This is a genomic window from Enterobacter sp. fkY84-1, from assembly GCF_052974705.1.
Genome location: NZ_CP169393.1, coordinates 2110603 through 2166361 on the forward strand (window position 1 = coordinate 2110603; position 55759 = coordinate 2166361).

The window sequence follows — 55759 nt, forward strand, 5'->3', positions numbered from 1 at the left end:
ACGTTTGTTGACCTTCTGGCGAAGGCTACGGGTGTCATTCCATTGTTCTTTGTCCATCGCGGCGTTCTGGCGGCTTTGCGCGCTGTCACCAGACTCAATAATGAGCTTGCTGGTTTCCGCTGTCGCAGAGGCGGCAAAGGCGAACGATGACAGCGCCAGCAGGGCTGTCAGACAAAGGCGTTTGCTTAATGTGGTCATAGCGTTTCCTTTTAAATGGGTGCAGATAATCAAGTTACCCCGTACAGATTCTACACTAAAGCGAAATGACGGCATACCCGCGGAGCAAGTATGGAAAAGTAAAGGGCATCATCAGGTATGATGGTTAAATAAATCCTCACCTGACGTGAAATATGCTTAAAACGACGCTGCTTTTTTTTGCGACTGCGCTGTGTGAAATCATCGGCTGCTTCCTGCCCTGGCTCTGGCTCAAAAAGGGTGGAACCGTATTGCTGCTCATTCCGGCAAGCGTTGCACTTGCTCTTTTTGTCTGGCTGTTAACGCTGCATCCGGCGGCCAGCGGGCGCGTTTACGCGGCTTACGGCGGCGTCTATGTCTGCACGGCGCTGCTGTGGCTGCGCGTGGTGGACGGCGTCAAGCTCAGCGCATACGACTGGGCCGGGGCGCTGATTGCCCTGTGCGGTATGCTGATTATTGTGGCGGGATGGGGCCGCGCATGAGCCCCCGGTTTTGTGATCGTTAGCTTATTTTACGATCATTATACTTGTATGGTAGTAGTGTAGTTGCGTAAATTTCCGACATCACAACGAACGATGTAAGGAAAGGAATTATGAAGATTGTCGCGGCTGACGTGTTTGTAACCTGCCCGGGGCGGAACTTTGTCACACTTAAAATCACCACCGATGAGGGGATTGTCGGCCTCGGTGACGCTACGCTAAACGGACGCGAGCTCTCCGTGGCCTCATACCTGAAGGATCACCTTTGCCCCCAGCTCATTGGCCGCGATGCGCACCGCATCGAAGACATCTGGCAGTTCTTCTACAAAGGTGCTTACTGGCGTCGCGGTCCGGTCACCATGTCGGCCATCTCAGCCGTGGATATGGCGCTGTGGGATATCAAAGCCAAAGCGGCCAACATGCCGCTCTACCAGCTGTTGGGCGGCGCCTCCCGCGAAGGGGTGATGGTCTACTGTCACACCACCGGCCACACCATTGACGACGTACTGGAAGATTACGCCCGTCACAAAGAGATGGGCTTTAAGGCGATCCGCGTGCAGTGCGGCGTGCCGGGCATGAAAACCACCTACGGCATGGCCAAAGGGAAGGGGCTGGCCTACGAGCCTGCGACCAAAGGCGACTGGCCGGAAGAGCAGCTCTGGTCCACGGAAAAATACCTCGACTTCACGCCGAAGCTGTTCGACGCGGTGCGCAGTAAATTCGGCTTCAATGAGCATCTTCTGCACGACATGCACCACCGCCTGACGCCCATCGAAGCGGCGCGCTTCGGCAAGAGCATTGAAGCGTTCCGCATGTTCTGGATGGAGGATCCCACCCCTGCGGAAAACCAGGCCTGCTTCCGCCTGATCCGCCAGCACACCGTTACGCCCATTGCGGTAGGCGAAGTGTTTAACAGCATCTGGGACTGCAAGCAGCTCATCGAAGAGCAGCTGATCGACTATATCCGCACCACCATTACCCACGCGGGCGGCATCACCGGGATGCGCCGCATCGCGGACTTCGCGTCGCTCTATCAGGTGCGCACCGGCTCGCACGGTCCGTCGGATCTGTCGCCTGTCTGCCACGCCGCCGCGCTGCATTTCGACCTGTGGGTGCCGAACTTCGGCGTGCAGGAATATATGGGCTACTCCGAACAGATGCTGGAGGTCTTCCCGCACAGCTGGCGCTTTGATAACGGCTATATGCATCCGGGCGACAAGCCGGGGCTGGGCATCGAATTTGATGAGAAGCTGGCGGCGAAATACCCGTACGATCCGGCCTATCTGCCGGTGGCCCGTCTTGAAGACGGCACGCTGTGGAACTGGTAAGCGAGGAGCAAACGATGAAAAGCGTAGTGATTCAACAGCCGAACGAACTGGTAATTGAACAGCGGCCACGCCCGGAGCCGGGCGCTGGTGAAGTGCGCGTTAAGGTTAAACTGGCCGGGATTTGCGGTTCAGACAGCCACATCTACCGCGGGCATAACCCGTTTGCGAAGTATCCGCGCGTCATCGGCCATGAGTTTTTTGGCGTGATTGACGCCGTAGGCGAGGGCGTTGACAGCGCGCGCCTGGGCCAGCGCGTTTCGGTCGATCCGGTAATCAGCTGCGGGCACTGCTACCCGTGCTCCGTGGGAAAACCGAACGTCTGCACCTCGCTGGTGGTGCTGGGCGTTCACCGTGACGGCGGCTTTAGCGAATATGCGGTCGTGCCCGCACAAAACGCCTGGCCCATTCCGGATGACATTCCTGATAAGCACGCCGTCATGGTTGAGCCCTTCACCATCGCCGCCAACGTAACGGGGCAGGCGAAACCGACTGAACAGGACGTCGCGCTGATATATGGCGCCGGGCCGATGGGGCTGGTTACGGTTCAGGCCCTGAAAGGCGTCTATAAGGTGAAGCAGGTTATCGTGGTTGATCGCATAGATGAGCGTCTGGCGATGGCCCGGCGCAGCGGCGCGGATTGGGTCTTTAATAACGGCGAGCAGTCGCTGCAGGCCGCGCTGGAGGAAAAAGGCATCAAACCGACGTTAATCATTGATGCCGCCTGCCATCCCTCCATTTTGCAGGAAGCGATAACCCTGGCCTCGCCGGCGGCGCGCATCGTGCTGATGGGGTTCTCCAGCGAGCCGAGCCAGATTGTTCAGCAGGGCATCACCGGCAAAGAGCTGGCGATCTTCTCCTCGCGCCTGAACGCCAACAAATTCCCGGTCGTTATCGACTGGCTGAAGAGGGGGCTGATCGACCCGGAAAAACTGATCACCCATACCTTTGACTATCACCACGTTAAAGACGCTATTGAACTGTTTGAGAAAGACCAGCGGCAGTGCTGCAAAGTTTTGCTCACGTTCGGCCAATAATCATTTACGCGGTTAAGCGCCTGCGCAGACAGGCGCTATGTGGTACGCATCTTACCTTTCAGAGATAGCCATTATGACGCAAGTACAACCTCAAAGAACCACATCCGATCTGGTGAAAGCCGCCGTTTCCGGCTGGCTGGGCACTGCCCTGGAATTTATGGATTTCCAGCTTTACTCGCTGGGCGCCGCTCTGGTCTTCCATGAGATCTTCTTCCCGGAACAGTCCGCCGCGATGGCGCTGATCCTCGCGATGGGCACCTACGGCGCAGGCTATATTGCGCGCATCGTAGGCGCCTTTATCTTCGGCAGAATGGGCGACAGCATTGGTCGTAAGAAGGTGCTGTTCATTACCATCACCATGATGGGGATCTGCACCACGCTGATTGGCGTCCTGCCGACCTACGCGCAGATCGGGATTTTTGCCCCCGTGCTGCTGGTGACGCTGCGCATTATTCAGGGCCTCGGCGCCGGGGCCGAGATCTCCGGGGCCGGGACCATGCTGGCGGAGTACGCGCCGAAAGGTAAACGCGGCATCATCTCCTCGCTGGTGGCGATGGGGACTAACTGCGGGACGCTGAGCGCAACGGCGATCTGGGCCATCATGTTCTTTGCCCTCGATCGTGAACAGCTGCTCGCCTGGGGCTGGCGCGTGCCTTTCCTCGCCAGCGTCGTGGTGATGATCTTCGCCATCTGGCTGCGTATGAACCTCAAGGAGAGCCCGGTCTTTGAGAAAGTGAACGATGTGCAAGCTGCGCAGCCGGACACCTCACTGGGTTCCATGGTGAAAAGCAAATCCTTCTGGCTGGCGACCGGCCTGCGTTTCGGCCAGGCGGGCAACTCGGGGCTCATCCAGACCTTCCTCGCGGGCTATCTGGTCCAGACGCTGCTGTTCGATAAGGCCATCCCGACCGATGCGCTGATGATCAGCTCCATTCTCGGGTTTATCTCCATTCCGCTGCTGGGCTGGCTTTCCGATAAAGTGGGGCGCCGTCTGCCGTACATTATCCTCAATATCTCCGCCATTATTCTGGCCTATCCGATGCTGTCGATCATCGTCGATAAGAGCTATGCGCCGGGGACGATCATGCTCTGCATCATCGTTATCCATAACTTCGCCGTGCTGGGGCTGTTTGCGCTGGAAAATATCACCATGGCGGAGATGTTTGGCTCGCGAAATCGCTTTACCCGTATGGCGATCTCCAAAGAGGCGGGCGGTCTCGTAGCGGTGGGCTTTGGTCCGGTACTGGCAGGGATCTTCTGCAATATGACCGGCTCCTGGTGGCCAATTGTCGCCATGCTGGTGGCCTATTCCGTGATTGGACTGATCTCGGCGATCCTGATGCCGGAAGTGCGCGACCGTGATTTAAGCGCGGCGCAAGACGCAGCCGAGTCTGCGCCGAAAGAGACGGTCGGTTACGGTGCCGTCTCCTCGCGACGCTGATGGTTTATAGCTTGCGCTACCTGTCACACAACTTTGATTTTGTGTCACACCACATGAACAAAAGTTAATATAAATCAAAATCTCAAACGGCAGTATCAGTATGGTTGATGGCAGTAATTTTTTACCCCAACTGCCATTCTAGTTGGTGTAGTCAGCAGGCGCTGCCGCTTCAGCATGGGCGGCAGCGATCCACAGCTTTCTAATTAACGAGTCTTAATCATGGAAAATACCTTATTACAGGCCAACGCGACGCTGCCACAGTACGATCGCGACAGCCTTAAAGCACGCATCGTTCATTTAGGGTTTGGCGCATTTCACCGTGCGCATCAGGCAGTGTACGCCGACATCCTCGCCGCGGAACACGGCAGCGATTGGGGATACTGTGAGGTTAACCTGATTGGCGGCGAACAGCAGATTGCCGATCTGAACGCGCAGGATAACCTCTATACCGTGGCGGAAATGTCTGCCGATGCGTGGACCTCCCGCGTGGTTGGCGTGGTAAAAAAGGCGCTGCATGCGCAGGTTGACGGGCTGGAGACCGTGCTGGCCGCGATGTGCGAACCGCAGGTGGCGATTGTCTCGCTGACCATCACCGAGAAAGGGTACTGCCATTCCCCGGCGACCGGGCAACTGATGCTCGATCACCCTTTTATCGTCGCAGACCTGCAAAACCCGCACCAGCCGAAATCTGCGCCGGGTGTGGTCGTGGAAGCGCTGGCGCGGCGTAAGGCGGCGGGTTTGCCAGCGTTTAGCGTGATGTCCTGCGATAACATGCCGGAGAACGGTCACGTGATGCGCAATGTCACCTGCGCGTACGCCCGTGCGGTAGACGGTGAGCTGGCGGACTGGATCGAATCCCACGTTACTTTCCCGTCAACGATGGTGGATCGCATCGTGCCTGCGGTCACCCCCGACACGCTGAATAAAATTGAACAGCTTACCGGCGTGCGCGATCCGGCGGCGGTGGCCTGTGAACCGTTCCGTCAGTGGGTGATCGAAGATAACTTTGTGGCCGGCCGTCCAGCGTGGGAAAAAGCCGGAGCCGAGCTGGTGTCAGATGTTATCCCGTTTGAAGAGATGAAGCTGCGCATGCTTAACGGCAGCCACTCATTCCTGGCGTACCTGGGCTATCTGGCGGGCTATCAGCATATTAACGACTGTATGGATGATGAAAACTACCGCGTCGCCGCGCACGCCCTGATGCTTAACGAGCAGGCGCCTACGCTGAAGGTCAAAGGCGTCGATTTAGGACGCTATGCCGATCTCCTGATTGCCCGCTACAGCAACCCGGCCCTGCGCCATCGGACCTGGCAAATTGCAATGGACGGCAGCCAGAAGCTTCCGCAGCGCATGCTGGATTCCGTGCGCTGGCACCTGGTGCATCAGAAGCCTTTCCCGCTGCTGGCGCTGGGCGTGGCAGGGTGGATGCGCTATGTCGGCGGCGTGGATGAGCAGGGTAACGCAATTGACGTGAGCGATCCGCAGCTGGCGGTGATTCAGGCGGCGGTGAAGGGCAGTGCGGAAGGGGAAAACCGGGTCAGGGCGCTGCTCGGCATTGAAGCCATCTTTGGCAAGGAGCTACCGCGTGAAGCCGTCTTTGTTGATGCGGTGATGAAGGCATACCAGACGCTGCTGCAAAAGGGCGCGAAAGCGACCGTGGCGCAGTACGTGTCTCAACGGTAATTCAGCACATGCCGCCGTTCGCGGCGGCATGTCTGCGCACCGTTTAGTGCATACCCAGGCGAATCAGCTCAATCGGTTCGAACTTACCTTCGCATCCTTCCACTTCAACCGTTTTGCTGCGGCGCACCTGCGCGGCATCCAGCCCGTCGCTGTGGATCGCTTTAATCACGCCAGTTTTGCCTGTGCCGCTAATCATGACGCGGCTGCCGGTGGTGATTGCATTGCGGTTACGGTCGTATGTCATCATGGTATTTTCTCCTCTCTAACCTGTTCGTTACGGCGTTATTTCAGGGTTGCCGTTCACGGGGCATATAAATACGCCTGTCTGCATCAGATGTTTTTGTTTTTGATCAAACTCACACTTTTTTCTTTATTGCGTCGGGCGCTGACCGTTCACGACAGCAATTGACAAAGCAGACCGTTATTTTCATTAACTGATAGTTTCAGCAGGGAAGCGTTGAGGGTTGGTTTATATTCCCGATGCCATTCTGGGTACAGGAAATAACCCTTTCATCGGAATAAGGAGCCAGGCTTATGTATAAGAAGATTTTGATGCCTGTTGATGTATTTGAAATGGATTTGAGTGACAAAGCGGTTCGCCACGCGGCTAACCTCGCGAAGGCCGAGGGCGCGTCGATTACCCTGGTCAATATTCTGCCGACCAGCAGCCGATCCCTGCTGCGCGGTTTTAACGCCGATATTAAAAAGTTCGAAGAATATATGACTGAGGAATCCGGGAAGAAAATGAACGCCTTAAAAAGGCTGTTCGACATCTCGCCGGAGAAAATTGACAGCCTGGTTCGCTTTGGCAACGTCCGCGATGAAATTATCAGGCTGAGCAAAGAGGGGGAATATGACGCGATCGTCATCGGGTCGAAAAATCCGGGCATCACCACCCATCTGCTGGGATCAAATGCGGAATCTATCCTGCGCTACGCCACAATTCCGGTGTTAGTCGTTCGCTAAACCCATCGCCGCGTCCGAAAGGGGGCGGCGTAATATTACTCTTCGCTAAACCACTCGCTATTTTCTTGACGAATCAGCTGCACGGATTCGCTAATTTCCTGCAGATGCAGCGTCATCGCCTTTTCCACGCCGTCCGGGTCGCGTTTTTCCAGCGCGCTGAAAATATCATGATGCTGTCGGAGCAGCATTTCCGGCGGAGAGACGTGATCGAGACTCATATAACGCACGCGGTCGATGGTGGCCTTGATGTTTTCGATGGTGTCCCAGGCCAGCTGGCAATCCGCAATCTGCGCCAGCTTCTGGTGGAATTCATCATCTAGCTGGAAGAAATCATTCAGCTGCTTACGGTCAATCGCAATCCGCTGCTGATGCAGGTTTTGCTCCAGCAGGTAACACTGCGTGTTGTTGATAAGCGTTGCGGCACGGCGCGCCACCGCGCATTCAATGGCCTGGCGAACAAAACAGCCGTTGCGCACCTGAGAGAGTGAAATTTTGTTCACGTAGCTGCCGCGCTGCGGGCGGATCTGAATCAGACCGTTTTCCGCAAGCTTAATAAACGCTTCACGCACCGGCTGACGGGAAACGTCAAAACGCACGGAGACCTCTTTTTCAGAAAGCGGCGTTCCCGGTGGGATCAGACAATGGACAATATCACGTCGCAAAATGCGATAGATTTGCTGGTTTACGGGCTGGGTGGGATTGAGTTGCGATTCAGCGGCCATGAGTTGTCATTTCTCAGAGAGTTAGCCTGAACATACTACCATTCTTTTATAACCCGAAACAGACCCGGCCCGCAGGCCGGGAAGGGCAGCGTTAGCCACGATGCACGCTAAGCCCGGCAAAACTCTGGCTGACCGGCATCATTTCTACGGTATTGATGTTGACGTGTTTTGGCAGCGTCGCCACCCACCAGACCGTTTCGGTGACATCTTCCGGCGTCAGGGCGTTAGCGTTTTCGTAGGTCTTGTCCGCTTTCGCGTCGTCGCCCTTGAAACGCACGTTGGAAAACTCGGTGCCGCCCACCAGGCCCGGCTCGATGTCGGTGACGCGAATGGCGGTGCCGTGCAGATCGGTACGCAGGTTAAGGCTGAACTGGCGCACAAACGCTTTCGTCGCCCCGTAGACGTTGCCGCCTGCATAGGGCCAGCTTCCGGCGGTGGAGCCGATATTGATAATGTGGCCGCGATTGCGCTCAACCATGCCCGGCAGCACCGCGCGGGTCATATAGACCAGCCCTTTGTTGTTGGTGTCGATCATGTTTTCCCAGTCTTCCACGCTGGCTTTGTGTGCAGGCTCCATGCCCAGCGCCAGACCGGCATTGTTGACCAGCACGTCGATGGCGCGCCACTCGGCGGGCAGGTTGGCAATCATCTCTTCAATCGCCGCGCGGTTACGTACGTCCAGCTGCGCGGTCAGGATGCTGTCGCCTAATTCGTCCTTCAGCTCCTGCAGACGTTCCTGACGGCGGCCCGTTGCAATAACCTTGTGCCCGTTGGCGACGAAGCGACGCGTGATGCTTTCACCAAAACCTGCCGTTGCCCCGGTAACTAAAATAATCATCTCACTGTTCCTCAACGCTTTTTGTGTTTTACTAACATAGCACGGCCGCAGAGGGTGCGTTAAGGCAACATTTGTATGACAGCGTTGCAGGGGATGGCGGCCTGGCCTACTCTGGGAGGATACCCGTACTCAGGAGTGAAAGATGACGGCCACGAATCCCTTTTTTGACATCAGCCTACTGCCTTACCAGGCCCCCCATTTTGATCAGATCGACGACAGCCACTATCGTCCGGCCTTCGATGAAGCCCTTCGCCAGAAGCGTGCGGACATTGACGCGATTGTCGCTCAGGCCGCTGCGCCTGACTTCACGAACACCGTGCTGGCGCTGGAGAAGAGCGGCGCCATGCTCTCGCGTGTCAGCAGCGTGTTCTTCGCCATGACTTCCGCGCACACCAATCCGTTTTTACAGGAGCTGGAAGAACAGTTCTCCACCGAGCTTGCCGCGCTGGCAAACGATATCTGGCTGAATGACGCGCTGTTTGCCCGCGTGGAGAGCGTCTGGCAGGACCGTGCCGCGCTGGACGCCGAATGCCGTCGTCTGGTCGAGGAGCTGTATCAGCGGTTTATTCTGGCCGGCGCGCGTCTGAATGAGACAGAAAAGGCCGAGCTGAAGGCGCTGAATACCGAAGCGGCCTCCCTGACCAGCCAGTTTAACCAGCGTCTGCTGGCTGCCGATAAGACCGGTGGGCTGGTGGTGGATTATGCGCACCAGCTTGACGGGCTCAGCGCAACGGTGATCGCTGACGCGGCGCAGGCTGCCGCGGAGCGAGGGCTAAACGATCGCTGGCTGATCCCGCTTTTGAACACCACCCAGCAGCCCGCGCTTTCCGCGCTGCGCAATCGTCAGACCCGCGAAAACCTCTTCAACGCAGGCTGGACGCGTACCCAGAAAGGGGACGAAAACGACACCCGCGCGCTGATTCTTCGTCTGACGGCGCTGCGCGCGCGGCAGGCCCGTCTGCTGGGCTTTGAGGATTACGCTAGCTGGAGCATCGCTGACCAGATGGCGAAAACCCCGGCCGCCGCGCTGGAATTTATGCGCGGCATTGTGCCTGCCGCCCGCGCCCGCGCGGAACGCGAACAGGCCGATATTCAGAAAGTCATCGACGACGAGCAGGGCGGTTTCACCGTGGAGGCCTGGGACTGGGCCTTTTATGCGGAGCGCGTGCGCCAGGCAAAATATGCCCTCGATGAGTTGCAGATCAGGCCCTACTTTGCGCTCAATACCGTGCTGCAGGATGGCGTATTCTGGGCTGCCAGCCAGCTGTTTGGCATTCGCTTCGTCGAGCGCTTCGATATCCCGGTGTATCACCCGGACGTCCGCGTATGGGAAATTTTCGACCACACCGGCGAAGGCATGGCGCTGTTTTACGGTGACTTCTTTGCCCGTGATTCCAAACAGGGCGGGGCATGGATGGGGAATTTCGTCGAGCAATCCTTCGAGTTTGCTGCCCGTCCGGTGATCTACAACGTCTGTAACTACCAGAAACCGGCGAATGGCGGTATCGCGCTTCTCTCCTGGGATGACGTAATAACCCTGTTCCACGAGTTTGGCCATACGCTGCACGGTCTCTTTGCCAGCCAGCGTTTCGCCACCCTTTCCGGCACCAATACACCGCGTGATTTTGTTGAGTTCCCGTCGCAAATCAACGAGCACTGGGCCAGCCATCCTCAGGTGTTTACCCACTATGCGCGCCATTACGAAACCGGCGAACCGATGACGGACGCGCTGCGGGAAAGCATGCTAAACGCGACCCATTTCAACAAGGGTTATGACATGACCGAACTGCTGGGTGCCGCGCTGCTGGACATGAACTGGCACGGCATCAGCGAGGCCGTTTTGAGCGTGGAGGATTTTGAAGCGGCAGCGTTGAAAAAAGAGGGGCTGGATCTGCCCGCCGTTCCGCCGCGCTACCGCAGCAGCTATTTTGCCCATATCTTCGGCGGCGGCTACGCGGCGGGGTATTACGCCTACCTGTGGACGCAGATGCTCGCTGACGATGGCTATCAGTGGTTTGTTGAACAGGGCGGCCTGACCCGTGAAAACGGGCAAAAATTCCGCGAGGCGATTTTGTCCCGCGGGAACAGTACTGATTTAGCTGAACTTTACCGGAACTGGCGCGGGCACGATCCGAAGATTGAGCCGATGCTGGATAACCGCGGATTGAGCGAATAGAGTCAATGCCGTATGAAAAAAGAACCGGGCTTTACGCCCGGTTTTTTATACGCCTGTAACCGTTACAGCATAAAAACTAAGATTATGTTCTTTATAAATAAAACCGGCGAGGTTAAAGGTCACTCCCTCCGGGAGATGTATTTAACCGAATTCAGGCTGTAAGAGAGCTAATAATTTGATCTGGATTGTAAAAATCAAATGTTCTTTAAGCTTAAGGGTTTTAACTATAAATTTTTATTATTCTTTGCCGATAAATAAAGGTGGCATAAAAATTGACGTATTAGCAGTATAAGAAGGCGAATGATGACCCTACCTCTGAACAATCCCGGTTTTACGGATGCCGAGCCTTCTAAGGGGCTGATAAATAAAACCTTTACCTATATAGTGACATTGTTGATAAGTATTTTCATTGCGGCAATAATTTCCCTGCTATTAATAAAAAATAATGTTAATAAAATCAGCGATAAGCACGATGAATTTTTGTTAAGGAAAGCCCTGGATTCCCGCCAGGAAAGCATGCGAAGTCACTTGAAAGATAATGCTGAATGGGGAGATGCCTACAAACATCTTCATTTGAACACTGACGTTCACTGGGCATGGGATAAGCAGAACCTGGGTAAGTCCCTGTATGACAACTTTGGCTACGAAGGGGTGTTTATTCTCTCCCCGGAAGGAACCACGCGATACAGCGTGCTTGACGGGAAACTGAAGCTTCAGGATCTCGGGCGCTGGTTAGATAAATCAATCAAGGAGCGATTACTCCGTGAGGTGAGCGTTAACAATGGATTGCCGGTTTCTATACTCACGCTTATCGATTCCGTTCCAGCCATTGTTTCTGCTGAATGGATAACAACGGGCGATGACGCGAGCGTGCAACCCTTGCCGGGGAAACCGTCGGTAATGGTGTTTGTAGACAAGTTAACGGCTAAAAAACTCCTCGCGATTGGGCAGGATGCCGGTATTAAAAATGTTCGTACGTCACCTGATGCAATCACTTCTCAAATAAACAATCAAACAGAATTTACCTTAAGCACCCAGAATGGTGATGTGCAAATTATCTGGGACGGTGAAAATCCCGGCCAGGCGTTGATTATTTATTTTTTACCATTACTCATTCTTTCAGTTATTCTGACGGTATCGATGACGGTTATTCTCATGCGCCATATTATGCAGAAGGCGAGAATGCTTGACGAAAATACCTTTCTCCTCGAGCAGGCGCGGTTGAATCTTATCACCAGTGAAAAACGATTCCGGGACGTCAGTGAAACAACCAGCGACTGGTTCTGGGAAACAGATTTATCGTTAAAGATAACCTGGCTTTCAGGTCGTTTTTCTACAGTAACGGGATATGAAAATAGCAAATGGATAGGCCGCAGGCTGGATGAGCTCTTTCCTTCTACAACCGGATTATTACAAGACTGTGTGAGGTTCAGGGAATTAACTGAACGCTTTGAATTTAAGAACTGTCCTTATATTCATGCGCAACAATCTACGGCCTATTGCACGCTTCTGGCAAAGCTTTCTGCTCAGCCTGATGGAACGGTGGTTTTGCGAGGCGCGGCAACCGACGTTTCTCTGGAAGTTGAAGCAACTAAACGGGTGGAGTTCCTGTCACGTCATGATGAATTAACCGGTCTGCCGAACCGCTATCATATTAAGGAATTTCTGGCAGGCCAGTTGGCTAAAGAAGACCTTAACCATTATCCCTTTGCCATGATTTGCCTCGATTTAGACAAGTTTAAACCCGTCAATGATATTTTTGGGCACTCCACGGGGGATGCGCTGCTTGGCGAGGTCGCTCTACGTCTTAAAAATTGCGTTCGTCGAGGTGATTTTGTCGCACGGCAGGGAGGGGATGAATTTATGCTTCTTCTCGGCAATACCAGCCAAAAAGACCAGATTGATGAGGTGTGTCACCGCATCGTACAGGAACTCAACCGTCCTTTCTCCATTGAGGGTAATGATGTCGCAATAGGCGTAAGCATGGGGATTGCGCTGGCTCCCCTGGATAGCAGCAGCGCAAACGATCTTTTACGCTATGCCGATATTGCGCTTTACCAGGCTAAGCAATCCGGCAGAAACAGATGGGTCTATTATCGCCCGGATATGTCGGAAAAGTTAACTGAACGGAGAAAACTGGAACTCGAACTGAAAACCGCGATTCGCGAAGAGCAACTCTATCTGGTGTACCAGCCCCGTTATAACCTCCGATATTCTAAGATAGAGGCCGTCGAAGCGCTGGTACGTTGGCAGCACCCGCACCGAGGGACGATGATGCCCGATCAGTTCATCCCGCTGGCTGAAGAAACAGGTCTGATTATTAACCTCAGCAACTGGGTCATACGCAAAGCGTGTGCGGAGACAAAAGATAAATTGCCGGGGCTATCGGTATCCGTAAATATTTCCGCTATCGAATTCCAGGCAAGCGATCTTGCTGAAAGGATAAAAGAGATCCTGCACGAAACAGGGCTAGAACCTGACCGACTGGAAATAGAAGTGACGGAAAATGTCACGCTTTCCGATCCTGAAAAGACCTTGCAGACCATGAAGGCTCTCAAAAAAATGGGCGTCCGTATTTTGATTGACGATTTCGGTACCGGCTATGCCTCTCTGAGCTATCTCCGGAAGTTTCAGTTTGATGGACTCAAGCTCGACAAGAGTTTTATTTTTACCCTGGCCGATTCGCCACAGAACCAATCAGTCGTAGAAAAAATTATCGATCTGGGTAAGGCCTATTCAATGGCGGTCACTGCAGAAGGGGTGGAGACCACCGAACAGCTCTCTTTTCTTAAAAAAAATAGATGTGATGAAGTTCAGGGCTACTTGCTTGGAAAACCGGCCGCCATTACGGAATTAAATTTAAACGCAAACAGAATAGATCTTTAAAGTGTGCTTCCATCAGCTTCGCACGCTTTACGCCGGGAAGCGAAAATGAAAAACCGGGCTTCTCGCCCGGTTTTTTGTCATCTGCTATCTGACCGTATACTGAGACGCAAGCGCGTTCTATCTAACGACCAGCACAGGGCATTTCGCATGCCGCACCACTGCCGCAGCGTTCGAACCCAACAGATAGGTCGAGATGTCCGGCTTATGAGAGGCAATGATGATCAGGTCGGCGTCGATTGTGTCAGCGAGCTTAAGGATTTGATCCTTAGGCGATCCCGTCACGGCGTGGGTCTGTATCTTATCTGCAGGAATTTTGAATTGCTTAACAATCTCATCCAGTTTCGCTAAAGCAGCGTGCTGGAATTCTTTCATCTTCGGCATTTCCACGGAGTAGGCCAAACCTAACGATGAATAATAGGGAAGCGATGGAATGACAGTAAGAAAGTGGACCTTGGCCGTGTTAAGTGCGGTGTGTGCCTGAACGAACGGGATAACCATGTGCGTCAGGCTATCCTCGGAAATGTCAATGGGAACCAAAATTGAGTTGTACATGTGTCCCTCCTGAGTGTTTTTCACACAACTCAAGGTAGATCGTTAATTTCAGCAAAACAGAGAGCAGGGTGTCATAACGGGTACAAATTTCTGTTCTGTGATATTCGTCCGGTCGAACCTGCCTCTGAATTCGTCAAAGTAGTGTGACAAAAAACGTCTTTTGAACGGGACATCCTGGGATTCATCGGCCCACGTCACTGCCCATTTCTGCAAAACGGGAAGCCTCAACCGGGCGCAATGCCCGGTATCGTATTCATATTGCGTGGCAGCTTACGGAAGCCATAATTTTATTCCCGCCGATATTACCCATAATTAGCTCGAGTAATTTCCGGTATTCCTCACGGGTCATCACCTCGGCCCGTATTTCGGTTTTTCCTTCTGCTTGCGCCGTATCGCAATAAATGGCTTTCAGACTCAACGTCAACTCTTTCGCCATGTTGACCACACTCTGCCGCACCGCATCTTCATGCTCGTCATCACAGGTGATTTTCAGGACATAGCATTTTTCGCCTTCATGGAGCGCGGGCAGTTGATTAATCCGCTGCGCAGCTTCGCGAAGCAGGATGTTGGCGCACAGAATAATCACGCTGGCCATACCGGCATTCCAGAATTGACCTAATCCACATAGCACGCCAATTCCGGCCGAACACCACAGTGTCGCGGCGGTATTAAGACCGCGAATATTCATTCCCTCACGCATAATAACGCCAGCGCCAAGAAAACCTATTCCGGAGACAATCTGCGCTGCAATACGCCCCGGGCTATCGGGTGACGTCGAGAGGGAACTTAAAATAAACACGGCCGCACCCGTTGCAACCAGAGCATTGGTACGAAGCCCGGCCATACGCTGGCGCCACTGTCTTTCCGCGCCAATAATTGCGCCCAGCAGCATCGCTGCGAGCAGATGAGAGATATAAGGGAACATCAGCCTGTCGCCTGTTAACATGGTTACACGATAAGCGTCAGCGCTTCACAAAGCACAATATGACGCCGTTAAAACGCAAAGCATGTCAGCGCGAGGGCGGTGGAAAGAGTGAATGATGAAACATGAACATCGCGATGCCCCAAAAATTTGGTCGTTCTTAATGTATTGGGATGCAATCACGTCAAGAGGATTGCTGCCCACCGTTAAGGCAAGCAGCGAGAAAATCGCGTCAGCTTACCTTCGTATCAACGATAAAATGGCTTTCCAACGAAGGACTCCTGTGAAATTTTTTGCCAGTATAAGCAGGCGCAATAATGAGTAAAGTAAAAAAACAGCGCCCTTGATGTATTGTTTAAGTTTGCAGGGAATATTTTTCAGACGTCATCTGATTTTCAAAAATACCCGGTATACTGCATTTTGCTTATTTCAGGCAATAACAGGCAAGGCAGGAAGTATGTCTCTTCGTTCGCTGCGGGCGTTATGCCTGACAAGTTTTTTCATTGCTGATGTTCGTGATGGTCTGGGGCCTTTCCTCGGTATTTTCCTGACCGAACGCCACTGGACCCCTGATGATATCGGCATCCTGATGACGGCCGGCGGGCTGGCGGGGTTACTGGCCACGCTGCCGGCGGGATTCATCACCGACACCTCGCGCAGCAAGCGGACCGTGCTGGCGCTGGTGTGCCTGCTCATCACTCTTAGCACGCTCTTGCTCTGGTTTAGCCAGCAGAGCGCTGTTGTCGCCGTTTCGCAAATTGTCTCCGGTATCTGCGCGGCGTTTGTCGGTCCGCTGATCGCCGGAATTACCCTGGGGCTGACCGGCCAGAGCGGGTTCAGCGCGCAGATGGGCAGAAACGAGGCGTTCAATCACGGCGGCAACTTTGTTACTGCACTGATCGCGGGCGGCATTGCGTGGTACTGGGGCGTGGGCGGGATTTTCCTGCTGATGACCAGCACCACGCTGCTAACGCTGTGTGCGCTGCTTGCCATTCGCAACAGCGATATCGATAACGACGCGGCGCGCGGGCTGTCCTCTTCAGCGAGCCTGCCGGTCCCCGGTTTTGCGGTGCTGATGAAAAACCGGGCGCTGTTTGTGACCGGGCTGACGCTGCTGCTGTTCCACCTGGCGAACGCCGCGCTGCTGCCGATGCTGAGCATGAGGGTTGCCGCGGCACCTGCCGCGATCAACCCCGGTTTGTATGCGGCAGGTACCGTCATCATTTCTCAGGCCGTGATGATCCCCGTCGCCATCTGGGCCTCGCGTCGGATCGAACACTATGGCTACTGGCGCTTGATTATGCTGGCGCTGCTGGTTATGCCGGTGCGTGCGGCGCTGGCGGCATCCACGGATGCGCCGTTAATGATGATCCCGGTACAAATTCTCGACGGCCTGGCCGCCGGGATCCTGGGTGTCGTCGTACCGTCGTTTATTGTGGTGCTGCTGCGCGGAAGCGGGCACGTCAATGCCGGCCAGAGCGTGGTGATGTTGATGCAGGGAGTAGGGGCATCCATGAGTCCGGCATTAACCGGGACGATCGCCGGTCATTACTCGTTTGCGACGGCATTCAGTGTCCTGAGCGCGATTGCGCTGGCTGCCGTCCTGCTCTGGTGGCGCGTTGCGCACCGGAGCTGGGAAACAAACGCGCCGGGTGAGGCTTAGCCGCCCACCCGGCGTAGCACTTAAGCCAGCTCGTTAGGGCACGCTTCGCCCTTTTCCAGCTGCTGCAGGTTCCCCAGCGTGGTTTCAGAAATGCTGATCAGCGCTTCGGCCGTCAGAAACGCCTGGTGACCGGTAAACAGCACGTTATGGCAGGCAGAGAGGCGACGGAACACGTCGTCCTGGATGACGTCATTAGACTTGTCTTCAAAGAACAGATCGCGTTCGTTCTCATACACGTCCATCCCCAGCGCGCCAATCTTCTGGGTCTTCAGGGCTTCGATAGCAGCCTGAGAATCAACCAGCCCGCCGCGGCTGGTGTTGATGATCATCACGCCATCCTTCATCTGGTCAAACGCCGCCTGGTTAAGCAGGTGATAGTTTTCCGGGGTCAGCGGACAGTGCAGAGAAATCACGTCGGACTGCGAGAACAGGGTCGGCAGGTCGACGTACTCCACGCCCAGATCCAGCGCTGCGGCGCTTGGGTACGGATCGAATGCCAGCAGACGCATGCCAAAGCCTTTCAGAATGCGCAGGGCAGCCACGCCAATTTTACCGGTGCCGATTACGCCAGCGGTTTTGCCGTACATGGTAAAGCCGGTCAGCCCTTCCAGCGAGAAGTTGGCGTCACGGGTGCGCTGATAAGCGCGGTGAATACGACGGTTGAGGGACATCATCATGCCAATCGCATGTTCAGCCACCGCTTCCGGGGAGTACGCCGGAACGCGCACCACCTTCAGACCCAGCTCTTTTGCCGCGTCGAGGTCCACATTGTTGAAGCCCGCACAGCGCAGGGCGATGTACTTCACCCCCTGTTTTTTCAACTCTTCCAGCACCGGGCGACTGCCGTCATCGTTTACGAAAATGCAGACGCCTTCACAGCCGTGCGCCGTTTTGGCGGTTTTTTCGGACAGCAGAAAGTCGAAAAATTCAAGCTCAAACCCGTAAGCCTCGTTAACATGTTGCAGATACTTTTTGTCGTACTGCTTTGTGCTGTATACCGCGAGTTTCATAAGACTTTCTCCAGTGATTTTGCATTCACGTTAGCATGATTAAAATTATCTTACAATTTCTAAAATATTATTGAATTCAATAAGTTCTATCAATTATTCTAGAGCATATGTGCACCCTAACTCCATGATATTCATATCCACCGATTTCTTAAGCGGGACTGACACCAGCGACATGTCTGCTTGTTTTACTCTAAGGGGGCTATGGGGGAGACTAAAGTCACAACAAGTGCGTATGTTTGGGTAAGTGGTTTCCCAATGCTTGAAAATGTGACTACCTTTAGCTGTTAAAATGACGTAGCTCTTTGAATGTCCTAACATCGAAGGTAGTATTATTACTATCATTTTAAAATGACAGGGAGACCGAATGTACAACCATAATCGGGATAAAAGTCATTTCGAAGAGAAAGTCTTAGAGATTGAAAATCTTGCGCAGCGAATTGCCACAAAGCATTTGCTTTATGGTACCGCTGGTATGTTTTTTTGAAACTCAACAACTTGTTGCTCACCTGAGAAGGGAGATCGAGTCGCATTGCTTGACCTGGTCAGGCGGGATTCAATTACTTGATGAACAGATACATCATCTTAAGGAACAGGATGATTTACTCACCTTCAATAAAGCTAAGTTATTTATTGTTGTTGAAAAAAACCGAACAACAACGACGACTTTAGCGCTTAAACAGATCGGTTTCGTTGCCGGTGGGGCGCAAGTGTATGGGGGCGCTAGTTTATGCGTCGGTTCGCTGGGTCTGGCCTGTGCTGCGTATGGTGCACCTATGATTACTCATGGGCTAAACAACATGTATGAAAATGGATACTATCTTCTTTATCGTGAAGATCGGTCTGGCACGCTAAGAGATGCTTATCGTTACGTAGCAGCGAAACTCGGCTATGGGAATAATGAAGCTGATATTGTCTATGGAGTAGTTGATATCTCTTTATCAGCCTATGGCGCGGGCAGGAGAGTACTGGCTCCCCGAGAAAAATCCTGGAGTCTGTTTCGCAACATTGAATCTGATTATATCAGAGGATGGCAAGAGGCTTCTAAAACAGCGATGGCTCTGGATTTAACCAGTGGAAGCGTCACAGGTTGGCAGATGTACCAGATAGCTAAAGAGAATTAATTATGTCGGAACAATTCGAGTTGTCATTAACCCCACCGATTCTACCTGCCGTATGCTATTTTATTGTATCTATTGTCGTTTTTTTCTTGTTGTACCTCGGGAAACTCAAGGTCAACAGGCTTCATAAATATCCTCTGTTCATTGCCTATACGCTATTTGTGATAGCCATCGCAGCCATTCAAATTAACGTTTTTGCCAACGGCTATGAGTTTGTTAGCGGTTTTTTACATATTGATTTTGATCCCTGGCGGTACGACTCGGTGTATTGGGGGTCATTGATATTCGCCATGCTTTACCTGCTGGCAATGCCACGGAATAGGTATTAATGTCGCAAATCTGCTCTGCGATTATTCTTGAACTTATGCGTAACCAATTGAACCGAAACTATATTCTTTAGGTTACGCATAGCAAAAAAATTACCGCTTACTACTACAGCATCTATTCTTAACTTGGCGTCAACTTCAACTCAACCGCTAAACATGCGACAATGATCGGCACTGCCGGCTTAATTCTTTCGCTAAATCAGGACATTAACTGCCCATGAAGGGTAAATACAAAGCCGCTCTTGCGCTTTTACTGCTGTTCGTACTGTTGCCGCTGACGCTGCTGATGACGCTCGCCCAGTGGGTGCCGACGCTCGCCGGGATCTGGCTGCCCGTCGGGACGCGCATCGCGTTCGAAGAGAGCCCAAAACTGACTCGCCACGCGCTGGTGATCCCCGATCTTCGCTATCTGGTGGAAGACTGCGAAATTGCCCGCATCGATAACGTGACGCTGTCACACCCCAGCCGCTGGAAGCTGGATATCGGCGCGCTGGATCTTAACACCGTCTGCCTGAGCAAAATTCCCCAGTCGGCGCCCTCAACGGTCGCCCCCAAAACGCTGGCGCAATGGCAGGCTGTGTTACCCAATACCTGGCTCACGATTCACCGTCTGACGCTGTCGCCCTGGCAGCAGTGGCAGGGCGAGCTGCAGGCGTCGCTAACCCCGTCCAGCCAGGAGATCGCCTATAAAGGCGAGCAGGTCAGCATTAAAGGCACGCTTCGCGGTCAGACGCTCTCGGTCAGCCAGTTCGATGTTCAGCTCCCGGATCAGCCGCAGCCGATTAAGCTGGTGGGCGAGTTTACCCTGCCGCTGGTGCCGGACGGCGTGCCGGTGAAAGGCCACGCGGTGGCGACCTTTAACGTGCCACAGTTAACGTCTCTGGTCGATGCCGATCTCGACTGGGAAGACAATCAGGGACAGCTGGTGGTGATGGCGAGAGACAACCCCGATCCGCTTCTCGACCTGCCGTGGCAGATCACGGCGGAACAGCTCAACATCAGCGACGGGCGCTGGAACTGGGATCTCTCGGGTATGCCGCTGAGCGGGCGGGTGTCCCTTCGCGCCGACAACTGGCAGCAGGGGCTGGAGAAAGCCACCCTGACCGGACGACTGAACGTGTTGACGCAAGGCGATGCGGGTAAAGGCAACGCGGTACTGAATATTGGGCCCGGCAGGCTCAGCATGGAAAACAGCGACATGCCCCTGCACCTGAGCGGCGAGGCGAAGCAAAACGATCTCATTCTTTACGCCAAGTTACCGGCAAAACTGACCGGCAGCCTGTATGAACCGCAGCTCGCTTTTGAGCCGGGCGCGCTGCTTCGCTCGCGCGGGCGCATCATTGACTCGCTCGATATCGATGAAATCCGCTGGCCGCTGGCGGGCGTGAAGCTCACCCGGAAGGGGGTGGACGGTCGTTTACAGGCGATTCTGCGCGCCCATGAAAACGAGATGGGCGATTTTGAACTCCACCTGGACGGTCAGGCTAACGACTTTTTACCCGATAACGGCCTGTGGCAGTGGCGCTACTGGGGCAAAGGCGGCTTTACGCCGATGCATGCCCGCTGGGATGTCGCCGGGAAAGGCGAGTGGCGCGACAACCTTATTGAGCTGACGGCACTCTCCACCGGCTTTGACAAGCTTCAGTATGGCACGATGGAGGTCAGCACGCCGCGTCTGGTGCTGGATCGGCCTGTACGCTGGCTGCGCGATGCCGAAAAACCAACCTTCAGTGGGGCGTTGTCGCTCAACGCAGGGCAAACCCGTTTCTCCGGCGGCAGCGTGTTGCCGCCCTCGGTCCTGACCTTCAGCGTCGACGGCACCGACCCGACGATTTTTCAGTTTAAGGGTGACCTCCATGCGGACAACATCGGCCCGGTACAGGTTAACGGACGCTGGGATGGCGTGCGCCTTCGCGGGCAGGCCTGGTGGCCGAAACAGTCTCTCACCGTATTCCAGCCGCTTATTCCGCCGGACTGGAAAATGACGCTGCGCGGTGGGGAGCTTTATGCGCAGGTCGCCTTCTCGGCGGCGGCCGATCAGGGCTTTGAAGCGGGCGGGCACGGAGTGCTGAAATCCGGCAGCGCCTGGATGCCCGATAACCAGATTAACGGCGTCGATTTTGTGCTGCCGTTCCGCTTCAGCGAGGGAACCTGGTCTCTGGGCACGCGCGGACCGGTCACGTTGCGCATTGGCGAAGTGGTAAACCTGGTGACCGCGCGCAACATTACCGCGGATTTACAGGGCGATTATCCCTGGACGGAGGACAATCCGCTGCTGCTCACCAACGTGAAGGTGGAAACCCTCGGCGGGAAGATCACCATGCAGCAGCTGCGGATGCCGCAGCACGATCCGGCCCTGCTGCGCGTGGACAATATCTCATCGAGCGAGCTGATTAGCGCCGTCAATCCAAAACAGTTTGCCATGTCGGGGCCGGTCAGCGGGGCGCTGCCGTTCTGGCTGGACAACGAAAAATGGATCATTAAGGATGGCTGGCTGACCAACCCGGGGCCTATGACGCTGCGCATCGACAAAGATACGGCCGACGCCATCGTGAAAGACAATATGGTCGCGGGCGCCGCGATTAACTGGCTCCGCTATATGGAAATTTCGCGTTCGTGGACGAGAATCAATTTAGATAACCTGGGTGAATTAACCATGCAGGCGACCATCAAGGGGACCAGCCGGGTCGATGGCAAGAGCAGCTCCGTCAACCTGAACTATACCCATGACGAGAATGTCTTTACCCTCTGGCGCAGCCTGCGTTTTGGAGACAATCTGCAAACCTGGTTTGAGCAACACGCGGCGATACCCGGTCTCCGCAGTTCGACTGGCAAGGAAAGTGAGGAACAACAATGAAAAAGATGGCTGGTGCGCTCACCGTTGCCGTTGCCGCGCTACTGTCCGGCTGTACGCCGCGCATTGAAGTCGCTGCACCAAAGGAGCCGATTACCATCAACATGAATGTCAAAATCGAACATGAGATCCACATTAAGGTCGATAAAGACGTTGAAACTTTGCTGAAATCGCGCAGCGATCTGTTCTGAGGACGCCATGAAACGAGTAGCTCTGATTTTACTGGCGCTGGGGATGAACGTGCAGGCGGCTACGCTCACCCTAAATGACGCCCGGGCGCAGGGGCGCGTGGGGGAAACCCTCAGCGGTTATCTTGCCCCGATTCAACAGGACGCCGAAACGCTGGCGCTGGTTAATCGCATTAACGCGGCGCGCACGGAAAGCTACCAGAAACTGGCTGACAGCAATAATTTGCCGGTCGATGAAGTGGCCAAAATGGCAGGGCAGAAACTGGTTGCCCGCGCGCAGCCGGGCGAGTACGTGAAGGGCATTAACGGAAAGTGGCTCAAAAAATAGCTAGCGGTAGCGCTTGCGGTATTCACCCGGCGAAACGCCAAAGCGCTGCTTAAACGCCGTTGAAAAATGGCTATGGTCGGTGAACCCCCAGCTGTAGCCAATCCCCGCCAGCTTTTCGTCATCACCGGCTGCGCGCAGCACCTCCGCGCAGCGATCCAGGCGGCGGTTTTTAATGTACTGCGCAACCACCAGCCCCTTCTCGGCAAACATACGGTAAAGGCTGCGCACGGACATTCCGCTCTCGGCGGCAATCCACTCCGGACGCAGCGATTCAGACTGAATGTGGTCGTCAATCAGCGCCACCACATGCTGGAACTGGCGCTCCTTACGCGGCTGAATGATTTCGCGCTGCTGGAAAGCGGGGCGCAGCAGGCAGATCATCGCTTCGAGCGCCGCTTCACTCTCCCGGTCACTCAGGCTGGCATTGCTCATGCTCTCCATCAACAGGCGATGGCTCAGCTGCACCGTGGGCAGCGTGCGGGAAAGGGCGGTGGCGCAGCTTATCTCCTGAAAACGGCACTGCTGCTCAATAATCTGACGGGGAACCAGGAGCGAAATCTGGCGGGATTTTTCCTGCCAGTTGATCGAGCAGGGGCGTGAGGCGTCAATCAGCGTGATATCCCCGGTTCTGAGTACCGCGCGACGGTCATCCTGCTCAATCTCCGCGCTGCCTTCGAGCTGAAACACGGTATAGAACCAGGCATCGTTACTCTGTTTGATCTCCTCACGGGAGCGGAACAGGTTGACACCGCCGGCGGTGACGGTGCTGAGCTTCAGGCTGCGCGCATAGCTGGTCTCCAGCTCGCCATAGAATCTGCCCCCGGTGGGCTGCGCGTTAAAACGCCCGCAAACCTGGTTAATTTGCGCCAGCCACTGCTGATACTGTTCCTGCTCGCTTGCACACGCCATCGTTTCTCTCACTGCACCGTCAACGTTTTCGCATTGTTGCATTTGTGTTGCATTTTGTCAGAGCTATGAGGCTGACTATAGGAAAGAACACTCACCGGTAACAGCGATATAAGCGGCAATTATCGCGATTTGCGGCGCCTGTCACAGGTGGCAAAGCGAATGTCACAGAGACAAAAGCGAGAATGCAAAACCCCTCTTAGACTGGATGAACACCCTACGAAGAATAACGAAGGAGTATCCTATGTCTGAATCACTGGTGGCTATTCAGCCTGCCGTGCAACAATTTTTAGACCGACAGCATGGCCTGTGGATTGAAGGGCGTCAGGCCGCGTCGGACAGTGAAAAGCGGCTTAATGTCTACAACCCGGCCACGGGCGAGGTGATTGCCTCAACTGCCGATGCCAGCGTCGACGACGTTGATCGTGCCGTCATGTCCGGCTGGCGCGCCTTTGTGGCCCGTACCTGGGCAGGAAAGCTCCCGGCGGAGCGCGAGCGGATCCTGCTCCATTTCGCCGATCTCGTCGAACAGCACGGCGAGGAGCTGGCTCAGCTTGAAACGCTGGAGCAGGGCAAGTCCATCAACATCTCCCGTGCCTTTGAAGTCGGCTGCACCCTGAACTGGATGCGCTATACCGCCGGGCTGACCACCAAAATTGCGGGCAAAACCCTCGATCTCTCCATCCCGCTACCGCAGGGGGCACGCTATCAGGCGTGGACGCGTAAAGAGCCGGTTGGCGTGGTGGCCGGAATTGTGCCCTGGAACTTCCCGCTGATGATTGGCATGTGGAAAGTGATGCCAGCGCTGGCCGCGGGCTGCTCTATCGTCATTAAGCCGTCGGAAACCACGCCGCTGACCCTGCTGCGCGTGGCGGAACTCGCCAGTGAAGCGGGCATCCCGGACGGGGTGTTCAACGTGGTGACCGGCAGCGGCGCGGTGTGTGGCGCAGCGCTGACCTCGCACCCGCATATTGCGAAGGTGAGCTTTACCGGCTCAACGGCGACGGGTAAGCAAATTGCCCGCGCGGCGGCGGACACGCTCACCGGGGTGACCCTCGAGCTCGGCGGGAAAAACCCGGCAATTGTACTCAAGGATGCGGACCCGGCGTGGGTGATCGAAGGCCTGATGACCGGCAGCTTCCTGAACCAGGGGCAGGTGTGCGCGGCCAGCTCGCGTATCTACATAGAGGCGCCGCTGTTTGACACGCTGGTCGGCGGGTTCGAACAGGCGGTGAAATCCCTGAGCGTCGGGCCAGGCATGTCGCCGGAGGCGTTTATCAACCCGCTGGTGTCACGTGCGCACTGCGACAAGGTGCAGTCTTTCCTTGATGAGGCGACGTCGCGCAACGCGGAGCTGATCGTCGGTAACCGTGGTCCGGAGGGCAAAGGCTATTACGTGTCGCCGACGCTGGTGGTGAACCCGGATGCCTCGCTGCGGCTCACCCGCGAAGAAGTATTCGGTCCGGTGGTCAACCTGGTACGCGTCGCCGACGGGGAAGAGGCGCTCCAGCTGGCAAATGACACCGAATATGGCCTGACGGCCAGCGTCTGGACGCAGAATATCAGCAAGGCGCTGGAGTATACCGATCGGCTGCAGGCGGGCACCGTGTGGGTGAACAGCCATACGCTGATCGACGCCAACCTGCCGTTCGGCGGGATGAAGCAGTCCGGGACAGGGCGTGACTTTGGCCCGGACTGGCTGGACGGCTGGTGTGAAACCAAGTCGGTGTGCGTGCGGTATTAAAAAGCAAGCCGGGTGGCGGCTACGCCTTACCCGGCCTACAACGACTCGAACCGTAGGCTGGGTAAGCGCAGCGCCACCCGGCTTTTATCTACAGCGACCACCGATCCCGCCCGGCCTCTTTCGCCCGATACAGCGCCGCATCGGCGCGGGCGATAATCTCGGTGCCCGCGAGTCCCCCCGCCATCCCCGCAATCCCCATGCTCACGGTGACATGGTCGCTGACCGTCGAGGCGCCGTGCGGTATGGCCTCTGCGCGAAGGCCGTCCTGGATACGCAGGGCGACCTTTTCAGCGATGTTCTCCGGGCAATTAAACAGAATCACCAGAAACTCTTCGCCGCCGTAGCGTGACACCACATCCTCAGGTGTGCGCACCGACTGCTTAAGCACGCGCGCCACGCGCGTCAGACAGTCGTCACCCGCCTGGTGCCCGTAGGTGTCGTTGTAGCGCTTGAAGTAGTCGATATCCAGCATAATCAGCGAGAAGGGCTTCTTCTGCTCAACCGCGTTCTCCAGCACCACCTCCATTTTCCGTCGATTGGCGGTTTTGGTTAACGGGTCCTGATGCGCCAGCGCATCCAGCCGCGAAATCAGCAGCTGATTCTGCTGGTTACGTCGCCAGGCTTCGTCAAACCAGCTCAGCAGAATAAAACGCCCGCAGATCAGGATCAGCGTAAAGACGCTCCAGATAACAACGAAGTGAAGGTTGAGACCATCGTTTCGTATCCAGCTTGCTATCGGCAGGGTGATCCAGAGCGGGAGTACAAAGGCGAGCAGCCCTTCAGGGTAGAAATAGAGCGCCGTCAAACCGGCGAGTAACAGAATAACGCACAGCGGCCAGACGTGCGGGAGCAGCAGCTGGGTGATAAACCAGAAGCAGGAGACCGACCAGATGGCGCTGCAGATAAACAACACCACGCTGATGCCGGCGATGCGCCGCCAGGCCATAAGGATCAGCGCAGCCGAGAGGATGATAATACCGAGCATGGAGGCATCGACGATTCTCGTCAGCTGCGGCGAGTGGGGATAAAGAGGATCGCTGGCCTTAAGCAGAACGTGTCGCAGCAGAATCATCACCGCGAAGCTGATATTGACGAAGGCCAGCCACGGCAGGTTCATCGCCAGTCCATGCATGACCATGGCCTGGCGCGTTGGCCAGGTTGCCCGTTCCAGCGTCGGTTTTTTTCTTTTTTCCATAAAGCCCTTTCCCGTCCGGGGGATAAATCATGCAGGTGAGATATCAGTAACTATAAGCAAGCCAGGACGATCCTCAAACGCCAGGGCAAAAAAAACCGGGCAATTGCCCGGCGGATGGTTATTTTTCGTCTTTTTTCTTCCCGAGCGTTGGCGTCTCGTCGAAGAAATTCCACGGTTTAAGCAGGGTATGCACCCATTCCGTCGGCATGATCGGCCACTCCTCCGCGCGTGCCACGTGGGTGGTGCCGGTGGTCATCCAGACCACGTCATCCTGATCGTTCAGCGACTCGTTATCCTTGCTGTACTGCCCAAGGCCCGTGTCGTGGATGGAGCGGTTCGGGAATTTCCCTTCCGGGTAGAGCTCATCCGGATGATAACGGGTCACCCACAGCTGTTTGTCCATAAAGCTCAGGCGATGGTAAATCCACTCGTCCGGTGCAAATTTCGCGCCGGTCGCCACCGGGTGCGTGCCGCCCGCGTAAGGGATAATCTGGTACGAGACCGGGTTGCCCATGCGGTTCTCTTTACTTGTGTTGCTCAGCAGTCGAATGGTGCCCGGGTCGAATTTCTGTGCCGCCTGCTGCTCGGTATCAATATCGTACTGATTGATCTGCATGGTGCTGGTGCGCGGACCCCCGGCGGTATTCGGCTTCACTTCCGGATCCATCGCCACCAGCTTGTTGTTGATGCCGTCCACGTCCATATCAAGACGGAAGTTGTAGATGTGCTGGTGCGTGGTGCCCACGATGTTGTGGTCGATCAGCGTGCCGTATTTTGTATCGTCTTTGGCGGTGGCGTCGTGCATGGTTTTCGCCTGCACGCCTTTCACCGCCTCGATACCCGTCGCGCCGGCATCAATGCCGATGGTGCCATTTTCATGAAACACCCAGTCGAAGATGTAATCGTAGTTGCCCACGGTACTCACCCAGCGCACCACCAGTTCGCGGCGCTCGGTGCTGACGTTAGGCTGGCCCATCTCCTGATGCTTATATTCCGGCCCCGCGTAGCGTTCGAAAATCGCAATCGCGCGCGGGATCTCCATCGGCGCGCCGGTGTAGTCCGGGATAGTTTCGTTGAGCATCACCGCGTTGGACGGCACGTCTTTCCCGCGCACCAGCGGCGAGGTCAGGGTGCCCATGCCGTAGTCGCCGGAATCAAGATAGGCCTTGAAGTACCAGCCCACGTCCGGATCGCCGTAAGGAACGATCATGCCGCCGAGCGACCCCTGATACATAATCTGGCGTTTTTTGCCGTTGTCGTTATACGTGACGGTTGAAATCATCGGGCCGACGCGGGAGTCCAGGCTCAGGTGGAAATCCCAGTTCTGCCAGTGCACCATATCGCCGGTAATGGTGTAGTTCTTGCCTTCCGGCTCAATGATGTCGAGCGGTTTTTTTGGCGTCTCTATACGGTCGCGGCCATCGTAGGGGCGCGGCGTCATCGGAACCGGAACAACGGCACCTTCCTCAATCTTCTGGATTTTCTTCTGCTCAAGATCGACCACGGCCACCAGGTTTTCAATCGGGTGCGCCCAGTAGTTGCCGTCGCCGACATCCAGATAGCTCACCACCTTCAGCAGGCGATCTTCCTGCTTCAGGCCGTCTTTACCGTCGAAATAGCCGACGGTCAGCGGCGTGGTAATCACTTTTTTCGGGTCGGTGATGCCGTGTTTTTTAAGCACCCCGGCAAACTCCGTGCTCTCGTTAACGATCTGCTGCACTGCAGTGAAATCATCCAGCAGCACCATGCCGTGCGCGTCTTTCACCGGCTCCCAGCGCAGGATTTTTTTATCCTTCAGATCCACCACGCTTTCGATGACGTGCTTCCCATCGAGCATCACAATCTTTGCCTGACGCGGGGCATCCACAGCCGTACCGTTAAGCACAAAGTCCCACACTTTGGCTTTCTCTGGCTCAGCAAGGGCAATCTGGGTAAAGCGGGTATTCGGTTTAAAATCCGCCGAGGCTTTGACAATCTCAACGGCTTGCTTAATTTCGTCCGCCGTCAGCGCGTTCAGCGGGTGAGGGCGTTTTTCAACCTGGAAAGTCTGGTCAAGACCGGACTGGAAAACATCATTGATGAAGCTGTCAGAGATAAAGGCTTTCTTGCCTTTCATCACCACCGGCACCTCGAGCTTGAGGGTTTTCCCGTTGACGATGGCGGTTTTAGCGCCCGGTTTGACCTTCACAAAGGCACCGTCTTTCGCAATGGTGAACATCTGTGCGTAATCATCCCATTGCACGTCCGCGCCAAAGTCCTGCAGCGTTTTGTCCATTGGGACCATATGCGCCTCGCTGCCGTGGGCGAAAACAGGGGATTGCCAGGCGCAACACAGCGCAACGGCCATAGCCAGTGCCGTTCTACGGGCAGAAAAAGAAGAATTGCTTCCCATCGTAGACCTCATCTTGTTGTGTTTATAGTGTTGTGACAGCCCTATCCTGACAGGCGCCTGAGAAAAGCGTTTGCCTGCATCTGCCAGATTATTTGCCAGTCTTGCCAGGTTAAAAAAAGAGCGGGGCGATGTCACACCCCGGCTGGTCGTCGTAGGCCGGGTAAGCATCGCGCCACCCGGCAGGAAAGGCGGTGAAGGGAAGGTGTCAGAAATCCCCCTGCTGGCGCGCCACCAGCGTCAGGATGGAGTAGAGCGCCACGGCCTGCTGGTGCTGGTTGAAGATCTCAACCGCCCATTCCACCACGCCGGTTGGTTTTTCCTCAGCACTGCGTTGTTTCTTCAGCGTTTTACGCTTGCAGGTCAGACGCACCTGAATGGTATCGCCCGGTTTAACCGGCTCGATAAAGCGCAGGTTTTCCATGCCGTAGTTGGCAATGACAGGCCCAACGCCCGCATCAACGAACAGCCCTGCCGCGGCGGAAATCAGGAAGTAGCCGTGCACCACGCGCTCGCCAAAGATCGACTCTGCCGCGCCGATCTTGTCCATATGGGCGTAAAAGTGGTCGCCGCTCAGGCAGGCAAAATTCACGATGTCCGCTTCCGTCAGGGTGCGGCGCGGCGTCAGCAGGCTGTCGCCCGGCTGCAGCTCCTCAAAGTATTTGCGGAACGGATGCACGCGATCTTCCTGCACCGCTGCGCCACGCACCCACTGCTTGCCGATGGCGGCCAGCATGGTTGGACTGCCCTGAATCGCGGTGCGCTGCAGGTAGTGCTTCACCGCGCGCAGGCCGCCCAGCTCTTCGCCCCCGCCCGCACGTCCGGGACCGCCGTGCACTAGCTGTGGCAGAGGGGAACCGTGGCCGGTGGATTCTTTCGAGGCTTCCTCGTTGAGGATCTGAATACGCCCGTGGGCGCGCGCCGCGCCGAGAATAAACTGGCGGGCAATGTCCAGCTCTGCGGTGACCAGCGTGCCTGCCAGGCTGCCGCCGCCCGCGCGGGCAAGCTGCATTGCGTGCTGTGCGTTGCGATACGGCATCAGCGTCGCAACCGGGCCAAAAGCTTCGGTTGAGTGCACTGCCGGAGTTTCATCCGGCTGCGGGCAGAACAGCAGGGTCGGCGGGAAGAACGCGCCCGCGGCCTGCAAATCCGCTTTGCCGCCCAGGCGGACCTGGCAGCCTGCGGCGATCAGCCGATCCACTTTCTCCTGCACGTCCGCACGCTGTTCGGCGTTGACCAGCGCGCCCATCTTTACCCCTTCCTGCGCCGGGTCGCCCACCACCACCTTTTCCAGGCGGGCAACCAGCGCCTGGCTCACGGCGTCAATCTGGCTCTGCGGGACGATAATGCGGCGAATGGCCGTACATTTCTGCCCGGCTTTGGCGGTCATTTCGCGCACCACTTCCCGAATGAACAGGGCAAATTCCGGCTGCTCCGGCGTGACGTCTTCCCCCAGCACGCAGCAGTTCAGGGAGTCGGCTTCCATCGTGAACGGAATGGCATTCGCCACAATATTCGGGTGCACGCGCAGGCTTTGCCCGGTGCTGGCGGAGCCGGTAAAGGTGACCACGTCCTGGCTGTCGAGCTGGTCCAGCAGATCGCCCGCGCCGCCGCAGATCAGGCTGAGAGCGCCGTCCGGCACCAGCCCGCTGTCGACGATGGATTTCACCATCGCCTGCGTCACCTGCGCGGTAGCGGTGGCAGGTTTGATGATGGCGGGCATGCCCGCAAGCCAGGTCGGGGCCAGTTTTTCCAGCATTCCCCAGCAGGGGAAGTTAAAGGCGTTGATGTGCACCGCCACGCCGGACTTCGAGGTCAGAACGTGACGCGCGGCAAAGCCGCCTTCTTTCGACAGCGGGATCGGCTCGTCTTCCGGCCACACGGTGTCATCCGGCAGCTCGCGGCTGCCCAGGCTGGCGTAAGTGAAGAGGGTGCCGATGCCGCCTTCGATATCGACCCAGCTGTCTGCTTTTGTCGCCCCGGTCTGGGCGGACAGGGCATAAAACGTCTCTTTCTCGCTAAGAAGGTGCTTTGCCACCGCCTTCAGCATGGCCGCGCGTTCGATAAAGGTCATCGCGTGAAGCGCTTCGCCGCCGCGCTCAATCGCATAGCGACGGGCGGCCGCCATGTCCAGCCCTTCGCTGGTCACGCTCCACAGCGCTTCGCCACTGATGGCGTGATGAATAGTGCGTTCGCGGCCCCGGCCAGACTGCCAGGTGCCGGACAAGAAGCTGGCTAACTGCTGCATCGCTTATCTCCAAATGTTACGTGATTTACCCATTAATAGTTTGATCGTGAATCATAAAAATCAAGCTGAGTTTTTAATGAATTGTTAACGATGTGATCTGGATGGATGAATCACAGAATACCAAGGCCCGCTTATCAAGGCTTGTAGTAAAAGCCTTGCGAGCAGCATCACAAAACAAGCAAACAATTCTTGGGGTTGTATTTAACCTTTGTGTAACTTTTAAAAAACAAAGTGATTCAACATTACGCTTTAATTTGCAAACTAACGAATCATAAAGGTGATGACGTGACGCAAGAACAACGGTTTGAGCAGCGCATAGCGCAGGAGACGGCGATTGAGCCTCAGGACTGGATGCCTGACGCCTACCGTAAGACGTTGATCCGCCAGATTGGCCAGCATGCGCACTCCGAAATTGTCGGCATGCTGCCGGAAGGGAACTGGATCGCCCGCGCCCCGACGCTGCGCCGTAAGGCGATCCTGCTGGCGAAAGTGCAGGACGAAGCCGGACACGGGCTTTACCTCTACAGCGCGGCGGAAACGCTGGGCTGCGCGCGGGAAGACATCTACCAGAAGATGCTCGACGGCAAGATGAAATACTCCTCCATCTTCAACTATCCGACCCTGAGCTGGGCCGATATCGGCGTGATCGGCTGGCTGGTGGACGGCGCCGCCATCGTCAACCAGGTGGCGCTGTGCCGCACCTCTTACGGTCCGTATGCCCGCGCGATGGTGAAAATCTGTAAAGAAGAGAGCTTCCACCAGCGTCAGGGCTTTGAAGCCTGCATGGCGCTGGCGCAGGGCAGCGAGGCTCAGCGCCAGATGCTGCAGGACGCCATCAACCGCTTCTGGTGGCCCGCGCTGATGATGTTCGGGCCGAACGACGACAATTCGCCGAACAGCGCCCGCAGCCTGGCCTGGAAAATCAAACGCTTTGGCAACGACGAGCTGCGCCAGCGCTTTGTCGACAACACGGTGCCGCAGGTGGAGATGCTGGGCATGACGGTGCCCGATCCCGACCTGCATTTTGATGAAGAGCGCGGTCATTATCGCTTCGGCGAGATTGACTGGCACGAGTTTGACGAGGTCATTAACGGGCGCGGCATCTGCAACCACGAACGCCTGGCCGCGAAACGTAAAGCCTGCGAAGAGGGCGCGTGGGTGCGGGAAGCCGCGCTGGCGCACGCCGAAAAACAACGCGCCCGTCAGGCCGCTTAAGAGGAAATAAGCATGAGCAATGTCTACTGGCCGCTGTACGAAGTGTTCGTACGCAGCAAACAGGGGTTGTCCCACCGTCACGTGGGCAGTCTGCATGCCGCCGACGATCGCATGGCGCTGGAAAATGCGCGTGATGCCTATACCCGCCGCAGCGAAGGCTGCTCTCTCTGGGTGGTTAAGGCGAGCGAGATTGTCGCCTCCCAGCCGGAAGAGCGCGGCGAGTTCTTCGACCCGGCGGAAAGCAAGGTTTACCGCCATCCGACGTTTTACACCATCCCTGACGGCATCGAGCATATGTGAGGCAAAGAATGAATTCAGTGACTGCCTATGCCCTGCGTCTGGGCGACAACGGTCTGGTGCTTTCTCAGCGTCTCGGCGCCTGGTGCGGCCACGCGCCGGAGCTGGAAATCGATCTCGCGCTCGCCAATATCGGTCTCGACCTGCTGGGACAGGCGCGCAATTTCCTGACCTATGCCGCGGAGCGGGAAGGCCAGGGCGATGAAGACACGCTGGCGTTTGGCCGCGACGAGCGCCAGTTCCGCAACGTCCTGCTGGTGGAGCAGCCGAACGGCAGCTTCGCCGACACCATTGCCCGCCAGTACCTGATGGATGCCTGGAACGTGGCGCTGTATGAACGCCTGGCCCAAAGCCGCGACGGCCAGCTTGCCGCCATTGCCGCCAAAGCGATTAAAGAGGCGCGCTACCACCTGCGCTTCAGCCGCGGCTGGCTGGTGCGGCTGGGCGACGGGACAGAAACGTCTGCGCAAAAAATGCAGCAGGCCATCGACAGCCTGTGGCGTTTTACGGCCGAGCTGTTTGACGCCGATGACGTCGAGCGCGAGCTGATTGAGTCCGGCGTGGCGGTTGACCCGCGCCTCCTGCGCCAGCCGTGGGAAAGCGAAGTGTATGCCGGTCTGAATGAAGCCTGCCTGCAGGTGCCCGCCGAGGTGGCGTACCGCACCGGGGGCAAGCAGGGGCTGCACACCGAACATCTGGGCCCGATGCTGGCGGAAATGCAGTATCTCCAGCGCGCGTATCCCGGCCAGCAGTGGTAAAGGAGAACGCTATGCAAAGCCTCGTCGACATCGCGCCTGCGCAAATCCCGCAGATCTGGGCGCTGTTAAGCCAGATCCCGGACCCGGAAGTGCCGGTGTTAACCATCACCGATTTAGGCATGGTGCGCAGCGTGAAGGCGCAGGGGGAAGGCTGGGTCATCGGCTTCACGCCCACCTACTCGGGCTGCCCGGCAACGGAACACCTGCTGGGGGCGATCCGCGAGGCGATGACCGCGCACGGCTTTACCCCGGTGCACATTGTGCTCCAGCTTGAACCCGCCTGGACCACCGACTGGATGACCCCCGACGCGCGCGAGCGCCTGCGGGCGTACGGCATCAGTCCACCGGTGGGGCATAGCTGTCACGCGCACGCCCCGGTGGAGGTGAGCTGCCCGCGCTGCGCCAGCACCGACACCGCGCTTATCAGTGAATTTGGCTCGACGGCCTGCAAAGCGCTCTACCGCTGCAATTCCTGCCGTGAGCCCTTCGACTATTTCAAATGTATTTGAGGCTGCCATGACAACGTTTCATTCATTAACAGTGGCAAAAGTGGAACCCGAAACCCGCGACGCGGTGACCATTACCTTTGCGGTGCCGCAGGCCCTGCAGGAGGCCTACCGCTTCCGTCCCGGCCAGCACCTGACGTTAAAAACGACGCTTGGCGGGGACGAGCTGCGCCGCTGCTACTCCATCTGCCGGAGTACCGCCCCGGGCGAAATCAGCGTGGCGGTCAAAGCGATTGAGGGCGGGCGCTTCTCCCGCTATGCCCGGGATGAAATCAAAGCGGGCATGGCGCTGGAGGTGATGGTTCCTCAGGGGCAGTTTGGCTACCAGCCACAGGCCGAACGCGAAGGCCACTACCTGGCGATTGCGGCAGGCTCCGGGATCACCCCGATGCTGGCGATTATCTCCGCGACGCTTGCGACCGAACCGAACAGCCATTTCACCCTGATCTACGGCAACCGCAGCAGCCAGAGCATGATGTTCCGCCAGGCGCTGGCGGACCTGAAGGACAAATACCCGCAGCGGCTGCAGCTGCTCTCCATCTTCAGCCAGGAGCGGCTGGACAGCGACCTGCTCTATGGCCGCATCGACGGGGAAAAGCTGCAGGCGCTGGCGAAAACCCTGATCAACTTCCGCCAGTATGACGAGGCGTTTATCTGCGGCCCGTCTGCAATGATGGATGACGCGGAAGCCACGCTGAAGGCGCTGGGGATGCCGGAGAAATCCATTCACCTTGAGCGCTTTAACACCTCCGGAATCACCGTTAAGCGCGCGGCGCACGTGCAGGCAGAAGGACAGAAAGTGACCGTTCGCCAGGACGGGCGCGACCGTGAAATCACCCTGACGGCGGACGACGAAAGCATTCTGGATGCCGCCCTGCGTCAGGGAGCGGATCTGCCGTATGCCTGCAAGGGCGGCGTCTGCGCCACCTGTAAATGCAAAGTGCTGCGCGGGAAGGTGGACATGGCGACCAACTACAGCCTGGAGCCGGACGAGCTGGCCGCCGGGTATGTGCTGAGCTGCCAGTCGCTGCCGTTAACCGCGGACGTAATTGTCGACTTTGACGCGAAGGGGATGGCATGAGTGAAATGATTGTTACCCGTCATGGCCGCGTGCTGCAGCTGACGCTGAACCGTCCGGCGGCGCGCAACGCCCTCAACAACGCGCTGTTGACCCAGCTTGCGGAACAGCTTGAGGCCGCCGCTGTGGATGCCGACATCGCCGTCTGCGTGATTTACGGCAACGAGCGCTGCTTTGCCGCCGGGGCCGATCTCAACGAAATGGCGGAGAAAGACCTGCCTGCCACTCTGAACGATATTCGCCCGCAGCTGTGGGCGCGAATCAACGCGTTTCCTAAACCGCTGATCGCCGCCGTAAATGGCTTCGCGCTGGGCGCGGGCTGCGAGCTGGCGCTGCTGTGCGACGTGGTTATCGCTGGTGACAACGCCCGTTTCGGCCTGCCGGAAATCACGCTCGGCATCATGCCCGGCGCGGGCGGCACCCAGCGTCTTATCCGCAGCGTCGGGAAATCCCTGGCCAGCAAAATGGTGCTGACCGGCGAGAGCATTACCGCCGGGCAGGCGCTGAGCGCCGGGCTGGTGAGCGATGTTTTCCCGGCGGCGCTGACGCTGGAGTATGCCCTGAAGCAGGCGGCCCTGATGGCGCGTCACTCCCCGCTGGCGCTGCAGGCGGCCAAACAGGCGCTGCGCCAGTCCCAGGAGGTGCCGCTCCAGGCCGGTCTGGCCCAGGAGCGCCAGCTGTTTACGCTGCTTTCTGCCACCGAAGACCGCCGGGAAGGCATCGACGCCTTCTTACAAAAACGCACCCCCGACTTTAAAGGACGCTAATTGTGGAATTTATTCTCAGTCATATAGAACAGGGCGTGATGACCCTTACGCTGAACCGTCCGGAGCGTCTGAACAGCTTTAACGACGTGATGCACCAGCAGCTGGCCGACTGCCTGAAACAGGCCGAGCGCGATGACACTATCCGCTGCCTGCTGATCACCGGGGCTGGACGCGGCTTCTGTGCCGGTCAGGACCTGAACGACCGCAACGTCGACCCCAACGGCCCTGCGCCGGATCTGGGCATGTCCGTGGAAACCTTCTACAACCCGCTGGTGCGCCGCCTGGCAAAGCTGCCGAAACCGGTCATCTGTGCCGTTAACGGCGTAGCGGCGGGCGCGGGCGCCACGCTGGCGCTCGGCTGCGACATGGTGATTGCGGCGCGCTCCGCCAGCTTTGTGATGGCCTTCAGCAAGCTCGGTCTGGTGCCGGACTGCGGCGGCACCTGGCTGCTGCCGCGCGTGGCCGGACGCGCCCGCGCCATGGGGCTGGCGCTGCTCGGCGACAAGCTCAGCGCCGAACAGGCGCAGGCGTGGGGGATGATCTGGCAGGTGGTGGATGACGAACAGCTCTCCGCTACGGCGCAGCAGATGGCCCTGCATTTTGCGTCGCAGCCGACCTTCGGGCTGGGGCTGATCAAGCAGGCGATCAACGCTGCGGAAACCAACACTCTGGACGCCCAGCTCGATCTGGAGCGCGACTATCAGCGCCTGGCCGGGCGCAGCGATGACTACCGCGAGGGCGTCAGCGCCTTCCTGGCGAAGCGCGCGCCGAACTTTACGGGGAAATAAGATGCTGAATATACGGACTGTCGCCGTGATCGGCAGCGGCACGATGGGCGCAGGGATTGCCGAAGTCGCCGCCAGCCATGGTCATCAGGTGCTGATCTACGACATCTCCAGCGATGCGATATCGCGCGCCATCGACGGGATCCGCCAGCGTCTGGCCTCCCGGGTAACGCGGGGAAAACTCTCTGCCGATGCCGGGAGCCAGATCCTTGCCCGGCTGGTTCCCGTCACGGATATCGAGGCGCTCTCCGCGGCCGATCTGGTGATTGAAGCGGCCTCAGAGCGGCTGGAGGTGAAAAAGGCGCTGTTTGCGCAGCTGGCTGAGATCTGCCCGCCGCAGACGGTACTGACCAGCAATACCTCCTCCATCTCCGTCACGGCGATTGCGGCGGACGTCCACCACCCGGAGCGGGTCGCAGGGCTGCATTTCTTTAACCCGGCGCCGGTGATGAAGCTGGTGGAGGTGGTCAGCGGGCTGGCGACCTCCCCGGAAGTGGCCGACGCGCTGTGTGAGCTGGCGCTGAACTGGGGCAAACAGCCCGTTCGCTGCCAGTCCACGCCGGGATTCATCGTCAACCGCGTTGCGCGTCCGTTCTATTCCGAAGCCTGGCGCGCGCTGGAAGAGCAGGTCGCGCCGCCGGAGGTAATTGACGCCGCCCTGCGCGAAGGCGGCGGCTTCCCGATGGGGCCGCTGGAGCTGACCGACATGATTGGTCAGGACGTGAACTTTGCGGTGACCTGCTCGGTCTTTAACGCCTTCTGGCAGGAGCGTCGTTTTCTGCCTTCGCTGGTTCAGCAGGAGCTGGTGCTGGCAGGAAGGTTGGGCAAAAAGAGCGGGAAGGGCGTTTACGACTGGCAGGGTGACAAACCCGACGTGCAGTGGGTCAAGGCGGTGAACGACAGCTATAGCCCGATGCGCGTGGAAAAAAGACGTGACGGCGTCACCGAAATTGATGATGTGTACCTGATTGAAACGCAGGGGGAGACCGCGCAGGCGCTGGCGCTGCGGCTCAACGGCCCGGTGGTGGTGGTCGACCGCATTGAGCGCGACGTGGCGGTCATTGCCGCCGCGGCCAGCAATCCGCATACCGCGACGCAAAAAGCCATCCGCTACCTGCAACAGCAGGGGTTCCGGGTGGTGCAAATTGCCGATTATCCCGGCCTGCTGATCTGGCGAACGCTGGCGATGATTGCCAACGAGGCGCTGGATGCCCTGCAAAAAGGGGTCGCCAGCGAGAAGGACATTGATACCGCCATGCGCCTGGGCGTGAACTACCCGAGCGGGCCGATCGCCTGGGGCGAGCGCCTGGGCTGGCAGCGCATGCTGACGCTGCTGGAGAACCTGCAGCGCCATTACGGTGAAGAGCGCTATCGCCCCTGTTCACTGCTGCGCCAGCGCGCGCTTCTGGAGAGTAGCTATGAGTCATAACGCCTGGCATAACGCCCGCACTATGTACGAACGGGACGCCTGCGCGCAGGCGATGGGGATGGACATTGTCGAGATGGACGAGGGCTACGCGGTGGTGACCATGACCATCACCCCGCAGATGCTGAATGGCCATAAAACCTGCCACGGCGGACAGCTGTTTTCGCTGGCAGACACCGCTTTTGCCTACGCCTGCAACAGCCAGGGGCTGGCGGCGGTAGCCTCCGGCTGCTCGATTGATTTTCTGCGTCCGGGCTTCGCCGGGGACACGCTCACCGCCACCGCGCGGGTGAAGCATCAGGGAAAGCTGACCGGCGTATACGACATTGAAATCCAGAACCAACAACAAAAAACCGTCGCCCTTTTTCGCGGAAAATCTCACCGCATCGGCGGCAGCGTGACAGGAGAGGCCTGATGCGTGACGCATTTATTTGTGATGGCGTTCGAACCCCGGTGGGCCGCTACGGTGGCGCGCTTTCCGCCGTTCGAACTGACGATCTCGGCGCCGTGCCGCTGCGCGCGCTGCTGGCCCGCTACCCGCAGCTCGATCTGGAGCGGATTGACGACGTGATATTCGGCTGCGCCAACCAGGCGGGGGAAGATAACCGCAACGTGGCGCGCATGTCGTTGCTGCTGGCCGGGCTGCCGCAGACGGTGTCCGGAACCACCATTAACCGCCTGTGCGGGTCGGGGCTGGACGCGATTGGTTTTGCCGCGCGCGCCATTAAGGCGGGCGACGGCGACCTGCTGATTGCGGGCGGCGTGGAGTCGATGTCCCGCGCGCCGTTTGTGATGGGCAAAGCCACCGCCGCGTTTCAGCGTCAGGCGGAGATCTTCGATACCACCATCGGCTGGCGATTTGTGAATCCGCTCATGCATCAGCAATTCGGAACTGACAGTATGCCGGAAACGGCAGAGAATGTAGCTGAATTGTTAAATATCAGCCGTGCCGATCAGGACGCGTTTGCCTTGCGCAGCCAGCAGCGTACCGCGCAGGCGCAGCAGAACGGCATTCTGGCGCAGGAGATTGTCCCGGTGCCGGTGCCGGGCAAAAAAGGGACGGTTACGGCGTTCAGCGTGGATGAACATCCGCGCGCGGACACCACGCTCGAGCAGCTTGCCGGTCTGAAAACGCCGTTCCGTAAGAACGGAGCGGTTACGGCGGGAAATGCCTCCGGCGTCAACGACGGCGCGGCGGCGCTGATCGTCGCCAGCGAGAAGATGGCGCTGGCTCAGGGGTTAATCCCGCGCACGCGGATCGTGGCGATGGCGACGGCGGGCGTGGAGCCACGTCTGATGGGGCTCGGCCCGGTACCGGCCACTCGCAGGGTGCTGGAGCGCGCCGGACTCAGCATTAACGATATGGACGTGATCGAGCTTAACGAAGCTTTCGCCGCGCAGGCGCTGGGCGTGCTGCGTCAGCTGGGCCTGCCGGATGATGCCGCGCACGTTAACCCGAACGGTGGCGCGATTGCGCTGGGCCACCCGCTGGGCATGAGCGGCGCCAGGCTGGCGCTGGCCGCGAGTAACGAACTGCACCGACGCGGCGGGCGCTACGCGCTGTGTACGATGTGCATCGGTGTGGGTCAGGGCATTGCCATGATCCTTGAGCGTGTTTGAGCATAAAAACAATGTGAGTACCCTACAATGACAAATACAACAAAGCTTGATCCGATTGAAACGGCCTCCCTTGACGAGTTACAGGCGCTGCAGACCGCGCGTCTGAAATGGACGCTGCATCACGCCTATAACAACGTGCCGATGTACAAACGCAAGTTTGATGCTGCGGGCGTTCATCCTGACGATTTCAACGAGCTGGCGGATATCCGTAAGTTCCCGTGCACCACCAAGCAGGACCTGCGGGATAACTACCCGTTCGATACCTTCGCCGTGCCGATGGAGCAGGTGGTGCGCATTCACGCGTCATCCGGCACCACCGGCAAGCCGACCGTTGTCGGCTACACGCAAGGCGACATTGATAACTGGGCCAACCTGGTGGCGCGTTCCCTGCGCGCGGCGGGCGGCAGCGCGAAGGACAAAATTCACGTGGCCTATGGCTACGGCCTGTTTACCGGCGGGCTGGGGGCGCACTACGGCGCCGAGCGCTTAGGCGCGACGGTGATCCCGATGTCCGGCGGCCAGACGGAGAAACAGGCGCAGCTGATCCGCGATTTCCAGCCGGACATGATCATGGTGACGCCATCCTACTGCCTCAACCTGATTGAGGAACTGGAGCGTCAGATGGGCGGCGATGCCAGCACCTGTTCCCTGCGCGTGGGCGTCTTCGGCGCCGAGCCGTGGACGCAGGCCATGCGTCGCGAAATTGAAAAACGCTTAGGCATTACCGCCCTGGACATCTATGGCCTCTCCGAAGTGATGGGGCCAGGCGTGGCGATGGAGTGTATCGAAACCGTCGACGGCCCGACCATCTGGGAAGATCATTTCTACCCGGAGATCGTTAACCCGAACGACGGCACGCCGCTGGATGACGGCCAGCAGGGCGAACTGCTGTTCACCACGCTGACCAAAGAGGCGCTGCCGGTGATCCGCTACCGCACCCGCGACCTGACGCGCCTGCTCCCGGCAACTGCGCGCAGCATGCGCCGTATGGACCGCATCAGCGGCCGCAGCGACGATATGCTGATTATTCGCGGCGTCAACGTCTTCCCGTCGCAGCTGGAGGAAGAGATTGTGAAGTTCGAGCACCTTTCTCCGCACTACCAGCTGGAGGTGAACCGTCGCGGGCATCTTGATTCACTTTCCGTGAAGGTGGAGCTGAAAGAGAGCAGCCTGATGCTGACGCACGAGCAGCGTTGCCAGGTGTGCCACCAGCTGCGCCACCGCATTAAATCGATGGTGGGGATTTCCACCGACGTGACGATCGTGAACTGCGGCAGCATCCCGCGCTCGGAGGGGAAAGCCTGCCGGGTGTTTGACCTGCGTAAAGTTGCGGCCAACGGCTAAGTTTCCTCTCACCCCGGCCCTCTTCCAAAGGGAGGGGGTTAGGGTGACGGGCTATCCCAGAATCCTATGCTATGATTCATCCAGGACAAAAATAACAACAGAATGAATCACATGAATAAACTCGACGCCTTTATCCAGCACGCGGTCAGCTCCGTTCCCGTCAGCGGGACCTCGCTTATCTCCTCGCTATACGGTGACGCGCTTTCCCATCGCGGCGGTGAGATTTGGCTCGGCAGCCTGGCAGCCTTACTGGAAGGCATGGGGTTTGGCGAACGTTTCGTGCGTACCGCGCTGTTTCGCCTCAACAAAGAGGGCTGGCTGGACGTCTCGCGCATCGGGCGCCGCAGCTTTTACCGCCTGAGCGATAAGGGGCTGCGCCTGACGCGTCGCGCGGAGAATAAGATCTACCGCGCGGAACTGCCCGCCTGGGACGGCAAATGGTTACTGCTGCTCTCCGAGGGGCTGGATAAAACCACCCTGGCCGACGTTAAAAAGCAGCTGATCTGGCAGGGGTTTGGCACGCTGGCGCCGAGCCTGATGGCCTCGCCGTCGCAGCATCTGGCGGACGTGCAGTCCCTGCTTCACGATGCCGGCGTGGCCGAAAACGTGATTTTTTTTGAAGCCCACTCGCCGCTGGCGCTCTCGCGCGCCGCGCTGCGTTCACGCGTAGAAGAGTGCTGGCAGTTAACCGAGCAAAACGCGATGTACGAGTCGTTTATCAACTCGTTCCGGCCGCTGCTGCCGCTGCTGAAAGAGGCCGCGCCGGAGGAGCTGACGCCGGAACGCTGCTTCCAGATCCAGCTGCTGCTGATTCACTTTTATCGTCGCGTGGTGCTGAAGGACCCGCTGCTGCCGGAAGAGTTACTGCCGGCGCACTGGGCGGGACAAAGCGCCCGACAGCTCTGCATAAATATCTATCAGCGTGTCGCGCCGGGAGCGCTGGCGTTTGTCAGCGAGAAGGGCGAAACCTCCGTCGGCGAACTGCCCGTGCCCGGCACGCTCTACTTTCAACGCTTCGGTGGTCTTACAAGCGCATAAGGAGGGAAGATGCCTGTTTATCAAATTGACGGCCTGACGCCGGTCGTGCCTGACGAGAGCTATGTTCACCCAACGGCGGTGCTCATTGGCGACGTGATTCTGGGCAAAGGCGTGTATGTCGGTCCCAATGCCAGCCTGCGCGGTGATTTTGGCCGTATCGTGGTGAAAGACGGGGCGAACATTCAGGATAACTGCGTGATGCACGGCTTCCCGGAGCAGGACACGGTGGTGGAAGAGGACGGACACATCGGCCACAGCGCCATTCTTCACGGCTGCGTGATCCGCCGCAATGCGCTGGTGGGCATGAATGCGGTGGTGATGGACGGGGCGGTCATTGGTGAAAACAGCATCGTCGGCGCGGCGGCGTTCGTGAAGGCCAAAGCGGAGATGCCTGCCAACCATTTGATCATCGGCAGCCCGGCCAGGGCGATCCGTGAGCTGAGCGAGCAGGAACTGGCCTGGAAGCAGCAGGGCACGCGGGAATATCAGGTACTGGTGGAGCGCTGCAAGCTGACGATGCATCAGGTCGAGCCACTGCGCGAGGTTGAGCCTGAACGCAAGCGGCTGACGTTTGACGAGAATTTGAGGCCGAAGTCGGCGGTGTAAGGGGAGATCCGCTTCGTGCTGGAGCGGACGTTGCCTTAGAGCGATTATCGTTTTAAAAAAACTGACAAAATGTAAAAGGACAATCACTATGCTCCTGGAGAAGCTTATTGGACTTGAATGTTCTCTACATGGCGAGATGCGAAAAGAAAGGGAATGGCTCGAACAGATACTTCATAAAGAATTTAGAGAAATAACGCGTACAGGTGTGTTAGTCACTCGTACTGAGACAATAGAATGCCTTTCTGATGAAGTAAACGCGCCGACTATTCTCAGCAGCGATTTTCAACTCATTAGCGTAAGCGATAATATCGCAATATTATATTACAGGACGTTTAATCAGGATGGCAGTCGTGCTTCTCTTCGCTCTTCATGTTGGGAGCGTTTTGATAATGACCAGTGGAAGCTGGTGTTTCATCAGGGGACACCCGAATCGCAATAGAGTTAGATGTAAATAAGCTCATCGTTCATTCTTTTGCATTGCATAGCGCAATATACCTATCGACTTAGTTTTTTTGGTGAAATGTAAGCCTTAAAAAACTCGTATTATATATTTTTAATGGTGAAGTACAATGCAGTCGCTGTTTTAGCCAGCTGTAAATGGCATTAACGGGAAGATGTTCCCCCGCCTCACCATGCTATAAATCCTCCGACACAGACTCATCACGATAAAGGACGCAGAGTTATGCTGAGAGGAAGACGCGCTGTTATCACGGGTGGCGGTGGGGGATTTGGTCAGGCGCTTTGCGTCTGGCTGGCGCGAGAGGGCGTTGACGTGGATTTTAGCGCCCGTCGGGTCGAGGATATTGAAAAAACCTGCGCCCTCATCGCGGCTGAAGGGGGGGTGGCAAGAGGGTATCTCTGCGATTTAGCCCAGCCGGAATCCATTTCTCAGTTCTCTTCACAGGTCTTACGTTCAGAAAAGCCAATCGATATTTTAATACTGAATGCTGCTCAGTGGCTGTCAGGGACGATAGACGAACAATCGAGCACAGAAATCGTCAGTACCGTCAGTTCAGGCCTGACTGGTTCAATCCTGCTCACCCAAGCGCTGCTTCCAGGATTGCGACGCTCAGAGAGCGCTGACATCATTGCGATTATTTCCGCATGCGGTATTCCGAATTTTACAGATTCCATTGCCCATCCCGCTTTTTTTGCCAGCAAACACGGGCTCAGCGGCTTTACAACGAAACTGTCAGAACACTTATCCAAAGAAAATATTCGGGTAACCGGGTTATATCCGCCTGATTTTGAACTGACCGGTTTAGATGCGCATGTCGATAATCAAACAAGAATGGGGCAGCGTCTGATGAATGGATGGTCAATCTGGGAAACGATGCGTTTTGTACTGACTCAGCCTCGAAGTTGCCATATTAGTACCATCTACTTTCAGGGGCCGACTCGTGAAGATCTGGCACATCAGGCCTGAATCTGACGGCGGGCGTTCACCGTTATTGCTGATAAACGCGCTCAGGCATCCTATTATTCGCAAAACGGTTGCCAGAGGTAATAAGGCCGTCTTTTTCCGCCATATCCATCAAAAGCGCGATGCCAATGTAATTACTCCAGTTAAAGGTATTTTGCAGCACTACCACCGCATTGCCTCTTTCTTTGTCATAACCGATAAAGCTGGAGTAGCCGCCGATATAGCCGACCTGATAGGTGATTTTCTCCAGACCGATAAAGTCGGTGGTCCAGGCAATACCCTGTACTCCGTCAGGTCGTTGAATGTCGGTATCCCTGACTTCGGCAAAGACGCTGTCCAGTAAGCGATTGTGAGTCGTCGATACGTGATAGCGTGCATAGGCCGCCAGATCTTCAGCGTTGCTGTATAAGCTCGCTGCCGCCACCATATTATTGGAAAAATGCCAGTCCGGTGTGAGCTGCCCGCGTGGGATAAATTTAGGCTGATCGCCCGCGTGGCCTAGCGCCCGCTGGGGGTATCCTTTTAGCTGCTGCGGCGTAAAGCTGCTGTTAGCCATCTGCAGCGGATGGAAAATATAGCGCGAGGCTAAACTCTGGATATCTTCGCCGGTTTTGTGCTTCAGGATGTAGCCGATCAAGGCGTAGCCGGTATTGGAGTATTGCGGCACTTTATTCTTTGGCGCTCGCCAGTCGGCGAGGTAGAGCAGCACGTTATCGCTATCCAGCTCACCGTAGAAATTATCGCCGGTGCTTAAGTAGCTGATGAATTTCCCAAGCATCGGAACATCCATATTCTGACGCGGCAGGCCGGAGGTGTGGGTTACCAGTTCAAGTAGGGTGATTTTTTGTGCATCCGCGCTAAGCGCCGTCCCCGGCGGAAGCAATGTCGCCAGGCTATCGTTCCAGTTCAGTTGCCCTTCATTCACCAGACAAGCCACTACTTCTGCCGTGATCCCTTTGCTGATCGAGCCGAGCGCAAACAGGGTGTCGGGCCTGACCGGATAGCGATTGACCGCATCGGTTACGCCCCAGGTGTAAAACTGCGGTGAGCCGTGATTATGGATCACCGCGACCGTCATCCCGGGAACGGATTTTTGCGCCATGTAGTGACGCACCACGCTGTCAACGTCGCCATCCAGCGAATCATGAGTGAGAAGTTCCTGAGTACCTTCCGGGGAGGACATTTGCGAGAGCGTGCCACAACCGCTGAGGAGTGGCAGAGTAAGCAGAAGCCAGTGAATTTTTTTTGTTATGTTCTGCATACCTGATAGCGAGTGTAGTGGTCATTGACGCGCCAGGAATGTATCACAAATAGCCTGCCGTGAGGGAATTTTTCGGGTAGCAGAATTACCGTCTGTTTGGTGCCGGAAGTGGAAGTGATACCGGCCTGACAAAGTTGTTGATATGATAATTTTTTGTTAATCCGGAGGGGCGATGGACACAGGCACGATTGTCACGTTATTCAAATTCAAACGCTGGGCAGATACGGAAACCTTACAAGCAATACAGAGGGTCGATACTTCCGCAAATGCTGAAAAGCACCATCTGATGCTCAGACTTATGAACCATGTTTATGTCGTGGATATGATTTTCAGGGCAAATATTACTGGTCAAACGCATCAATACACCGCGTTGAATACGCCGGAAACGCCGTCTGCAGACGAGCTTCTGAAAAAGATGACTGAATGCACTGACTGGTATATTACGCACGCAGGCTCAATGGACGTGCCCGGACTTTCTGAAATCATCAAATTCCGTTTTGTCGATGGCGGATATGGCGAAATGAAAGCGGCGGATATGCTCAACCATGTACTGTTTCACGGTACCTATCATCGCGGCGCTGTGGGATGGATGCTTTCAGAAACGGGTGTAACCCCTCCAAAGGATGTGCTAACCGTTTTTCTAAGAGATCATAATCACTAATATGACCCATTTTCATGAACTTAGCGCCACCCGTCTGGATGGGCAGCTTATCTCCATGGCCGACTATGCGGGTAAGGTGATTCTGGTTGTTAATACGGCCAGCCAGTGCGGCTTTACGCCCCAGTATGCGGGTCTTGAAGCACTGTACAAAAAATACGCCGATCAAGGGCTGGTGGTGCTTGGCTTCCCCTGCAACCAGTTCGGTAAGCAGGAACCCGGCGGTGCCGACGACATCTCAAAGACCTGTTACATTAACTACGGCGTCAGCTTTCCCATGTTCGCGAAAGTCGAGGTCAACGGTGCCGCAGCACATGCGATTTTTCGTTATCTGAAAGACGAATTGCCCGGCGTGCTGGGTGGGCGGATCAAGTGGAACTTTACCAAGTTCCTTGTCGGGCGTGACGGTAAACCCCTCAAGCGCTTTGCACCGATGACTACGCCCGAGAAAATGGAGGGGGCAATTGTTGCAGCACTGGGAAGGTGAGTGTTTTTTGTCGCCAGAGCCATCCGTTTGTTGGGGATAGCCGATATTCTGATGTCCGCTCTGTGCCAGATGCGGACGTCGAGGAGAATGTTATTTTGATGCGAAATATTTGCGTAATATTTTTTCTAATAACGAGAAAACGACCGTCACCCTTTTGGGAGTAATCTGCTGGTAAGGCCGATATAAATAAAATTGCCATTTCTCCTGTCGCAGTTCTGGCAATGGGGGAACAAGTTGGCCGCTTGCTAAGTACTCCCTACAGATAAAGTCGCTGGACTGTACAACCGTTCTCCCGGCCAATGCAGCCTGAATTTCGGCATATGGATCTGTAGTATAAAACTCAATATGACGAGGGACAAAAGTATTTACTGCGTCACTCATAAACTCAAATGATTTTCCCGTTTCAGGATTAATTAAACCACTAAATGGATAACGCTGTCGAAGATCTTCTAAATCAGTAGGTGCTCCCAGTCGCTCAATAAGTTCAGGGGATGCAACCAAAATATGTTCAACTTGTGCGATATTTTTAATGATAAAGTTTGGATTAGGTTCTCGTCCTACGCGTATACCTATATCAATACGATGCTCAATAGTATCAAGTTTCATCATATCTAAACGCCAGTCGATAAATAACTCAGGATAGGGACGTAGTGCAGTCAATAGTTCATACAAGATTTGTTCATGATTTGGAAATCGAAGTAATGTGATACGAACAATACCCTTCATTTCATTATCATCTTTCCCTGTCTGAAAAAGTTTTTCAGAATCTTCAAGCAGTCGCTTCGCTTGGGGTAAAAATAGTTCGCCGAAACTGGTGAGAAAGATCGAACGCGTATTGCGTTTGAATAAAGGTTCACCAAGTTGTTTCTCCAGCTCAGCGACTGTTCGGGTTACTACTGATGGTGAAACCGACAGCTTGATGGCTGCTTCGCGGAAGTTCAAGGTCTCAGAGGCGATGATAAAAAATTTTAGAGCGTCAAGTTTGTCCATGATTATTGTGAAATCTGCAATAATGTATTTTGATAATAGCAATTAATTTGCAACTATTCCAGCCATATAATCGAACAATCAAATAAGTAACCTGTGTTACTTTTTATCAGAACCCAAAAGAGTAAATTATGTCAATTCAACCAGTAGAGTTAAACAAAGCCTATCGTTTATTACAGGTCGGGCCAACGACGATGATATCGGCTAAAAATGATGGCATTGAAAATGTCATGGCAGCGGCCTGGGTGGGATTAGTAGGCAATAACAAAGTGATGGCTTTTATAGGTCCACAGGCATTTACTCGCGGGCTTGTAGAAAAAAGCGGATATTACGTTGTACAGATCCCAGTAGTGAATCAGATGGAAATGGTTTTATATGCTGGAGGTCACAGTTATTCCGACACACCCGATAAAAATAGTAAAATCCCACTATTTTATCAGAAAGAGTTTGATCTGCCTTTAGTGGAAGGTTGCGCTGGCTGGTTAGTATGTAAGGTCATACCCAATGAAGAAAATGAAAAGCAGCACAACTTGTTCATGGGGGAAATTGTCGGAGCATGGAGTGATGACCGCGTTTTCATAAATGGGCACTGGATTTTTGATGATGCACCATATGAATTACGTACTGTCCATTACGTTGCTGGCGGACAGTTTTACGCCATTGGCAAAGGGACAAAATTTAATTATGGTCCGGGAAAAGACTAATCCTAACTTCTGTATAAATGTAGCCATATAACATGGCTACATAGAGGTAGTAGCATAAAAGAACAACCTACTTAAGATGTTTGCTTCTCACTCACAGCGGACCTTTAGCTCAGTTAGCATATCCGCTCAGTGCCAGAAGCGGATGTCGTAAGGTTCGTTCGGCTAAAATGGCAAATTCTTCTGTATCAGAGTGACTGGCCTTGCGGATTCACATTTATCATTACTCTCTGCAAAGTACTTTTATTTTTGCCCGGGGTTACGATAAATATCGGGTCGATTGATTTGCCAGACAAAATCTGGTCGGTTCAATGGGTTATACCCCAGCTTCTGGTATAACCATGGCGCGCTGTCGGTTACCAGCATTATCCGTCGCAGACGTGACAACAATGGATGGGCATGACAGCATTCAATCAGCCAACGGCCAAGACCACTCTTCTGATAATCGTTCAGCACGTAGACGTCGCACAAATAACCAAAAGTGGCATAGTCTGTGACCAGACGGGCGAAGCCGATTTGTCTTGTTCCATCCAGGAGCGCGAAACAAAGGCTGTTCTGGATTGATATCCTGACCGTTTCAGCATCAATACCAGGAGCCCAGGACGATTGCGAGAGGTAATCGTGAATGGCTTCCAGCTGAAAAAAGCTGGGATCGGTTGTGACAATAAATTTGTCTTTGGTAAAACGCAGATGCTGATTATTCACCGAACTCCTCCTTTTGGGCTACTTGTGATGAGGCACAGGGCTGTCCTCTATGCCGGGGAATGCTCAGGATGCTTTTTCATGTACTGTCATGATAAATACCAGCGGGTTCTCCCCCTGGTTTTCATAGAAATGAGGAACGTCCGTTCTGGCGGTTGCCGAACAGCCAGTATTTACCCGATACACGTGTTCCTGTACGCCGAGTGTGAGCCTGCCCGCCTGCACATAAAACAGTTCAAGCGTACCTTCCGTGTGGCCGGGGGACGCAAACTTTTCCCCCGGCTGCATTTCCCACATCCAGAGCTCGGTCATATCAGGGCCACCTGACCCTGCGAGCAATCTTGCTCTCCCGCCTTTTTCACCTTCCCACAATTCTGGGATCTCATCTTCAGCAATGAGATGCACGGTCGGTTTTGAACTGACATCCACAAAGTCAGCCACCGAAACCCCCATTGCGGCAGCCAGGCGGCATAACAGGGCAATGCTGGGATTCGCCCGGCATCCCTCTATCTCAACCAGCGCTCCCTTGCTGACGCCTGCCCGACGGGAGAGTTCATCGAGGGATATCTTCTTATGCTTACGATAGAGTTTAATTCGCTGAGATACGGCTTCATTCACAGTGTTGACGATAGCGTTTGCATCGGTCATTAAATTGACTTTTTTGGTCATTGGTCATTATCATGGAATAAATTGGTCATTACAGGATTATCACGTGCTAACAGTATCTCCGTCAATTACCCCTGAAATTTATCGTATTGCTCCCGGTTTTCGTGCACTGAGCATTTGCGTAAAAGCTGCGCCAGTGCTTAATCCCGACATTGGGGAAACGGCGCTGCGTGAAGCCTGTGAAGCCGTTCTGGCCGGTGAACCAGATTGGGCGGACTCTCATCTGGCGGCATGGGCCGACGTTTTTCAAAAGTTTGGTGCTAAACCTAAACGCACCCCTTGCTCAGCAGATGCGTTACGCAAGCGCGTGTTACGTGACGGAACGATGCCAGCGCTCGATCCTATCGTTGATCTTTATAATGCCGTTAGTCTCCGCTATGCCGTTCCGGTTGGTGGAGAGAATCTCTCTGCCTATCAGGGGGCGCCGCGTCTGACTGTGGCAAAAGGAACAGAGCCTTTTGATACCGTCAAAGAGGGAGAGGCCACCGTTGAGTATCCTTCACAAGGCGAGGTTATCTGGTGTGATGATATCGGCGTGACCTGCCGTCGCTGGAACTGGCGACAGGGGATCAGAACCCGCTTAGGCGTGGAAGCTCAGCAAATGTGGTTCATTCTGGAGAGTCTCCCGCAGATGCCGCTGGATAGACTTCACGAAGCCGGGAAGATGCTGACCGACGGCCTGGAAAAAATGATGCCCGGTCTGTGGTTTGAAGTTGCTCTCATCGAAGAACAACAGCTGTAATACCCTTCAGGAGAAACAGTTATGTTTACCGGTTTGTCGGCGTTTCCATTAACCCCAGTCACTACCCGCGGCGTGGATGAAAAGGGTTTTAGCCATATTCTTTCCCGTCTTACAGACGCTCGGGTTGATTCTATGGGCATCCTGGGGTCAACCGGAAGCTACGCCTATCTGACCCGGGAGCAGCGCAAGCGCGTAGCAACGCTGGCTAAACAGCATGCAGGGAACATCCCCGTTATGGTGTGTGTGGGAGCGGTCAGTACCGATGCCATTCTGCATCTGGCAGAGGATGCACAGGCAGCTGGTGCGAATGCGCTGTTACTCCCGGCGGTCAGCTACCAGCCACTCCGTGACGAAGAAGTCTTTTCACTCTTTGAGACCGTTACCCGGCACGCGTCTGTACCGGTGTGTATCTATGATAATCCGGGCACTACGCATTTTACCTTTACGGATGAACTTCACGGTCGTCTCTCCTCACTTGAGGGGGTTCGCTCGGTCAAGATCCCTGGCGTCCCGGATAGCCCCGCTGCAGCGATTGAAAGGGTGAATGCGTTACGTCAACTTTTGCGCCCTGGCGTAACAATCGGTATTAGTGGCGACGCTTATGCGGGGCTGGGATTAAACGCCGGTTGTGAAGTCTGGTATTCCGTGTGTGGCGGTCTGTTCCCTGAGATGGCGAAACAAATCACCGAAGCTGCGGCGGCAAACGATCATCAACGCGTTACAGCCCTGACAACCCGCCTTGAGCCGTTGTGGTCGCTCTTCCGGAAACATGGCGGAAGTATTCGCGTTATTGCCGCTGCGGCTGGCGCGCTTGGGCTTACCGACATGGATTGCCTGCCTCGCCCTCTGCAACCGTTGTCAGCTGGCGACATCGCGGATATTGCCCATGTAATAAGCACGCTGGAGCTGAAGTGATCTCCGCAGGACTGGGTGTCTACCGGTCCTTACCGCAAAATTTTATTATTGAAGTGACTCTTCTTCGCCTGATAGCTTATCTGCATCAGGAGAATAATGCTGGCAAACGCACGCCAGTTTATGCCCGTCAGGATCGCGCAGATAGGCAACATAAAAATCGGGGCCGTAGGCGGTTCGTGTACCGGGCACGCCTTCATCCTTTCCTCCCGCACGGAGGCCCACTGCATGGAAGCGTCTGACAATTTCCGCGCTATCGGCTCTGAATGCGAACATTGTCCCGTTTCCCGCCGTCGCGGGTTGCTGGTCAAAAGGAGGACAAATGCAGAAGCTAAATTCGTCAACCGGATGATTTTCATTTCCCCACATTGCCCAGCTATCAGTCCAGGCGGGCAGACGTGAATAGCCCAGAACGTTAAAAATAGCGTCATAAAAGTTCACGGCGCGCTGAAAGTCATTTGTCCCTATCGTGATATAAGCCAGCACCTTTTAACATCCTCTATCCACGCAGCCACGGCGTAATCGTTAGTCCGGTCAGCAAACCTTCCGGGCTGAGCAGGCGAGTAACGGTTTGTCCCCACGGTTCCGTGCGGTTGGCGACCAACAACCGATAGCCTTTTTCACTCAGAACACGGGTAGCGGAATCGAGATCCTGCACCTCGTATTCAATCCATCCCTGCGGTATCGGATGCTCCACTGGCCACTGCGCTTCACCAAAACAGGACGTTGCCGCCTGTGACAGCGGCCAGACGGCAAAATGCTTCACGCCCGGTAAGCGTCCCTCTTCAGTGAGCAGATAATCGGCATTGCCCTCCATCGGCTTCAGCGGCAGACCGAGTGTCTGGATATAAAACGCGGTGCTGGACGCTGTATCCTGTGAAATAGGCCCGAACCCGGCGACGAACATGACATCAATTCCCGGTAACGTCTGCGACATATCCACTCCTTAATAGCCTGAAATGATGGAATTTAGCGTAGAGCTGTCTGAAATACGACTCTCATTTCTGGTACCGCATTCACCGCGCCTGCACGTTCACGGCGGGTTTGAAAGTGAACGCGATAGCGATCAACAGCACGACTCCCGCACTCATCACCAGCCATGCGCTGGTCAGCGAGACCGAACTGTCGCGAACGATCCCGGCAACTAGCGGCATGAGCGCGGCGATCATATATCCTCCTCCCTGAACTTTAGACAGTAACTTCCCGGCCTGCGCGGGCGTTCGCGCATGATCGAACGTGACGATAAGCGACAGCGGGAAGAGGGCGCCGATACCGATGCCAAGCAGCAAGGTTGATAAGACCGGCGTCGTACCTGGCGCAAAGACCAGACACAGTAACCCCGCGAGCAGCAGTAACAGTACAGTTATCAGCGGAACACGGCGGTCGGGGAATTTACCGATCAGCGCGGAGACGGCAAACCCGGCGGCCACCTCGGTTAAGGTCAGCCAGGCCAGCATATAGCCGCTGCTGCGTGCGGACCATCCTGCCTGAATATAGAGCGGGGGCAGCCAGGCTAAGACCAGCGTGTAGGCACCCGTCCCCACGCCGAAAAAGAGCAGAAGTAGTCCAGTCCGGGAGGAAGAGAGCGTAACGGATTCATGTGCTGTTTGTTCCCCTTGAGGCTGCTTAACCAGGGGTAACCACAGCATCAGCGCCAGCAGCGCAAGCACGCCTGCCATAGCCAGCGCGGGCTTCAGCGTGAGCCATGAAAACAGCGGCTCGGCGCTGGCGGCGGCGACTGCCGCACCGGCCATAATGCCCGTGCTGAATAGCGACATGATCGTGCTGGCCGTTTGCGTATACGCCTTTTTTATCAGGGCAGGCATTAACGCCTGGATCGTACCGATGCTGGCCCCGCCCAGTAACGCGGTGCCCATCAAGCCCGTCAGCGAGGTGCTAAAACCGCGTAATGAACAGGCTACCAGCAGGATGAACAGCCCGAGCATAATTCCCCTGACGGCACCGATCCTGGCTAAAAGCCAGGGGCCACACAGGGCAGCCAGTCCCATCATCGCCACCGGCAGGGTCGTCAGCAGGCTGAATTGCGTCGCGGTCAGCCCTGCTTCGCCCTGCAGCACGGAGAACAGGGGGCCAACCGAGGCCAGAATGGGGCGCAGATTTAGCCCGACGATAAAAGCGATAACGGCGAAGAGTAACGGTGATGTGCGTTTCAACATGGCATCCTTTTCGGGTGTGAATGGCCCGGGCAAATTGCCGCGAGCATTTATCTTAACGTTAAGATAAAATCTGTTTTAGTGTAAGATGTACCGCACAACTCGATAAATTCCCACGCCATCGGGGGTGAAGATGAAAGACCATGTAGACTTCGTTGTCGGCCAGTGGAGCAGCGCCATGCCCGAGCTGGACGCCTCGTCGATGAAAATTTTTGGCCGAATGCTCAGGCTGATGAAGCACCTGGGAAAAGAACGCGCGCTGGCCATGGCGCCGTTTGGCTTTCGCGAGGGCGAGTTTGACGTCCTCGCCACGCTGCGCCGCGCCGGGGAGCCGTACTGCCTTTCGCCCACGCAGCTGTATACATCCCTGTTGATCACCTCAGGGGCGATGACGAACCGGCTCAACCATCTCGAACAGCAAGGCCTTATCAGGCGGATTGCCGATCCCGACGACAAGCGCAGCTCGCTCGTCAGCCTGACGCCGCACGGGCAGGCTCGTATCGAACAGGCGCTGCTCGTGCACACGGAAACGCAAAATGCGCTGCTGAGAAACCTCTCTGAGGCGCAACGCGCGCAGCTTGAGTCCCTGCTCAGGGTGCTGCTGCTGACGTTTCCGGCTGAGGAATGGGGTGAAACGTCACCGAGTGCCGATAATACAAAACCTGCATGATTACACCTGACAAAAAGGGAACATATGTCTTTACCGCCACTGTATGCGCTGCGCGCGTTCGAAGTTGCCGCACGTCTGAACTCCTTTAGCAAAGCGGCTGAAGTCCTGAATATCACGCCGGGGGCGGTCAGCAGGCATGTCCGGACGCTTGAAATGTGGTTTGACTGCGAGCTGTTTAAGCGGCAGGGTCCGAGAGTGGAGGTCAGCGACGCCGGGCGCATTCTGGCCTGGCAGCTTAGCGAAAGTTTCTCGAATATTGAGTGGGCCTGTCGCGCATTCAAAAGTGAAAACCACCTTCTGCGCCTCAAAGCCCCCAGCACCCTGACGATGCGATGGCTCCTCAATGTGCTTAAATCCTTTCGCGAGAACCACGCGAAGCCGAAAATCGAAATCGCCAGCGTCTGGATGGACTTCGACACCGTTGACTTCAGCCGCGAGCCCTACGATTGTGCGATCCTCCTCGGGAACGGCTATTTTGGCGAGTCAACGGAGAGCCGGCTGCTGTTCAGCGAATGGCTTATTCCGGTTTGTACGCCGTCTTTGCTGGAGCCTGCCCGGCAGCAGCTTCCAGAGTGCGATCTTATTCATCCGTCACCGGACAGACGGGACTGGAAGCGCTGGCTGAAAAGGACGGGCTTATTCCCCGGCCTCGACATGGGCGGCGGGATCGTGTTCGACACCCTGGAGCAGGGCAGCCTTGCGGCCATGCACGGACACGGCGTAGCGATGGCGGATCTCCGGCTCACGCTCGACGCGCTGAAAAGCGGCCTTCTCGCGCTGCCCTTCAGGGAGGCGATAGCAACAGGGGACGGTTACTACCTTGTCTGGCCCAAAAATTCGCTCAGAGGACAGAGTATTGAACGGTTGCTGGCCTGGCTTAACCTTAATGCGCCAGTGGTGCCCTCTTTGGATATTGTCTGTCTTGATTACAATGAAAAGCGGATTTAATAAATAGCGGAATATTAACAGGGAAATATTCCGCACAGTGAACGTATTTATGCGTAGGGAATATTTGCCATCTTTTTATATCTTTCCGGCAGGGCGCTGTTCAGGTTGAGTAATTTATCCAGAATATAAAGCGCAGGCGTTCCCTTTGCGCGTTCAGCTTCGATCAGCGCAGAACGTAACAGATTGGTAGCCGATGTCATTTCACGGAAGTACTCCTCAGATTCAGGCGTCTGAACTTCGCCTGAAGCGGCGTAACGCACCCGGGGCCAGTCCGCGAAGTCCAGAAGCGGAAGGATCCCGTCGTCTTTGGGTAAATGCGCAGAGAGCAACTCTTCGGCGTTACCCGGATTGCTTTGGGCGAAAGACAGAAGATGCAGTCGATGAATAAAGGGCGAAAGCACCTCACCGCTATCGTTTTCTGACGAAAGTAACGTTATTAACGCATGTATATTTTCACCCGCGATGTTTTTTTCAGGTGAGATCATTTTCATTAGATGAAATAAAACATCGAGTGTCATACGTACTCCATATGCATGCAGGTGTATTTATTATTTGAGTTTCGCTCTCTGTTCCAGGTCAGGAAGAGACCGGGAATGAAGGGATGGTATTTCAATGAGATTACGTTTGAAAAACGAGAAATAGTGGGAATCAATGTGAGTTTTACTCAACATAGGTTTTATTATTCAATGAGATTCTCCAGATGTGATGATTAACTTACAATGAACAGCAGAATATCTATCCGACAAGCGTCTACAGAGGCGAGCAAACATGAGATTAGAGAGTGCGTCAGTTTTAGA

57 protein-coding genes (2 of these 57 running past the window's edge) are annotated in these 55759 nt (G+C 55.9%); 38 read left to right on the forward strand and 19 right to left on the reverse strand.

The window, feature by feature from the left end:
• On the reverse strand, positions 1–198 hold the 5' portion of the coding sequence (locus ACEPLT_RS10095; RefSeq protein ID WP_008502414.1) for a DUF1283 family protein. It extends 141 nt beyond the left edge of the window; 198 of the gene's 339 nt are visible here — the first part of the coding sequence; the start codon lies at positions 196–198; its stop codon lies off the left edge, out of view.
• 152 nt (positions 199–350) lie between these two features.
• Here ACEPLT_RS10095 and ACEPLT_RS10100 point away from each other — a divergent pair, with 152 nt between their 5' ends.
• The 5 genes from ACEPLT_RS10100 to ACEPLT_RS10120 all read left to right on the forward strand — a co-directional run bounded on the left by ACEPLT_RS10100 (position 351) and on the right by ACEPLT_RS10120 (position 6160).
• On the forward strand, positions 351–677 hold the full coding sequence (locus tag ACEPLT_RS10100) for a YnfA family protein (protein WP_048989542.1): 327 nt from the start codon (positions 351–353) through the stop codon (positions 675–677).
• A gap of 110 nt (positions 678–787) precedes the next feature.
• On the forward strand, positions 788–2002 hold the full coding sequence (gene manD, locus ACEPLT_RS10105; protein ID WP_023292552.1) for a D-mannonate dehydratase ManD: 1215 nt from the start codon (positions 788–790) through the stop codon (positions 2000–2002).
• Positions 2003–2016: 14 nt separating this feature from the next.
• Positions 2017–3036 carry a Zn-dependent oxidoreductase gene (locus tag ACEPLT_RS10110; protein ID WP_232928859.1) on the forward strand — a complete coding sequence of 340 codons (1020 nt, stop codon included), beginning with the start codon at positions 2017–2019 and terminating at the stop codon, positions 3034–3036.
• Between the two features lie 73 nt (positions 3037–3109).
• Positions 3110–4477, forward strand: a complete 1368-nt coding sequence (locus ACEPLT_RS10115; RefSeq protein ID WP_008502410.1) for an MFS transporter — start codon at positions 3110–3112, stop codon at positions 4475–4477.
• A 219-nt stretch (positions 4478–4696) separates the two neighbouring features.
• Entirely contained in the window at positions 4697–6160 is a 1464-nt protein-coding gene (locus ACEPLT_RS10120; RefSeq protein WP_232928862.1) for a mannitol dehydrogenase family protein, read from the forward strand.
• A 43-nt stretch (positions 6161–6203) separates the two neighbouring features.
• On the opposite strand, the gene ydfZ is transcribed toward ACEPLT_RS10120, so the two are convergent.
• Positions 6204–6407, reverse strand: a complete 204-nt coding sequence (ydfZ, locus tag ACEPLT_RS10125; RefSeq protein WP_014883679.1) for a putative selenium delivery protein YdfZ — start codon at positions 6405–6407, stop codon at positions 6204–6206.
• Positions 6408–6694: 287 nt separating this feature from the next.
• Here ydfZ and ACEPLT_RS10130 point away from each other — a divergent pair, with 287 nt between their 5' ends.
• Positions 6695–7126 carry a universal stress protein gene (locus ACEPLT_RS10130; RefSeq protein WP_023292549.1) on the forward strand — a complete coding sequence of 144 codons (432 nt, stop codon included), beginning with the start codon at positions 6695–6697 and terminating at the stop codon, positions 7124–7126.
• A 35-nt stretch (positions 7127–7161) separates the two neighbouring features.
• Here the strand turns inward: ACEPLT_RS10130 and ACEPLT_RS10135 are convergent, their stop codons facing one another.
• Complete coding sequence (locus ACEPLT_RS10135; protein WP_106105966.1) at positions 7162–7848, reverse strand: GntR family transcriptional regulator; 687 nt, start codon at positions 7846–7848, stop codon at positions 7162–7164.
• 91 nt (positions 7849–7939) lie between these two features.
• Entirely contained in the window at positions 7940–8686 is a 747-nt protein-coding gene (gene ydfG, locus ACEPLT_RS10140) for a bifunctional NADP-dependent 3-hydroxy acid dehydrogenase/3-hydroxypropionate dehydrogenase YdfG (RefSeq protein ID WP_023292548.1), read from the reverse strand.
• Between the two features lie 142 nt (positions 8687–8828).
• Between ydfG and dcp the strand changes: the two genes are divergently transcribed.
• Positions 8829–10862: a peptidyl-dipeptidase Dcp gene (gene dcp / locus ACEPLT_RS10145; protein WP_232928864.1), complete on the forward strand. Its 2034-nt coding sequence runs from the start codon at positions 8829–8831 to the stop codon at positions 10860–10862.
• A gap of 303 nt (positions 10863–11165) precedes the next feature.
• Entirely contained in the window at positions 11166–13748 is a 2583-nt protein-coding gene (locus ACEPLT_RS10150; RefSeq protein ID WP_232928866.1) for a bifunctional diguanylate cyclase/phosphodiesterase, read from the forward strand.
• A 117-nt stretch (positions 13749–13865) separates the two neighbouring features.
• Here the strand turns inward: ACEPLT_RS10150 and uspF are convergent, their stop codons facing one another.
• Positions 13866–14300, reverse strand: coding sequence for a universal stress protein UspF (uspF, locus tag ACEPLT_RS10155; protein ID WP_023344035.1), 435 nt, complete (start codon positions 14298–14300; stop codon positions 13866–13868).
• Positions 14301–14553: 253 nt separating this feature from the next.
• Positions 14554–15225 (reverse strand): MgtC family protein, encoded by a 672-nt coding sequence (locus ACEPLT_RS10160; RefSeq protein WP_025911395.1) that lies wholly within the window; start codon positions 15223–15225, stop codon positions 14554–14556.
• A gap of 454 nt (positions 15226–15679) precedes the next feature.
• On the opposite strand from ACEPLT_RS10160, the gene ACEPLT_RS10165 reads away from it, so the two are divergent.
• Complete coding sequence (locus tag ACEPLT_RS10165; RefSeq protein WP_232928868.1) at positions 15680–16885, forward strand: MFS transporter; 1206 nt, start codon at positions 15680–15682, stop codon at positions 16883–16885.
• A gap of 20 nt (positions 16886–16905) precedes the next feature.
• Here ACEPLT_RS10165 and ACEPLT_RS10170 read toward each other — a convergent pair whose 3' ends face one another.
• Positions 16906–17895 carry a 2-hydroxyacid dehydrogenase gene (locus ACEPLT_RS10170; RefSeq protein ID WP_008502392.1) on the reverse strand — a complete coding sequence of 330 codons (990 nt, stop codon included), beginning with the start codon at positions 17893–17895 and terminating at the stop codon, positions 16906–16908.
• Between the two features lie 416 nt (positions 17896–18311).
• Here ACEPLT_RS10170 and ACEPLT_RS10175 point away from each other — a divergent pair, with 416 nt between their 5' ends.
• The 5 genes from ACEPLT_RS10175 (at position 18312) to ACEPLT_RS10195 (ending at position 22709) form a co-directional block, all read left to right on the forward strand.
• The gene (locus ACEPLT_RS10175) at positions 18312–19016 is read left to right on the forward strand and encodes a DUF4225 domain-containing protein (RefSeq protein ID WP_232928870.1); all 705 of its coding nucleotides are present in this window, start codon (positions 18312–18314) and stop codon (positions 19014–19016) included.
• A 2-nt stretch (positions 19017–19018) separates the two neighbouring features.
• Entirely contained in the window at positions 19019–19342 is a 324-nt protein-coding gene (locus ACEPLT_RS10180) for a hypothetical protein (RefSeq protein ID WP_008502390.1), read from the forward strand.
• Between the two features lie 214 nt (positions 19343–19556).
• Complete coding sequence (locus ACEPLT_RS10185) at positions 19557–22196, forward strand: YdbH family protein (protein ID WP_232928872.1); 2640 nt, start codon at positions 19557–19559, stop codon at positions 22194–22196.
• The gene (locus ACEPLT_RS10190; RefSeq protein WP_008502388.1) at positions 22193–22384 is read left to right on the forward strand and encodes a YnbE family lipoprotein; all 192 of its coding nucleotides are present in this window, start codon (positions 22193–22195) and stop codon (positions 22382–22384) included. Before ACEPLT_RS10185 ends, ACEPLT_RS10190 begins: the two co-directional genes overlap by 4 nt.
• Positions 22385–22391: 7 nt before the next feature.
• The gene (locus tag ACEPLT_RS10195) at positions 22392–22709 is read left to right on the forward strand and encodes a YdbL family protein (protein WP_008502387.1); all 318 of its coding nucleotides are present in this window, start codon (positions 22392–22394) and stop codon (positions 22707–22709) included.
• On the opposite strand, the gene feaR is transcribed toward ACEPLT_RS10195, so the two are convergent.
• A complete protein-coding gene (feaR, locus tag ACEPLT_RS10200; protein WP_021241324.1) occupies positions 22710–23618 on the reverse strand; it encodes a transcriptional regulator FeaR in 909 nt (302 codons plus the stop codon).
• Between the two features lie 241 nt (positions 23619–23859).
• On the opposite strand from feaR, the gene ACEPLT_RS10205 reads away from it, so the two are divergent.
• Positions 23860–25359 carry an aldehyde dehydrogenase family protein gene (locus tag ACEPLT_RS10205; protein ID WP_021241325.1) on the forward strand — a complete coding sequence of 500 codons (1500 nt, stop codon included), beginning with the start codon at positions 23860–23862 and terminating at the stop codon, positions 25357–25359.
• Between the two features lie 88 nt (positions 25360–25447).
• Here the strand turns inward: ACEPLT_RS10205 and ACEPLT_RS10210 are convergent, their stop codons facing one another.
• The 3 genes from ACEPLT_RS10210 to paaZ all read right to left on the reverse strand — a co-directional run bounded on the left by ACEPLT_RS10210 (position 25448) and on the right by paaZ (position 31191).
• Positions 25448–26554, reverse strand: a complete 1107-nt coding sequence (locus ACEPLT_RS10210) for a GGDEF domain-containing protein (protein ID WP_023344047.1) — start codon at positions 26552–26554, stop codon at positions 25448–25450.
• A gap of 118 nt (positions 26555–26672) precedes the next feature.
• Positions 26673–28946 carry a primary-amine oxidase gene (gene tynA, locus ACEPLT_RS10215; RefSeq protein ID WP_039025619.1) on the reverse strand — a complete coding sequence of 758 codons (2274 nt, stop codon included), beginning with the start codon at positions 28944–28946 and terminating at the stop codon, positions 26673–26675.
• A gap of 205 nt (positions 28947–29151) precedes the next feature.
• The gene (paaZ, locus tag ACEPLT_RS10220) at positions 29152–31191 is read right to left on the reverse strand and encodes a phenylacetic acid degradation bifunctional protein PaaZ (protein ID WP_232928874.1); all 2040 of its coding nucleotides are present in this window, start codon (positions 31189–31191) and stop codon (positions 29152–29154) included.
• 285 nt (positions 31192–31476) lie between these two features.
• On the opposite strand from paaZ, the gene paaA reads away from it, so the two are divergent.
• From paaA to ACEPLT_RS10295, 15 genes are all read left to right on the forward strand, one after another.
• Positions 31477–32406, forward strand: coding sequence for a 1,2-phenylacetyl-CoA epoxidase subunit PaaA (gene paaA / locus ACEPLT_RS10225; protein WP_447088374.1), 930 nt, complete (start codon positions 31477–31479; stop codon positions 32404–32406).
• 12 nt (positions 32407–32418) lie between these two features.
• A complete protein-coding gene (gene paaB / locus ACEPLT_RS10230; RefSeq protein ID WP_045409990.1) occupies positions 32419–32706 on the forward strand; it encodes a 1,2-phenylacetyl-CoA epoxidase subunit PaaB in 288 nt (95 codons plus the stop codon).
• Positions 32707–32714: 8 nt separating this feature from the next.
• Positions 32715–33461, forward strand: coding sequence for a 1,2-phenylacetyl-CoA epoxidase subunit PaaC (gene paaC, locus ACEPLT_RS10235; protein WP_045409999.1), 747 nt, complete (start codon positions 32715–32717; stop codon positions 33459–33461).
• An 11-nt stretch (positions 33462–33472) separates the two neighbouring features.
• Positions 33473–33970 carry a 1,2-phenylacetyl-CoA epoxidase subunit PaaD gene (gene paaD / locus ACEPLT_RS10240; protein ID WP_232928883.1) on the forward strand — a complete coding sequence of 166 codons (498 nt, stop codon included), beginning with the start codon at positions 33473–33475 and terminating at the stop codon, positions 33968–33970.
• A gap of 7 nt (positions 33971–33977) precedes the next feature.
• Positions 33978–35048: a 1,2-phenylacetyl-CoA epoxidase subunit PaaE gene (gene paaE / locus ACEPLT_RS10245; RefSeq protein ID WP_123922481.1), complete on the forward strand. Its 1071-nt coding sequence runs from the start codon at positions 33978–33980 to the stop codon at positions 35046–35048.
• A complete protein-coding gene (gene paaF / locus ACEPLT_RS10250; RefSeq protein WP_232928885.1) occupies positions 35045–35812 on the forward strand; it encodes a 2,3-dehydroadipyl-CoA hydratase PaaF in 768 nt (255 codons plus the stop codon). Before paaE ends, paaF begins: the two co-directional genes overlap by 4 nt.
• The gene (gene paaG / locus ACEPLT_RS10255; protein WP_155020693.1) at positions 35812–36600 is read left to right on the forward strand and encodes a 2-(1,2-epoxy-1,2-dihydrophenyl)acetyl-CoA isomerase PaaG; all 789 of its coding nucleotides are present in this window, start codon (positions 35812–35814) and stop codon (positions 36598–36600) included. Before paaF ends, paaG begins: the two co-directional genes overlap by 1 nt.
• 1 nt (position 36601) lies before the next feature.
• Positions 36602–38026 carry a 3-hydroxyacyl-CoA dehydrogenase PaaH gene (paaH, locus tag ACEPLT_RS10260; RefSeq protein ID WP_155020692.1) on the forward strand — a complete coding sequence of 475 codons (1425 nt, stop codon included), beginning with the start codon at positions 36602–36604 and terminating at the stop codon, positions 38024–38026.
• Positions 38016–38438, forward strand: coding sequence for a hydroxyphenylacetyl-CoA thioesterase PaaI (gene paaI, locus ACEPLT_RS10265; RefSeq protein ID WP_008502373.1), 423 nt, complete (start codon positions 38016–38018; stop codon positions 38436–38438). The genes paaH and paaI overlap by 11 nt, the downstream gene beginning before the upstream one ends.
• Complete coding sequence (gene pcaF, locus ACEPLT_RS10270; protein ID WP_447088375.1) at positions 38438–39643, forward strand: 3-oxoadipyl-CoA thiolase; 1206 nt, start codon at positions 38438–38440, stop codon at positions 39641–39643. Before paaI ends, pcaF begins: the two co-directional genes overlap by 1 nt.
• Before the next feature lie 27 nt (positions 39644–39670).
• Positions 39671–40987, forward strand: coding sequence for a phenylacetate--CoA ligase PaaK (gene paaK / locus ACEPLT_RS10275; protein WP_232928900.1), 1317 nt, complete (start codon positions 39671–39673; stop codon positions 40985–40987).
• 102 nt (positions 40988–41089) lie between these two features.
• Positions 41090–42025, forward strand: a complete 936-nt coding sequence (gene paaX, locus ACEPLT_RS10280) for a phenylacetic acid degradation operon negative regulatory protein PaaX (protein WP_095442547.1) — start codon at positions 41090–41092, stop codon at positions 42023–42025.
• A gap of 9 nt (positions 42026–42034) precedes the next feature.
• Entirely contained in the window at positions 42035–42631 is a 597-nt protein-coding gene (paaY, locus tag ACEPLT_RS10285) for a phenylacetic acid degradation protein PaaY (RefSeq protein ID WP_039025627.1), read from the forward strand.
• A 136-nt stretch (positions 42632–42767) separates the two neighbouring features.
• A complete protein-coding gene (locus ACEPLT_RS10290; RefSeq protein ID WP_332908606.1) occupies positions 42768–43070 on the forward strand; it encodes a nuclear transport factor 2 family protein in 303 nt (100 codons plus the stop codon).
• A gap of 243 nt (positions 43071–43313) precedes the next feature.
• On the forward strand, positions 43314–44057 hold the full coding sequence (locus tag ACEPLT_RS10295; protein ID WP_232928905.1) for an SDR family oxidoreductase: 744 nt from the start codon (positions 43314–43316) through the stop codon (positions 44055–44057).
• Between the two features lie 22 nt (positions 44058–44079).
• Here ACEPLT_RS10295 and ACEPLT_RS10300 read toward each other — a convergent pair whose 3' ends face one another.
• Positions 44080–45315 carry a serine hydrolase domain-containing protein gene (locus tag ACEPLT_RS10300; protein ID WP_232928907.1) on the reverse strand — a complete coding sequence of 412 codons (1236 nt, stop codon included), beginning with the start codon at positions 45313–45315 and terminating at the stop codon, positions 44080–44082.
• A 172-nt stretch (positions 45316–45487) separates the two neighbouring features.
• Here ACEPLT_RS10300 and ACEPLT_RS10305 point away from each other — a divergent pair, with 172 nt between their 5' ends.
• Together ACEPLT_RS10305 and ACEPLT_RS10310 are read left to right on the forward strand one after the other, a co-directional pair.
• Positions 45488–45976, forward strand: coding sequence for a DinB family protein (locus ACEPLT_RS10305; protein WP_023292523.1), 489 nt, complete (start codon positions 45488–45490; stop codon positions 45974–45976).
• A 1-nt stretch (position 45977) separates the two neighbouring features.
• Complete coding sequence (locus ACEPLT_RS10310) at positions 45978–46460, forward strand: glutathione peroxidase (RefSeq protein WP_232928909.1); 483 nt, start codon at positions 45978–45980, stop codon at positions 46458–46460.
• A 90-nt stretch (positions 46461–46550) separates the two neighbouring features.
• Here ACEPLT_RS10310 and ACEPLT_RS10315 read toward each other — a convergent pair whose 3' ends face one another.
• On the reverse strand, positions 46551–47450 hold the full coding sequence (locus ACEPLT_RS10315) for a LysR family transcriptional regulator (protein WP_232928910.1): 900 nt from the start codon (positions 47448–47450) through the stop codon (positions 46551–46553).
• A gap of 128 nt (positions 47451–47578) precedes the next feature.
• Here ACEPLT_RS10315 and ACEPLT_RS10320 point away from each other — a divergent pair, with 128 nt between their 5' ends.
• A complete protein-coding gene (locus tag ACEPLT_RS10320) occupies positions 47579–48151 on the forward strand; it encodes a flavin reductase family protein (RefSeq protein WP_232928912.1) in 573 nt (190 codons plus the stop codon).
• Positions 48152–48391: 240 nt separating this feature from the next.
• Here the strand turns inward: ACEPLT_RS10320 and ACEPLT_RS10325 are convergent, their stop codons facing one another.
• On the reverse strand, positions 48392–48853 hold the full coding sequence (locus ACEPLT_RS10325) for a GNAT family N-acetyltransferase (RefSeq protein ID WP_008502363.1): 462 nt from the start codon (positions 48851–48853) through the stop codon (positions 48392–48394).
• Positions 48854–48916: 63 nt separating this feature from the next.
• Positions 48917–49519 (reverse strand): helix-turn-helix domain-containing protein, encoded by a 603-nt coding sequence (locus ACEPLT_RS10330; RefSeq protein ID WP_232928914.1) that lies wholly within the window; start codon positions 49517–49519, stop codon positions 48917–48919.
• 43 nt (positions 49520–49562) lie between these two features.
• Between ACEPLT_RS10330 and ACEPLT_RS10335 the strand changes: the two genes are divergently transcribed.
• Positions 49563–50258 carry a B3/B4 domain-containing protein gene (locus tag ACEPLT_RS10335; RefSeq protein ID WP_032674709.1) on the forward strand — a complete coding sequence of 232 codons (696 nt, stop codon included), beginning with the start codon at positions 49563–49565 and terminating at the stop codon, positions 50256–50258.
• Between the two features lie 21 nt (positions 50259–50279).
• A complete protein-coding gene (locus tag ACEPLT_RS10340; RefSeq protein ID WP_232928917.1) occupies positions 50280–51173 on the forward strand; it encodes a dihydrodipicolinate synthase family protein in 894 nt (297 codons plus the stop codon).
• A 45-nt stretch (positions 51174–51218) separates the two neighbouring features.
• On the opposite strand, the gene ACEPLT_RS10345 is transcribed toward ACEPLT_RS10340, so the two are convergent.
• From ACEPLT_RS10345 to ACEPLT_RS10355, 3 genes are all read right to left on the reverse strand, one after another.
• On the reverse strand, positions 51219–51656 hold the full coding sequence (locus ACEPLT_RS10345; protein ID WP_071993446.1) for a VOC family protein: 438 nt from the start codon (positions 51654–51656) through the stop codon (positions 51219–51221).
• Positions 51657–51669: 13 nt separating this feature from the next.
• Positions 51670–52107 (reverse strand): VOC family protein, encoded by a 438-nt coding sequence (locus ACEPLT_RS10350; RefSeq protein WP_032651731.1) that lies wholly within the window; start codon positions 52105–52107, stop codon positions 51670–51672.
• Positions 52108–52186: 79 nt separating this feature from the next.
• The gene (locus tag ACEPLT_RS10355; protein ID WP_032674713.1) at positions 52187–53347 is read right to left on the reverse strand and encodes an MFS transporter; all 1161 of its coding nucleotides are present in this window, start codon (positions 53345–53347) and stop codon (positions 52187–52189) included.
• Positions 53348–53477: 130 nt separating this feature from the next.
• On the opposite strand from ACEPLT_RS10355, the gene ACEPLT_RS10360 reads away from it, so the two are divergent.
• Together ACEPLT_RS10360 and ACEPLT_RS10365 are read left to right on the forward strand one after the other, a co-directional pair.
• Positions 53478–54014 (forward strand): MarR family winged helix-turn-helix transcriptional regulator, encoded by a 537-nt coding sequence (locus tag ACEPLT_RS10360; RefSeq protein ID WP_032674714.1) that lies wholly within the window; start codon positions 53478–53480, stop codon positions 54012–54014.
• Between the two features lie 24 nt (positions 54015–54038).
• Positions 54039–54962, forward strand: coding sequence for a LysR substrate-binding domain-containing protein (locus ACEPLT_RS10365; RefSeq protein ID WP_032674715.1), 924 nt, complete (start codon positions 54039–54041; stop codon positions 54960–54962).
• Positions 54963–55009: 47 nt separating this feature from the next.
• Here the strand turns inward: ACEPLT_RS10365 and ACEPLT_RS10370 are convergent, their stop codons facing one another.
• Positions 55010–55480: a hypothetical protein gene (locus ACEPLT_RS10370; protein WP_008502353.1), complete on the reverse strand. Its 471-nt coding sequence runs from the start codon at positions 55478–55480 to the stop codon at positions 55010–55012.
• 250 nt (positions 55481–55730) lie between these two features.
• Here ACEPLT_RS10370 and ACEPLT_RS10375 point away from each other — a divergent pair, with 250 nt between their 5' ends.
• Positions 55731–55759, forward strand: partial view of a DUF1963 domain-containing protein gene (locus ACEPLT_RS10375; RefSeq protein ID WP_032674717.1) — the 5' end (the start) only. The gene runs 649 nt beyond the window's last position; only the first 29 of its 678 coding nucleotides appear in the window; its start codon is at positions 55731–55733; its stop codon lies beyond the right edge, outside the window.

Excerpts from the sequence above, each read along its gene's own strand:
- ACEPLT_RS10290 (WP_332908606.1), top strand. The coding sequence starts at position 42,768 with ATGCGAAAAGAAAGGGAATGGCTCGAACAGATACTTCATAAAGAATTT.
- ACEPLT_RS10320 (WP_232928912.1), top strand. The coding sequence starts at position 47,579 with ATGTCAATTCAACCAGTAGAGTTAAACAAAGCCTATCGTTTATTACAG.
- paaY (WP_039025627.1), top strand. The coding sequence starts at position 42,035 with ATGCCTGTTTATCAAATTGACGGCCTGACGCCGGTCGTGCCTGACGAG.
- ACEPLT_RS10365 (WP_032674715.1), top strand. The coding sequence starts at position 54,039 with ATGTCTTTACCGCCACTGTATGCGCTGCGCGCGTTCGAAGTTGCCGCA.
- ACEPLT_RS10205 (WP_021241325.1), top strand. The coding sequence starts at position 23,860 with ATGTCTGAATCACTGGTGGCTATTCAGCCTGCCGTGCAACAATTTTTA.
- ACEPLT_RS10370 (WP_008502353.1), bottom strand. The coding sequence starts at position 55,480 with ATGACACTCGATGTTTTATTTCATCTAATGAAAATGATCTCACCTGAA.
- paaE (WP_123922481.1), top strand. The coding sequence starts at position 33,978 with ATGACAACGTTTCATTCATTAACAGTGGCAAAAGTGGAACCCGAAACC.
- ACEPLT_RS10120 (WP_232928862.1), top strand. The coding sequence starts at position 4,697 with ATGGAAAATACCTTATTACAGGCCAACGCGACGCTGCCACAGTACGAT.
- paaB (WP_045409990.1), top strand. The coding sequence starts at position 32,419 with ATGAGCAATGTCTACTGGCCGCTGTACGAAGTGTTCGTACGCAGCAAA.
- ACEPLT_RS10115 (WP_008502410.1), top strand. The coding sequence starts at position 3,110 with ATGACGCAAGTACAACCTCAAAGAACCACATCCGATCTGGTGAAAGCC.
- ACEPLT_RS10310 (WP_232928909.1), top strand. The coding sequence starts at position 45,978 with ATGACCCATTTTCATGAACTTAGCGCCACCCGTCTGGATGGGCAGCTT.
- ydfZ (WP_014883679.1), bottom strand. The coding sequence starts at position 6,407 with ATGATGACATACGACCGTAACCGCAATGCAATCACCACCGGCAGCCGC.
- ACEPLT_RS10300 (WP_232928907.1), bottom strand. The coding sequence starts at position 45,315 with ATGCAGAACATAACAAAAAAAATTCACTGGCTTCTGCTTACTCTGCCA.
- paaH (WP_155020692.1), top strand. The coding sequence starts at position 36,602 with ATGCTGAATATACGGACTGTCGCCGTGATCGGCAGCGGCACGATGGGC.
- ACEPLT_RS10180 (WP_008502390.1), top strand. The coding sequence starts at position 19,019 with ATGTCGGAACAATTCGAGTTGTCATTAACCCCACCGATTCTACCTGCC.
- ACEPLT_RS10190 (WP_008502388.1), top strand. The coding sequence starts at position 22,193 with ATGAAAAAGATGGCTGGTGCGCTCACCGTTGCCGTTGCCGCGCTACTG.
- ACEPLT_RS10355 (WP_032674713.1), bottom strand. The coding sequence starts at position 53,347 with ATGTTGAAACGCACATCACCGTTACTCTTCGCCGTTATCGCTTTTATC.
- ACEPLT_RS10315 (WP_232928910.1), bottom strand. The coding sequence starts at position 47,450 with ATGGACAAACTTGACGCTCTAAAATTTTTTATCATCGCCTCTGAGACC.
- paaI (WP_008502373.1), top strand. The coding sequence starts at position 38,016 with ATGAGTCATAACGCCTGGCATAACGCCCGCACTATGTACGAACGGGAC.
- ACEPLT_RS10360 (WP_032674714.1), top strand. The coding sequence starts at position 53,478 with ATGAAAGACCATGTAGACTTCGTTGTCGGCCAGTGGAGCAGCGCCATG.
- feaR (WP_021241324.1), bottom strand. The coding sequence starts at position 23,618 with ATGGCGTGTGCAAGCGAGCAGGAACAGTATCAGCAGTGGCTGGCGCAA.
- tynA (WP_039025619.1), bottom strand. The coding sequence starts at position 28,946 with ATGGGAAGCAATTCTTCTTTTTCTGCCCGTAGAACGGCACTGGCTATG.
- paaK (WP_232928900.1), top strand. The coding sequence starts at position 39,671 with ATGACAAATACAACAAAGCTTGATCCGATTGAAACGGCCTCCCTTGAC.
- ACEPLT_RS10110 (WP_232928859.1), top strand. The coding sequence starts at position 2,017 with ATGAAAAGCGTAGTGATTCAACAGCCGAACGAACTGGTAATTGAACAG.
- ACEPLT_RS10295 (WP_232928905.1), top strand. The coding sequence starts at position 43,314 with ATGCTGAGAGGAAGACGCGCTGTTATCACGGGTGGCGGTGGGGGATTT.
- ACEPLT_RS10130 (WP_023292549.1), top strand. The coding sequence starts at position 6,695 with ATGTATAAGAAGATTTTGATGCCTGTTGATGTATTTGAAATGGATTTG.
- ACEPLT_RS10135 (WP_106105966.1), bottom strand. The coding sequence starts at position 7,848 with ATGGCCGCTGAATCGCAACTCAATCCCACCCAGCCCGTAAACCAGCAA.
- ACEPLT_RS10340 (WP_232928917.1), top strand. The coding sequence starts at position 50,280 with ATGTTTACCGGTTTGTCGGCGTTTCCATTAACCCCAGTCACTACCCGC.
- ACEPLT_RS10150 (WP_232928866.1), top strand. The coding sequence starts at position 11,166 with ATGACCCTACCTCTGAACAATCCCGGTTTTACGGATGCCGAGCCTTCT.
- ACEPLT_RS10195 (WP_008502387.1), top strand. The coding sequence starts at position 22,392 with ATGAAACGAGTAGCTCTGATTTTACTGGCGCTGGGGATGAACGTGCAG.
- dcp (WP_232928864.1), top strand. The coding sequence starts at position 8,829 with ATGACGGCCACGAATCCCTTTTTTGACATCAGCCTACTGCCTTACCAG.
- ACEPLT_RS10100 (WP_048989542.1), top strand. The coding sequence starts at position 351 with ATGCTTAAAACGACGCTGCTTTTTTTTGCGACTGCGCTGTGTGAAATC.
- ACEPLT_RS10330 (WP_232928914.1), bottom strand. The coding sequence starts at position 49,519 with ATGACCAAAAAAGTCAATTTAATGACCGATGCAAACGCTATCGTCAAC.
- ACEPLT_RS10185 (WP_232928872.1), top strand. The coding sequence starts at position 19,557 with ATGAAGGGTAAATACAAAGCCGCTCTTGCGCTTTTACTGCTGTTCGTA.
- ACEPLT_RS10350 (WP_032651731.1), bottom strand. The coding sequence starts at position 52,107 with ATGTCGCAGACGTTACCGGGAATTGATGTCATGTTCGTCGCCGGGTTC.
- paaC (WP_045409999.1), top strand. The coding sequence starts at position 32,715 with ATGAATTCAGTGACTGCCTATGCCCTGCGTCTGGGCGACAACGGTCTG.
- ACEPLT_RS10305 (WP_023292523.1), top strand. The coding sequence starts at position 45,488 with ATGGACACAGGCACGATTGTCACGTTATTCAAATTCAAACGCTGGGCA.
- uspF (WP_023344035.1), bottom strand. The coding sequence starts at position 14,300 with ATGTACAACTCAATTTTGGTTCCCATTGACATTTCCGAGGATAGCCTG.
- ACEPLT_RS10210 (WP_023344047.1), bottom strand. The coding sequence starts at position 26,554 with ATGGAAAAAAGAAAAAAACCGACGCTGGAACGGGCAACCTGGCCAACG.
- ACEPLT_RS10160 (WP_025911395.1), bottom strand. The coding sequence starts at position 15,225 with ATGTTCCCTTATATCTCTCATCTGCTCGCAGCGATGCTGCTGGGCGCA.
- paaF (WP_232928885.1), top strand. The coding sequence starts at position 35,045 with ATGAGTGAAATGATTGTTACCCGTCATGGCCGCGTGCTGCAGCTGACG.
- ACEPLT_RS10165 (WP_232928868.1), top strand. The coding sequence starts at position 15,680 with ATGTCTCTTCGTTCGCTGCGGGCGTTATGCCTGACAAGTTTTTTCATT.
- ACEPLT_RS10170 (WP_008502392.1), bottom strand. The coding sequence starts at position 17,895 with ATGAAACTCGCGGTATACAGCACAAAGCAGTACGACAAAAAGTATCTG.
- manD (WP_023292552.1), top strand. The coding sequence starts at position 788 with ATGAAGATTGTCGCGGCTGACGTGTTTGTAACCTGCCCGGGGCGGAAC.
- paaX (WP_095442547.1), top strand. The coding sequence starts at position 41,090 with ATGAATCACATGAATAAACTCGACGCCTTTATCCAGCACGCGGTCAGC.
- paaZ (WP_232928874.1), bottom strand. The coding sequence starts at position 31,191 with ATGCAGCAGTTAGCCAGCTTCTTGTCCGGCACCTGGCAGTCTGGCCGG.
- paaD (WP_232928883.1), top strand. The coding sequence starts at position 33,473 with ATGCAAAGCCTCGTCGACATCGCGCCTGCGCAAATCCCGCAGATCTGG.
- pcaF (WP_447088375.1), top strand. The coding sequence starts at position 38,438 with ATGCGTGACGCATTTATTTGTGATGGCGTTCGAACCCCGGTGGGCCGC.
- ydfG (WP_023292548.1), bottom strand. The coding sequence starts at position 8,686 with ATGATTATTTTAGTTACCGGGGCAACGGCAGGTTTTGGTGAAAGCATC.